Annotated in this window: 30 protein-coding genes, 2 riboswitches and 2 other annotated features; of the genes, 18 read left to right on the forward strand and 12 right to left on the reverse strand. The window is 35.1% G+C overall.

Annotation, left to right across the window (positions count from 1 at the left end; all coding sequences use genetic code 11):
* Positions 1–234: 234 nt before the first annotated feature.
* From gltB to J5G60_RS01820, 8 genes are all read left to right on the forward strand, one after another.
* A complete protein-coding gene (gene gltB / locus J5G60_RS01785; RefSeq protein WP_150355680.1) occupies positions 235–4,764 on the forward strand; it encodes a glutamate synthase large subunit in 4,530 nt (1,509 codons plus the stop codon).
* A 13-nt stretch (positions 4,765–4,777) separates the two neighbouring features.
* Positions 4,778–6,214 (forward strand): glutamate synthase subunit beta, encoded by a 1,437-nt coding sequence (locus J5G60_RS01790; RefSeq protein ID WP_150355679.1) that lies wholly within the window; start codon positions 4,778–4,780, stop codon positions 6,212–6,214.
* A 411-nt stretch (positions 6,215–6,625) separates the two neighbouring features.
* Positions 6,626–6,824 (reverse strand) — a binding site (T-box leader).
* 229 nt (positions 6,825–7,053) lie between these two features.
* Positions 7,054–7,251: a binding site (T-box leader), on the forward strand.
* Positions 7,252–7,441: 190 nt separating this feature from the next.
* On the forward strand, positions 7,442–8,455 hold the full coding sequence (ilvC, locus tag J5G60_RS01795) for a ketol-acid reductoisomerase (protein WP_150355678.1): 1,014 nt from the start codon (positions 7,442–7,444) through the stop codon (positions 8,453–8,455).
* 266 nt (positions 8,456–8,721) lie between these two features.
* On the forward strand, positions 8,722–10,380 hold the full coding sequence (gene ilvD / locus J5G60_RS01800; protein ID WP_150355677.1) for a dihydroxy-acid dehydratase: 1,659 nt from the start codon (positions 8,722–8,724) through the stop codon (positions 10,378–10,380).
* Positions 10,381–10,400: 20 nt separating this feature from the next.
* Complete coding sequence (locus tag J5G60_RS01805; protein ID WP_229981607.1) at positions 10,401–11,333, forward strand: bile acid:sodium symporter family protein; 933 nt, start codon at positions 10,401–10,403, stop codon at positions 11,331–11,333.
* 116 nt (positions 11,334–11,449) lie between these two features.
* Positions 11,450–13,063: a biosynthetic-type acetolactate synthase large subunit gene (gene ilvB, locus J5G60_RS01810; RefSeq protein ID WP_150355676.1), complete on the forward strand. Its 1,614-nt coding sequence runs from the start codon at positions 11,450–11,452 to the stop codon at positions 13,061–13,063.
* 16 nt (positions 13,064–13,079) lie between these two features.
* Positions 13,080–13,586, forward strand: a complete 507-nt coding sequence (gene ilvN / locus J5G60_RS01815; RefSeq protein WP_207707987.1) for an acetolactate synthase small subunit — start codon at positions 13,080–13,082, stop codon at positions 13,584–13,586.
* Between the two features lie 191 nt (positions 13,587–13,777).
* Entirely contained in the window at positions 13,778–14,944 is a 1,167-nt protein-coding gene (locus J5G60_RS01820) for an iron-containing alcohol dehydrogenase (RefSeq protein WP_150355675.1), read from the forward strand.
* Between the two features lie 69 nt (positions 14,945–15,013).
* Here J5G60_RS01820 and J5G60_RS01825 read toward each other — a convergent pair whose 3' ends face one another.
* Positions 15,014–16,252: a D-alanyl-D-alanine carboxypeptidase family protein gene (locus tag J5G60_RS01825; RefSeq protein ID WP_150355674.1), complete on the reverse strand. Its 1,239-nt coding sequence runs from the start codon at positions 16,250–16,252 to the stop codon at positions 15,014–15,016.
* 282 nt (positions 16,253–16,534) lie between these two features.
* On the opposite strand from J5G60_RS01825, the gene J5G60_RS01830 reads away from it, so the two are divergent.
* Positions 16,535–17,143 carry an NUDIX hydrolase gene (locus tag J5G60_RS01830; RefSeq protein ID WP_150355673.1) on the forward strand — a complete coding sequence of 203 codons (609 nt, stop codon included), beginning with the start codon at positions 16,535–16,537 and terminating at the stop codon, positions 17,141–17,143.
* Between the two features lie 75 nt (positions 17,144–17,218).
* Here J5G60_RS01830 and J5G60_RS01835 read toward each other — a convergent pair whose 3' ends face one another.
* On the reverse strand, positions 17,219–18,700 hold the full coding sequence (locus J5G60_RS01835) for a nicotinate phosphoribosyltransferase (RefSeq protein ID WP_150355672.1): 1,482 nt from the start codon (positions 18,698–18,700) through the stop codon (positions 17,219–17,221).
* A gap of 141 nt (positions 18,701–18,841) precedes the next feature.
* On the opposite strand from J5G60_RS01835, the gene J5G60_RS01840 reads away from it, so the two are divergent.
* Both J5G60_RS01840 and J5G60_RS01845 read left to right on the forward strand, forming a co-directional pair.
* Positions 18,842–20,857, forward strand: coding sequence for an ATP-dependent helicase (locus tag J5G60_RS01840; RefSeq protein ID WP_150355671.1), 2,016 nt, complete (start codon positions 18,842–18,844; stop codon positions 20,855–20,857).
* A 60-nt stretch (positions 20,858–20,917) separates the two neighbouring features.
* Positions 20,918–21,781: an SAM-dependent methyltransferase gene (locus J5G60_RS01845; RefSeq protein ID WP_150355670.1), complete on the forward strand. Its 864-nt coding sequence runs from the start codon at positions 20,918–20,920 to the stop codon at positions 21,779–21,781.
* Between the two features lie 135 nt (positions 21,782–21,916).
* Here J5G60_RS01845 and J5G60_RS01850 read toward each other — a convergent pair whose 3' ends face one another.
* Complete coding sequence (locus J5G60_RS01850; protein WP_150355669.1) at positions 21,917–22,147, reverse strand: helix-turn-helix domain-containing protein; 231 nt, start codon at positions 22,145–22,147, stop codon at positions 21,917–21,919.
* Positions 22,148–22,313: 166 nt separating this feature from the next.
* Here J5G60_RS01850 and J5G60_RS01855 point away from each other — a divergent pair, with 166 nt between their 5' ends.
* Positions 22,314–22,454 (forward strand): aspartyl-phosphate phosphatase Spo0E family protein, encoded by a 141-nt coding sequence (locus tag J5G60_RS01855; protein ID WP_150355668.1) that lies wholly within the window; start codon positions 22,314–22,316, stop codon positions 22,452–22,454.
* Positions 22,455–22,674: 220 nt separating this feature from the next.
* Positions 22,675–23,601, forward strand: coding sequence for a bifunctional helix-turn-helix transcriptional regulator/GNAT family N-acetyltransferase (locus tag J5G60_RS01860; RefSeq protein WP_150355667.1), 927 nt, complete (start codon positions 22,675–22,677; stop codon positions 23,599–23,601).
* A 262-nt stretch (positions 23,602–23,863) separates the two neighbouring features.
* On the opposite strand, the gene J5G60_RS01865 is transcribed toward J5G60_RS01860, so the two are convergent.
* The 7 genes from J5G60_RS01865 to J5G60_RS01895 all read right to left on the reverse strand — a co-directional run bounded on the left by J5G60_RS01865 (position 23,864) and on the right by J5G60_RS01895 (position 30,176).
* On the reverse strand, positions 23,864–24,460 hold the full coding sequence (locus J5G60_RS01865; RefSeq protein WP_150355666.1) for a thiamine phosphate synthase: 597 nt from the start codon (positions 24,458–24,460) through the stop codon (positions 23,864–23,866).
* On the reverse strand, positions 24,457–25,566 hold the full coding sequence (gene thiH / locus J5G60_RS01870; RefSeq protein ID WP_150355665.1) for a 2-iminoacetate synthase ThiH: 1,110 nt from the start codon (positions 25,564–25,566) through the stop codon (positions 24,457–24,459). The genes J5G60_RS01865 and thiH overlap by 4 nt, the downstream gene beginning before the upstream one ends.
* Positions 25,567–25,578: 12 nt before the next feature.
* Entirely contained in the window at positions 25,579–26,349 is a 771-nt protein-coding gene (locus J5G60_RS01875) for a thiazole synthase (protein WP_150355664.1), read from the reverse strand.
* A 49-nt stretch (positions 26,350–26,398) separates the two neighbouring features.
* Positions 26,399–26,593: a sulfur carrier protein ThiS gene (thiS, locus tag J5G60_RS01880; protein ID WP_150355663.1), complete on the reverse strand. Its 195-nt coding sequence runs from the start codon at positions 26,591–26,593 to the stop codon at positions 26,399–26,401.
* Between the two features lie 38 nt (positions 26,594–26,631).
* Complete coding sequence (gene thiC / locus J5G60_RS01885) at positions 26,632–27,945, reverse strand: phosphomethylpyrimidine synthase ThiC (protein ID WP_150355662.1); 1,314 nt, start codon at positions 27,943–27,945, stop codon at positions 26,632–26,634.
* Positions 27,946–28,026: 81 nt separating this feature from the next.
* Positions 28,027–28,137, reverse strand: a riboswitch (TPP riboswitch).
* 48 nt (positions 28,138–28,185) lie between these two features.
* Positions 28,186–28,285: riboswitch (TPP riboswitch) on the reverse strand.
* Between the two features lie 53 nt (positions 28,286–28,338).
* Entirely contained in the window at positions 28,339–28,965 is a 627-nt protein-coding gene (locus J5G60_RS01890; protein WP_229981608.1) for a DUF3786 domain-containing protein, read from the reverse strand.
* A 221-nt stretch (positions 28,966–29,186) separates the two neighbouring features.
* Positions 29,187–30,176: a G1 family glutamic endopeptidase gene (locus J5G60_RS01895; RefSeq protein WP_150355661.1), complete on the reverse strand. Its 990-nt coding sequence runs from the start codon at positions 30,174–30,176 to the stop codon at positions 29,187–29,189.
* A 267-nt stretch (positions 30,177–30,443) separates the two neighbouring features.
* Here J5G60_RS01895 and J5G60_RS01900 point away from each other — a divergent pair, with 267 nt between their 5' ends.
* The 4 genes from J5G60_RS01900 (at position 30,444) to J5G60_RS01915 (ending at position 40,365) form a co-directional block, all read left to right on the forward strand.
* Positions 30,444–31,025 carry a DUF1788 domain-containing protein gene (locus J5G60_RS01900; protein ID WP_150355660.1) on the forward strand — a complete coding sequence of 194 codons (582 nt, stop codon included), beginning with the start codon at positions 30,444–30,446 and terminating at the stop codon, positions 31,023–31,025.
* Between the two features lie 20 nt (positions 31,026–31,045).
* Positions 31,046–34,612, forward strand: a complete 3,567-nt coding sequence (gene brxC, locus J5G60_RS01905) for a BREX system P-loop protein BrxC (protein ID WP_150355659.1) — start codon at positions 31,046–31,048, stop codon at positions 34,610–34,612.
* A gap of 25 nt (positions 34,613–34,637) precedes the next feature.
* The gene (gene pglX / locus J5G60_RS01910; protein ID WP_150355658.1) at positions 34,638–38,384 is read left to right on the forward strand and encodes a BREX-1 system adenine-specific DNA-methyltransferase PglX; all 3,747 of its coding nucleotides are present in this window, start codon (positions 34,638–34,640) and stop codon (positions 38,382–38,384) included.
* Positions 38,385–38,574: 190 nt separating this feature from the next.
* Positions 38,575–40,365 carry a sigma-70 family RNA polymerase sigma factor gene (locus tag J5G60_RS01915; protein WP_150355657.1) on the forward strand — a complete coding sequence of 597 codons (1,791 nt, stop codon included), beginning with the start codon at positions 38,575–38,577 and terminating at the stop codon, positions 40,363–40,365.
* Positions 40,366–40,461: 96 nt separating this feature from the next.
* Here J5G60_RS01915 and J5G60_RS01920 read toward each other — a convergent pair whose 3' ends face one another.
* Both J5G60_RS01920 and J5G60_RS01925 read right to left on the reverse strand, forming a co-directional pair.
* The gene (locus J5G60_RS01920) at positions 40,462–41,076 is read right to left on the reverse strand and encodes a hypothetical protein (protein WP_150355656.1); all 615 of its coding nucleotides are present in this window, start codon (positions 41,074–41,076) and stop codon (positions 40,462–40,464) included.
* A gap of 59 nt (positions 41,077–41,135) precedes the next feature.
* Positions 41,136–41,300 (reverse strand): hypothetical protein, encoded by a 165-nt coding sequence (locus tag J5G60_RS01925; protein WP_179977419.1) that lies wholly within the window; start codon positions 41,298–41,300, stop codon positions 41,136–41,138.
* A 275-nt stretch (positions 41,301–41,575) separates the two neighbouring features.
* On the opposite strand from J5G60_RS01925, the gene J5G60_RS01930 reads away from it, so the two are divergent.
* A complete protein-coding gene (locus tag J5G60_RS01930) occupies positions 41,576–42,820 on the forward strand; it encodes an HAD-IIA family hydrolase (RefSeq protein WP_150355655.1) in 1,245 nt (414 codons plus the stop codon).
* The last annotated feature ends 126 nt before the right edge of the window (positions 42,821–42,946 follow it).

A 42,946-nucleotide genomic window follows, 5' to 3' on the forward strand; every position in this document is an offset into this window, starting at 1 on the left:
ATATATCTATATATAACTTGCATACTGTAGTAAATTGTGATAATATTTTTACTAAATATTAATAAAAATTGTAATGCTTTTGAGAACTTGTATTTTAATTTAAAGTACAATGTTAAAAATGGAAGAAGGCATAAGATATATTATGGGGACTTAGAAAATGTATTTTTGCCGTATTAGGAAGCCATCGGCTTAGCTGATGGTATTTATTAACAATTTTAAAGGGGGCATGGCATCATGAATTCTAGTAATGAATTTCCTTCAAAACAGGGCTTGTATGATCCTGATTTTGAGAAAGATTCTTGCGGAGTTGGATTTATAGCAAATGTAAAGGGTGAAAAAACTCACAGTATAGTAAAACGTGGTATTCAGATTTTAGTTAACTTGACTCATAGAGGAGCAGTTGGTTCTGATACAAAAACTGGAGATGGAGCAGGTATACTTGTCCAAATTCCAGATGAATTTTTTAGGATAAATTGTGATAATTTAGGTATTGAACTACCGCAGCCGGGAGAATATGCAGTGGGAATGGTATTTTTCCCTAAGGAGACAGCTCTAAGACTGCAGTGTGAGGGAATAATGGAAAGAGTTGCAGAAAGAGAAGGCCAGAGGGTTTTAGGATGGAGAGATGTACCTACAGACAATAGAAGTATAGGCGAAACTGCAAGGGGAACCGAGCCCATCATAAGGCAGATATTCATAGGAAAAAATGCAGAAAATCAAATTGAGTTTGAAAGAAAGCTGTATGTAATAAGAAAAGAGGTAGAAAATAAAGTAAAAGAGGTATTAAAGGAAGCTGCAAGAGTTTTTTATGTATGCAGTCTTTCCAGTAGGACGGTAGTATATAAAGGGCTGCTTTTGGCGGATCAGATAAAAAAATTTTATATTGATCTCAATGATATAAATTTTAAAAGTGCCATTGCACTGGTGCACCAGAGATACAGTACAAATACCTTTCCAACCTGGGATTTGGCCCAGCCTTTTAGGTATCTTGGTCATAATGGAGAAATAAATACCATAAGAGGAAATAGAAACTGGATGAGAGCCAGAGAAGGTGTGCTTAGATCCAGGACCTTTGGTAAAAATATCAAAAATCTTTTTCCAATAATAGATGCAGGCGGAAGTGATTCTGCTTCTCTTGACAATGTGCTGGAGCTTTTGTACCAGGATGGAAGATCTCTTCCACATGCGCTTATGCTTCTAATACCTGAAGCTTGGGAACAAAATTGCAGCAGTAAACAGTATAAAAGATCTTTTTATGAATATCATGGTTCTCTAATAGAACCCTGGGATGGACCTGCAGCTGTTTCATTTTCCGATGGTATTCAGGTAGGTGCTACTCTTGATAGAAATGGGTTGAGGCCTGCCAGATATGTAATAACCAAAACGGGATTTGTGGTACTTGCTTCAGAGGCTGGAGTGCTGGAATTTAAAAATGAAGATATTCTGGAAAAGGGAAAATTAAAGCCTGGTGAGATGTTTTTGGTGGATACAGCCAAAGGTAAAATTATAAAGGATGAAGAGTTAAAGGAAAATATATGTAAAGCAGAGCCTTATGAGAAAATATTGAACAAATTGAGATTTAATCTGGATATGTTTGATACTGTTGTGGAAAAAGAACAGATAACCCCGGAAGTATTAAAAGAGAAGCAACAGGCTTTTGGATATACTCTTGAGGATCTAAGGAGAATACTTATGCCCATGTCAGTTGAAGGCAGGGAACCGGTAGGCTCTATGGGAAATGACACGCCTCTGGCTGTGCTTTCAAATAAAAACCAGCTTCTTTTCTCTTATTTTAAGCAGCTTTTTGCCCAGGTGACGAATCCTCCTATAGATCCTATAAGAGAGAGACCGGTAATGTCTCTTCTGAACTATATAGGATCCCCTCAAGCCAACATACTAAATGGCGAGATTGCAAAAGATCCATTTATAGAGATTAAAAGTCCGGTTCTGACGGATGAGGAGATATCAAAGATAAAAAGCTTGAGAAATGAAGATTTTAAAACCACTACAGTTCCAATTACTTTTAAGTGTGATACGGGAATAGAGGGTTTTAAAGCAGCTCTTGATAAAATATGTGAAAGAGCCTCCAAGAGGATAAAGGAAGGATATAATATATTGGTATTGAGTGATAAAAATGTAGATTCATATGAAGCGGCAATTCCTAGTCTTTTAGCGGTTTCTGCAGTACAGCATTACCTGATCAGGGAAAAGACCCGTACAAAAGTTTCAATTATTGTGGAAACGGGAGAAGCAAGAGAAACCATGCATTTTGCCCTTCTTGTAAGTTACGGGGCTTCAGCAGTAAATCCATACCTTGCATATCAAACTATAGATCAGATGGTGAGAGATGGAGATGTAACTGGGATAGATATGAATACGGCAAGAAAAAATTATATACAAGCTGTAAATCAGGGCATATTGAAGATACTTTCAAAAATGGGAATATCCTCTCTTCAGAGTTATCATGGAGCACAGATATTTGAAGCCATAGGCTTGAACTCGGAGTTTGTGGACAAATATTTTGAAGGCACACCTTCAAGAATAGGCGGAGTTGGAATTGATGTAATAGCCAGTGAGGTACTGTCAAGACATAAAAATGCTTTTAATAAGATAAGAAAACCTGTTTCGCAGCTTGATGTAGGAGGAAATTATTCATGGAGAAAAGGGGGAGAATTTCATCTTTTCAATCCTGAAACCATATATAAACTTCAAGTTGCAGCCAGGACCAACAGTTATGATGTATATAAAGAGTATGCAAAAATTATAAATGAGCAGGACAAAAATCTGTGTACCATACGTGGACTGTTAAAATTTAAAAAAGGAAATAGTATTCCCCTGGAAGAGGTGGAGCCTGTAAGTGAAATACTTAAAAGATTTTGTACAGGAGCAATGTCCTTTGGATCCATAAGTAAAGAGGCCCATGAGACCATAGCTATAGCTATGAACAGAATAGGTGGGAGAAGTAATACTGGAGAGGGAGGTGAGGATCCACAAAGGTATAAACTGGATCCTAATGGAGATTCTAGAAGAAGTGCTATAAAGCAAGTGGCTTCAGCACGTTTTGGAGTTACTACAGAATATCTGGTAAATGCAGACGAGCTCCAGATAAAGATAGCACAAGGGGCGAAACCTGGTGAGGGCGGTCAACTTCCAGGAAAGAAAGTTGATAAGTATATTGCACGAACTAGACATTCTACTCCGGGAATAGATCTCATTTCACCGCCGCCCCATCATGATATTTATTCTATAGAAGATCTATCACAGCTCATATATGATTTGAAAAATGTAAATCCTGAGGCGAATATAAGCGTAAAATTGGTTTCTGAAGTTGGAGTGGGAACAATTGCGGCCGGAGTTGCAAAAGCTCATGCCGACTTAATACTGATTAGCGGTTATGATGGTGGAACGGGAGCAGCGCCGCTTTCATCTGTAAAACATGTTGGAATTCCCTGGGAACTTGGCCTATCTGAGACTCAGCAGGTACTTTTGCTGAATAATTTGAGAAGTAGAGTTAGGCTTCAAACTGACGGACAGTTAAAAACTGGTAGGGATGTAATAGTTGCAGCACTGCTTGGAGCTGAAGAATTTGGATTTGCAACTACAGTTCTTGTGACCATGGGGTGTGCTATGCTCAGGAAATGTCATTTAAATACCTGTGATATGGGTATAGCCACGCAGGATCCAGAGCTCAGAAAGCACTTTAGGGGTAAGCCTGAGTATATAATAAACTTTTTGACTTTTATTGCACGGGAAGTAAGAGAATATATGGCTGAACTTGGATTTAAAACCATGAACGAAATGATAGGAAGGGTAGATATGCTGGAGACAAAGGAAGCGGTCAATCACTGGAAAGCCAAGGGACTGGATCTGTCGGCTATCTTGTATAAGCCATATATGCCGAAGAGAATTAAATCCTATTGTGTGATACCTCAGGATCATGGATTGGACGATGCATTGGATTATAAAATTATTCAGATGGCTGAAGGGGCCATAAATGATAAAATAAAAGTTTCCGCAACCATGGAAATAAAGAATGTAAATCGTGCTGTGGGATCTATGCTGAGTGGTATAATTGCTAAAAAATATGGAAGCCGCGGTCTGCCTGAAGATACAATTGTACTCAATTTTAAAGGATCCGCAGGACAGAGCTTTGGTGCCTTTGGAGTAAATGGACTTACTCTGATACTTGAAGGTGATGCCAATGATTACGTGGCCAAAGGGTTATCAGGAGGTAAAATAATCATTAAAACACCTAAAAAGTGCACTTTTGCAGCAGAGAAAAATATAATAGCCGGAAATACTATTTTATATGGAGCTACTTCTGGAAAAGCTTTTATAAATGGCAGCGTAGGGGAAAGATTTGCAGTGAGAAACAGTGGAGCTACGGCAGTAGTTGAAGGTGTAGGAGATCACTGCTGTGAATATATGACTGGCGGAACAGTAGTTATCATAGGTAAAACTGGCAAGAATTTTGCGGCTGGCATGAGCGGTGGTGTGGCTTATGTTTTGGATGAGCATGACTCCTTTTATGACAGGTGTAATTTACAGATGGTTGAAGTAGAAAAGATTTCAGATAAACAGGATATGGATACGATATATAAATTAGTACAGGAGCATTATGAATATACAGACAGTTTGAAGGCAAAAAATATATTGAATGAATGGGATGCCTATAAAAAGAAATTCAAAAGAATAATACCTGAAGCATACAGGTCCATATTGCAACAGACAAAAACAGAAGCAGTTGCTGCTTCTAATATGTAGAGGGGGCAGCATTATGGGAAAAATAACTGGTTTTAAAGAATATAAGAGAGAAAATCCTGAAGAACGTGCTATAGAGGAAAGAATTAAAGATTATAGGGAAGTATACTACAGATTGTCTGAAGATAAGCTCAAGATTCAAGCGGCCAGGTGTATGAACTGTGGGACTCCTTTTTGTAACTGGGGCTGTCCTACTGAAAATATAATCCCGGATTGGAACGATTTCGTGTATAGAAATAACTGGAAAAAAGCTTTTGAAAGGCTCATTCTTACCAATAGCTTTCCTGAATTTACAGGGAGGGTATGTCCAGCTATCTGTGAGGGTGCCTGCACTCTTGGGGTAAATAGGGAACCGGTGTCCATAAAGGAAATAGAATTGAATATAATAGAGAAAGCTTTTGAAGAGGGGTGGATAAAACCCAATCTTCCAAAAGTAAGAACTGGAAAAAAGGTGGCTATAATAGGCTCGGGCCCTTCAGGACTTTCAGCAGCGTCAGAACTCAATTCAGTGGGACACTCAGTTACTGTATTTGAGAGAGAAGATGAGATAGGAGGGCTCTTAAGATACGGAATTCCTGATTTTAAACTTGAAAAACACATATTGGATAGAAGAATAAATATAATGAAAGAGGAGGGCATAGATTTTAGAATAAGTGTTTATGCAGGCAGAGGAAAGTATTCTGCTGATAAATTGATTGAGAATTTTGATGCAGTAGTTCTAACGGGAGGCTCTACTGTTCCAAGGGATCTTAAAATTCAAGGAAGAGAACTCAAGGGAATACATTTTGCAGTGGATTTTCTGAAACAGCAGAATAAAAGAGTTGCAGGCAAGAAATTAATTGAAGATGAGATAAATGCAAAGGGAAAAATTGTAGTTGTCATAGGCGGAGGAGATACAGGTTCCGACTGCATAGGCACTTCCATAAGACAGGGTGCCAAAGCTGTTTACCAGTATGAGCTGATGCCAAGGCAGCCATTGGTAAGAGATGAAACCATGCCCTGGCCTACTTTTCCCAAAACTCTCAAAGTCACAACATCCCACGAGGAAGGCTGTATAAGAAAATGGTGCATAAGCACAGAGAGATTTGAAGGCAAAGATGGGTGGGTGAAATCTCTTCAGGGGATAAAAGTTAAATGGAAGAAAGAAAATGGCAGGATGAAGATGACAAGTATATCCGGTACGCAGTTTAATCAAAAAGTTGACTTGGTTCTTCTGGCCATGGGTTTTATCCATCCCCAACATGAAGGATTGCTAGATGATATTGGTGTAGAATTTGATGCAAGAGGAAACGTGAAGACAGATGAAAATTATATGACCAGCAAAAAAGGAATATTTGCTGCCGGAGATATGAGACGCGGTCAGTCACTGGTAGTTTGGGCCTTAAAAGATGGAAGAAAGGTAGCACGGCAGGTTGATCGTTACCTTATGAATGAGACATCTTTAAGGGGATAATGACGGATATAAATCTAATAATTGTATATTTAAAAGATTAAAATAAATGCAACAAAAATCACTTAAAAAGTTCTGGATAACTCAGACTTTTTAAGTGATAAATAAAAAACTTATTTTAGTAAATTTACAAAAATAATACAACACTAAATAAAAAAGTATATGTTAAAAGATAGCATGATTTTAGATATAGCAAATTTTCAACTGTCAGCGAAAATCACCATTATCTGTTTACTGCCAATTGCAAATTGTACATTGAATAGACAATGATAGCCTGCAGGTAAAATGAAAAATACAGGAATATATAAATATTCAATTGGTTTTAATTATATACACTGATAATTTTGAATAAAATAATTGATTAAATAGATGATTAGTATAAAAATATGGTATAAAAAAAGCAGACAATCTTCCTTATGGAGCGAAAGTCTACCGCGGTACCACCCAAATTATTACTCATACGTCTAACGGCTGTGCCGGCATAGCTTACTTTATACAAATTTCAGCATGCAACTCAGGAGTGATTTTCAGCAACTTTAGCTTCTGGGTTCTCACCAAATCCCCATTCTCTTAAAGCATATTTTTGCCTACTCTTCTCCGTCAAGGTTTTTTATATTTATTGCATATACTATACTATAAAAAAATAGGCATGTCAACAGCTAGTTCTAAAATAGAAAATTTATTTTTTGTATATAATGTAGGAAAAAATAATGCTGAAAAAAAATAAAATTTTTGTAAAAAAACTCTTGACATTCTGAGAATGAAGGATTATTATCGTCACATACACTAAATTTTGATTAAGTAAATTGTTAAAAAGATTTGTATTTTGTATAATATAGAGTATAAAGACAATGATGAGGAAGAGTAAATAGGGAATATTTTTTAGAGAGTGAGATTTTGGTGGGAACTCATAAATACAACTATTGAAGGTAGCCTTTAAGTTGTGAGCTGAACTTTGAGTAGGCTTTACCGGTAATACCGTTATTATTCTGAGTAAAAATTTTGGGTGGTACCGCGTGACCAAACTTCTCGCCCCAAGGAGAGAATGTTGGTCATTTTTTTATACAAAATTTTAGGGTTTCTGTTTTTGATTTAGCTATATGTTTGAATTAAAGCAAAGAGTAGAGGTATGCCAAAATTAATAGTCATAAAATTTGCAATAGTCATAATTTTTGCTTAATTAAATAAGGGGAAACGGCAAAAATAAAATTATCTGGGAGGAAAAATATTATGGAAAAATTAAAAGTTTATTATGATGAGGATGCTAATCTTGATCTTTTAAAAGGAAAAAAGATAGCTGTTTTAGGTTTTGGAAGTCAGGGACATGCACAGGCTTTAAATTTAAAGGACAGCGGTCTTAATGTGATAGTTGGATTGTATAAGGGCAGTAAATCCTGGAAAAAAGCTGAGAATTATGGATTCAAGGTATATGAAACAGCTGAAGCTGTTAAACAGGCTGACATTGTAGCAGTCCTTATTCCGGATGAAAAACAAAAACAGGTCTATGAGGAAAGCATAAAAGATAATTTGTCGGAAGGAAATGCACTTTTCTTTGCTCATGGATTCAACATCCACTTTAACCAGATAGTTCCACCTAAGAATGTGGACGTACTTATGATTGCACCTAAGGGACCAGGACATATAGTTAGAAGAGAATATACACTGGGTGCTGGAGTTCCATGTCTCTATGCAGTATATCAGGATTTTACAGGAAAAGGAAAAGATATTGCACTGGCTTATGGCAAAGGAATTGGAGGAACAAGGGCAGGTGTCATGACCACTACATTTAGAGTAGAGACAGAGACAGACTTATTTGGAGAACAAGTAGTACTTTGTGGAGGAATTGTTGAACTTATAAAGGCAGGTTTTGATACCCTTACAGAGGCAGGATATGCTCCGGAAAATGCATATTTTGAATGCATGCATGAGATGAAGATGATAGTTGATCTGATGTACGAAGGTGGAATAAATAAAATGAGGTATTCCATCAGTGATACTGCAGAATATGGAGATTATAAAATTGGAAAGAGAATAATAAATGAAAATACAAGGGCTGAGATGAAAAAAGTTCTTGGAGAAATCCAGGATGGAACATTTGCGAGAGACTGGCTGCTTGAAAATCAAACAGGAAGACCAAAGTTTACTGCAAGAAGAAGGCTGGAGCAAAATTCCACCATCGAAAAAGTTGGCAAACAACTCAGATCTATGATGCCTTGGATAAATGAAAATCCGGATAATGAATAATTTGATGTAAATATGGTATTTGGGGGCTGTCACTGTCTATTCTCTATTTTGGAGAAGCTGGGGAGCTTTGACAGATGTCAGCTTTCGTATAAATAAAAAGGGGCTTTTAAATAATATAGGTACGTGAGGTAAGAAATAAGCAGTATAAGGCTTTACAGAGAGCGGGACAGAGGTGAGAACCTGCAGGCCTAAACTGTTTATATAATATAGTGGATTTTAATATAGGAGATAGTTCGGTAATATGAGTTTGAGGAGGAATTTTCAAAATGAGAAGCGATTTAGCAAAAAAGGGAATCAAAGGTGCACCGGCTAGGGCACTTATGTATGGAATGGGATTTACAAAGGAGGAAATTGAAAAGCCTTTAATTGGAATAGTAAATTCACAAAACGAAGTTGTTGCAGGACATATGCACCTGGATGAAATAGCGAGAGCAGCTAAGCTGGGGGTGGCCATGGCCGGTGGAACATCTATGGAATTTCCTGCAATTGCAGTTTGCGATGGAATAGCCATGGGACATATAGGTATGAAGTATTCACTTCCGTCAAGAGAACTTATAGCGGATTCAATTGAAGCAATGGCACTGGCTCACGAATTTGACGGACTTGTTTTAATACCAAATTGTGACAAGATAGTCCCTGGAATGCTGATGGCAGCTGCAAGACTCAATATACCGGCTGTTGTGGTAAGCGGAGGACCTATGAGAGCAGGCAGATTGAATGACAGAACACTGGATTTCAGTACATGTATAGAGCAGGTAGGGGCCTGCAGTGACGGTAAAATAACAGAAGAGCAGCTGGAGGAAGAGGTTAAAAGATCATGTCCAGGGTGCGGATGCTGTTCCGGACTATTTACGGCAAACAGCATGAATTGTCTTACCGAAGTTCTTGGAATGGGGCTTCCTATGAATGGAACTGCACTTGCCCAGACCGGGGAGAGAAATCAGCTGGCAAAATATGCAGGTATGTACGTTATGGATTGCGTGAAGAATGACAGAAAGCCAAGAGACATAATGACTTTAAGCGCATTTAAGAATGCCATAACTGTGGATATGGCTATGGCAGGTTCAACCAATACGGTTCTTCATCTTCCGGCAATTGCACATGAAGCAGGTATTACACTTGATTTGGATTTGTTCCATGAAATAAGTAAAAAAACTCCCTGTCTCACAAAATTAAGTCCAAGCGGGAAGCATCATATGGAGGATCTGCATATGGCAGGCGGAATAGAAGCCATTATGAATGAACTTTCAAAAAAAGATCTGATAAATGAAGATGCATTGACTATCACGGGAAAAACCGTAGGTGAAAATATAAGAAATTATAGGGTACTTGATTATGAGGTCATAAAACATATAAATGAGCCTTACAGCAGTGAAGGTGGAATAGCAATATTAAGGGGAAATCTTGCACCTGATGGGGCAGTAGTTAAAAAATCTGCAGTAGCACCGGAGATGCTGGTACATGAAGGACCCGCAAGAGTATACAATTCAGAAGAGGAGGCGGTAAAGGCCATTTTCGGAAATGAAATAAACAGAGGGGATGTAATTGTAATAAGGTATGAGGGACCTAAAGGAGGGCCTGGAATGAGGGAAATGCTTTCACCTACTTCTGCAATAGCAGGCATGGGACTTGACAAGGATGTGGCCCTTATCACAGATGGAAGATTTTCAGGAGCCACAAGAGGAGCATCTATCGGACATATATCTCCAGAGGCCATGGAAGGCGGACTGATAGGTCTTGTAGAAGAAGGGGACACCATATTTATAGATATCACAAACAAAAAGATAGAATTGAAAGTGAATTCTGCAGAAATTGAGAAGAGAAAGAAGAAGTATGTAAAACCTGAGCCCAAAATAAAAACAGGATATTTGTCCAGATATGCAAAGTTAGTAACTTCTGCTAATACCGGGGCGATACTCAAATAGACGTGGAAGGAGAAAATTAGTTGATTAAAAAAATAAGTACCATTTGCAATAAATATTTTGCACTTTTAGTTATAATAATTGCCATAATAGCTTTGATGAGGCCTAATACATTTTTATGGGTGGTCCCCAGAGTGTCACTCTTGCTTGGAATCATAATGTTTGGAATGGGAATGACTCTAAAGAAAGAAGATTTTAAAGAAGTTTTCACAAGACCCAAGGATGTACTGGTGGGTATCATAGCACACTACATTATAATGCCGGCTGTAGCTTATGCATTGTGTGTATTTTTAAAATTACCAAAGGATATTGCAATTGGTGTAATACTTGTAGGGTGCTGCCCAAGCGGTACTGCATCCAATGTAATGTGTTTTATAGCAAAAGGTGATTTGGCACTTTCGGTGTGTATAAGTTCCATATCCACAATTTTAGCTCCTATTTTTACACCGGCTCTTATATTGTTATTGGCAGGAAAATGGGTTGACATACCTGCTGCGGCACTGTTTGTTGATATTTCCAAAATAGTGATACTGCCTATTGTTCTTGGAGTTGTCTTCAATAAGGTTGCAGGCAAAACGGCTTCCAGAGTGGTAAATGTATTACCTATTGTCTCGGTGATAGCCATAGTTTTAATAGTTGGCGGAGTTGTAGGAGCAAATTCCAAAAAGCTTATTACTACTGCTGCAATTGCCATAGGAGCTGTTGTACTTCACAACTTGTTTGGTTTCTTGTTTGGATATCTGGCTGCCAAGGCAATGAAAATGGATTATGCAAAAAGAAAGGCAGTTTCATTCGAGGTTGGAATGCAGAATTCGGCTTTAGGTGTTTCACTTGCCATGAACTTTTTTTCTCCTGTGTCAGCCATACCGGCGGCAATATTCAGTGTATGGCACAATATTTCAGGTCCCACTCTGGCGAGTTACTGGGCCAGTAAATTCAAAAAAGTGGATAAATAGGTTCTGCAATTTTGGTTATGCACAATAGGCAAATATTTTTACTTATTGTGCATAAAAAATATATTGAACTTTCTTATAAAGGGAAGAAAACAGAAAATATACGAGGAGATATAGATATGAAAGTTGCTGAAGCAATCATCCAATGTTTAAAAAAAGAAAATGTGAAGGTGGTATTTGGGTATCCAGGTGCTACGGTTATTCCCATGTATGAGGCTTTGAGAAAATCAGATATTGAACATGTACTTGTAAGGCAGGAGCAGGCGGCAGGTCATGCAGCCAGTGGATATGCCAGGGCTACCGGAAAAATCGGAGTTTGTATTGTAACGTCAGGGCCAGGTGCTTCAAATATTATTACAGGCATTGCTGCTGCTTACATGGATTCGATTCCAATGGTTATTATTACAGGACAGGTAAAATCTACATTGATTGGGAGGGATGTTTTTCAGGAATTGGATATTACAGGGGCTACTGAGTCCTTTACAAAATATAATTTTCTTGTGAAAAAGTCGGAGTATATACCTAAAATTATAAAAGAGTCATTTTATATAGCTCAAACCGGAAGAAATGGTCCGGTACTTATAGACATACCTGTAGACATAATGGATGAAGATATTGATGATTTTCAATATCCAAAAACCGTGAATATAAGGGGGTACAAACCAACTATAGAAGGACATCCTGGACAGATAAAAAAAATAGTGAGTAGAATTAAAATCAGTAAAAGCCCTCTCATATGTGTGGGTGGAGGTGTTATTCTTTCTGAAGGTGAAAGGCAATTGAGAGAATTTATAGAAAAATCCCATATACCTGTTGTTCATACACTAATGGGAAAGGGCGCGATGAATGAGGAAAGTGATTACTATATAGGTATGATAGGAACCCATGGTTTTGATTATGCCAATAGGGCCGTAGATAATGCAGATGTTTTAATACTCATTGGAACTAGAGCCTCAGATAGAACGACTTGCGGCATAAGTCAATTTGCAAAAAAAGCAGATATAATTCATATAGATATTGATCCTGCTGAAATAGGTAAAAATTTAAATGTAAACATTCCAGTAGTAGGAGATATAAAAAATATTTTAGAGAAATTATCTGAAAGAATATGCCCTTTAGATACAACACAGTGGATGTGCAAAATAAGAGGATGGGAAAAAAGTATGCAGTCCCAAAGGAGGGGCACGGAGAAGGTAAATCCCAGATATGTTCTTGACAATGTATCTCAAGTATTGGAAAAGGATGCAATTTTAACTGCAGATGTAGGACAGAATCAAATTTGGTGTGCACGTAATTTTAAAATTATAGGCAAAAGAAAATTTCTCACTTCTGGAGGCCTTGGCACCATGGGCTACTCTATCCCGTCGGCTATTGGGGCAAAAATAGGATGCCCTAATAAAGAAGTGGTAGCCTTTGTTGGTGATGGTGGTTTCCAGATGAGTATGTTTGAGCTTGGTACTATTTTGGAAAGAAAGATAAATATAATTATAGTGCTTTTCAATAATTCAGGACTTGGATTGGTTAGGGAAATTCAAAGGAATAACTGCCTTAAAGAGTTTGAAGTTAATTTTAAATACAACCCGGATTTTATTAAACTGGTGGAATCCTATGGATTGCCAGCGAAAAGAGTAAGAAATGATGATGAATTTAAAGAAGCTTTTCAGGAAGCATTGCATTCAGACAGGGCTTTTTTAATAGAATGTATGGTGGATCCAGGTGAAAGTACATTTTAGAAGGGAGTTGAGCAGCATAAAAAGATATGTACTGTCAGTATTAGTGGAAAATCATTCTGGGGTCTTGAGTAAAATAGCTGGACTCTTCAGCAGAAGAGGGTACAACATACACAGCCTTACTGTAGGGGTTACAGGAGACCCTAAAATATCAAGGATGACTATTGTCTCATTGGGGAATGATCATATATTTGAACAGATAAGCAAGCAATTAAACAAATTGATTGAAGTTATAAAAGTAATAGATCTGACGGATACCCAAGCTGTTTACAGGGAATTGTGTCTGGTGAAGGTATCTGTGGATTCAAACAGTAAATTAATTGTTATGGAAATTGTAAATGCTTTTCGAAGTAACGTAGTGGATATGGATGAAAAAAGCCTTACAATTGAAACAACTGGTGATGAAAAAAAGATATCTGCTTTTATTGATATTATGAAGTCATATGGAATTAAGGAAATTGTACGTACAGGACTTACGGCTATTTATAGGGGAAGTAGATTGGAAAATGATGTAAAAGTGATATAAAATCGAACACTGTTCAAAAAAAAGACGCCGTTTAAGACGTAATATGATAGAAAAATGAACACAAAATTTAAAGGGGTAGGAATGTACAGAAAAACCGGGTGTTAATTTTTGGCATATATATTGTTGTATGATATACTGTATGTATTGTTTTTTAAAACATATAGTATTAATAAATTGGAGGAATTAAAATTATGGAAAGATTTACGCTGCCAAGGGATATTTATTTTGGCAAAAATTCATTAGAGCATTTAAAGGATTTAGATGCTAAAAAAGCTGTAGTGGTTGTAGGCGGGGGATCTATGAAAAGATTTGGTTTTTTAGGCAGGATAGAATCTTATTTAAAGGAAGCAAATATACAGGTTAAGCTTATTGAAGGAGTAGAACCGGATCCATCCGTTGATACTGTCATGAAGGGTGCCAGGATCATGAGTGAATATAAACCGGATTGCATAATAGCAGTAGGTGGAGGATCACCTATTGATGCTGCTAAAGCCATGTGGATATTTTATGAATACCCTGATTTTACCTTTGAAGAAGCAGTGGTTCCTTTCGGGATTCCTAAATTAAGGCAAAAAGCAAAATTTGTAGCCATACCATCTACCAGCGGAACAGCAACTGAAGTAACTTCATTTTCAGTTATAACAGATTATAAGACCAAAATAAAATACCCTATGGCTGATTTCAATTTAACCCCGGATGTGGCAATAATTGATCCCGAACTTGCGGAGACCATGCCTAAAAAACTTACGGCATATACTGGAATGGATGCATTGACCCATGCAATAGAAGCTTATGTAGCAAGCTTGCATTCTGATTTTTCAGATCCGCTTGCACTTCATGCTATAGAGATGATTAACAAATACTTATTGAAATCCTATAAAGGAAATATGGAAGCAAGAGGGCATATGCACATAGCTCAATGTCTGGCAGGAATGGCATTTTCAAATGCACTTCTGGGAATAACACACAGTATGGCGCATAAAACCGGTGCAGTTTTTCATATACCACATGGGTGTGCCAATGCTATATTTTTACCCTATGTAATAGATTTTAATAAGGGTGCTTGTCCAGAGAGATATGCAGATATAGCTAGAGTTCTTAAACTTAAAGGAGAAAATGACAATGAACTGATAGATTCATTAACGGCAATGATTCGAAATATGAACAGGAATATGAATATTCCTCTCACATTGAAGGATTACGGAATTAGTGAGAGTGATTTCAAGGAAAATCTTGATTTTATATCTCACAATGCAATGGAAGATGCCTGTACTGGGGCTAATCCTGCAAAGGTAACCGAAGATGAAATGAAAAAACTTTTCCAATATATATATGATGGGAAAAAAGTAGATTTTTAATATTCAGTTTTAGAGCAGCGGATATATATTTAGCCGCTGCCCTTTGCCGTAAAATTTGTTTGCTGAATTCTATCTGGTGATAGAATTTCTTTTTTGAATAATTTTTATTACCAGACAGCATATGAAAAATAACAGTAAAGCTTTCAAGTAAATGGGAATACTTTTCTTGAAAAGTTCCTGTTTTGATAAATCAGAATAGATTTTATAACTTTTAGAGAAATTTCTTTCTTTTATAGTCAAATCACCTAATGGGACCTCACCCTTTAAAGCTTTTGAAGTGGTATTTGAAAGATTTATGTTCCTCTTTAGCTCCTTTTTATTGAGGTCATTAGCATAATAGGTTACATTTTCTTTAATTTTTATAGGAACTTTTATATTTATATAGGGACCTGTAAAATACAGAGGTCTGTATTTTACAATCTCTTTTTCAATTATGGAATTCTTTTTATATAAAATACTTCTTGGCTCATTATAACTCCAGTTTATTATTTTTTCCATATCATTGAATACATAGGTATCTTTAGGATCGTATATTGAGTTCATTACTACTCCTAATATCTGTCTTCCGTTTCGGCTGTATATAGCCACAAGACACCTCCCAGCAGGTACTGTGTACCCAGTCTTGCCTGCAATACAGCCGTCTTTTCCCAATAGCTTGTTTGTATTTTTAATGGGGAAAGTAAGTCCACTGGAAGTTTTTACTGTAGTCTGGTAAGTTCCCATGGTATTTTTTATCCAGGAGCTTTTAAAGGCCTCTCTTGCAATTATGCTCATGTCATAGGGCGTAGAATAATGATCTGGATTATGCAGGCCATTTGGAGTAACAAAATGGGTGTTTTTCAAATCAAGTTTTTTTATATATTCATTCATTTTTTTGGAAAAATCACTTGCATTTTTGGATATATTTTCTGCAATTACATAGGCCAGATCGTTGGCTGAGTGCATCAAAAGCCCGCTCATTACATCCTTTGCAGTCATTGAATCTCCTACCTTAATAGGATGGATGTCTTTATTTAAAGAAGAAGTGGGTTGATTTTTGGCATCCTCAGTATAAGCCAGCATATCCTTTGGCTTTTTGTTTTTTTCAAGCAGAATAGCTGTGAGAAGTTTTGTAGTACTGGCTGGATACACTCTTGTATCAGGGTTTTTTTCATATATTATTTCATTTGTTTGCATGTCTATTGTTATAGCCGCTTTTCCGTAAATGTCGGGTTTTGGATTTTTAGTTAAGTCAGCAGCAGATACTTTGTAATTTAAAGAAAATATAAATATGAAGAGATATAATAGTATGTTTATTCTATGCTTCAAAGTGCATCACTCCACTTGTCCAAAATTTATCCGAACGCTACCAGTGTTAATACTTCAACTTCTTAAAGCTCACGATAAGCACTGCTATGCGCCGGGATAAGTTCTTCTAAAGTTCAGATGGAGTAAGTATTCTTTATAAGCAAACTCTATCTGAACTTAAGAATCACTTGATATGTATATTTTATCTAAAACATATTATATAATTAATTATGACATTTTAAAGTATATCATTAAGAAGTGTATTTTACAATTGAGAACTATTGTATTCTAGGAGGTATTGATTTGATAGAAAGAATTGAGCATATATTTAGAGGTAGAAAAGGAAAAATTATGGGGGATTTTAGTAAAAGCGCAGTGGCAATTCCCCTTTGTGAAGAAGAAAAAAGATTAGATATAATTTTTGAAGTAAGGGCCTTAAATTTAAAGCATCAGCCGGGGGATATATGTTTCCCGGGAGGAAAAATGGAAAAAGGTGAAACTCCTCAGGATACGGCTGTGAGGGAGACCATGGAAGAATTAAATTTAAAAAGAGAAGATGTAGAGGTTATAGGTGAAATGGATTATGTTGTAACGCCCTATAATTTTATAATGTATCCCTTTGTATGCAAGGTGAGTAAGAAGAATATAATTCCAAGCAAAAGTGAAGTGGATCATATCTTCAAGGTGCCTTTAGAATTCTTTATGGAAAATACTCCTCTTGTCTATGAAATGCCTGTGGTTTCAAAACCTGGAAAGAAATTTCCATACAAGCTTGTGGTAAACGGGAAAAACTATAAATTTAGAAGTGGAAAAATAACAGAATACTTTTACCAGTATAGGGAATATGTAATTTGGGGATTTACAGCCTATATAGTAAAAAAATTTGCAGATATGATAAAAAGCAATTTTTAAAGGACTATGAGGATATGAAAAATGAAGATTTTCGACTTTTGCCGAAAATCTTCCAAATAATAAATTGAGCTGAACCTATTCATCGTAGGTATCAGAATATTTTCCAAGTAAGTGATGTTTTAAATCCCAAAGCTTTTTGGATAGATCTACATAATAATGATGGGGATTTTCAAACCTCAGTGTTTCAGGCCAAAGTTTAGAAGTTTCCTCTTGTACTAGAGCTTTAATATCTCTTACATCTGGACTTTCATATATAAGGTGTCCCTTGTCAAATATTTTTACCATCAATTCTTTAACATAATAATTTTTTATTTTTTTCCTTTTCCAGGTAAACACAGGATCAAATATTTCCAGAGGCTTATCTGTATCTATTTTTTCATCATGTAAAGCCACCAAATCTGCAATGGCTTTATTCTCCTCTTTATTGTAAATTCTATATATTTTTTTAAATCCAGGATTGGTTATCTTTTCTTCGTTTTCACTTATCTTTATTTTAGGTATTATATTTTCATTTTCATCCTCTATAGCGGATAATTTATATACTCCTCCAAATACAGGCTCCGATTTTGCAGTTATCAACCTTTCACCAACGCCAAAAGAATCTATACAGGCACCCTGGCTAAGTACATCTCTTATGATGAATTCATCCAGAGAGTTTGAAATAACTATTTTTACCTCTGAAAGACCAGCTTCATCCAATATCTTTCTGCATTTTTTGGTCAAATAGGTTATGTCGCCGCTGTCAATTCTTATGCCCTTTGGTTTGTAACCGTTGGGGATCAAAAATTCTTTGAAAACCTTTATTGCATTGGGTAAACCTGATTTCAGTACATTGTAAGTATCTATTAAAAGTATACAATTATTTGGATATACTTTTGCCCAGGCTTTAAAAGACTCGTATTCAGAAGGAAATAGTTGTATCCAACTGTGGGCCATAGTTCCAACAGCTGGTATTCCAAACATTTGGTCAGCTATAGTACAGGCTGTGGAACTACAGCCGCCTATAACTGCAGCTCTGGCACCATACATTGCTGCATCGGGACCCTGGGCTCTTCTAGAGCCAAATTCCATTACAGGTCTTTTGCCTGCAGCTTTACAAATTCTATTTGCCTTTGTGGCAATCAAGGTCTGGTGGTTTATAGTCAAAAGTATCATGGTTTCAAGGAACTGGGCTTGAATGGCAGGACCTCTTACAGTTACAAGAGGTTCACCGGGAAATACTGGATTTCCTTCTGGTACAGCCCACACATCACAGGAAAATTTAAAATTTTTAAGATAATTTAAAAATTCTTCTGAAAATTGTTTTTTGGTCTTTAGATATTCTATGTCTTCCTGGGAAAATTTTAAATTTGATAAGTATTCTATAATCTGCTGAACTCCAGCCATAATGCAATATCCTCCATTGTCCGGGATACGCCTGAAGAACATGTCAAAATAAGCTATTTTATTTCCCATATTGTTTTCAAAATACCCATTACCCATGGTGAATTCATAGAAATCTACCAGCATAGTAAGATTCCTTCCATTTGTAATGTCAAAATTTTTCGAGCTTTTCATAATAAAAATCTCCTCTATTTATGTTTTAATTTGGGTAATTGTGAACAAAATTATGTATATACATATTGTAATACTTAACATAAAATATTACAAGGATTATGGGATTCAATAGGTTGATTACAAATGTGAGGAGTAGATGCAATGGAATATAATTTAGATATAAATCAAATAAGGGCGGTACATAGTGAGCTAAAAAATGTAATGATCTGTGCGCCACCGGGTTCAGGCAAGACGACGGTTATTATAAATAGGGTGAATTATTTAATAAACACTAAAAAGGTTGATCCAGAAGACATATTGGTGATAACTTTTACAAGATCCTCTGCTTTTGACATGAGAAACAGGTATTTATCAATTTCAAATACAGAAAATATACCTTTCTTTGGAACTTTTCATTCTCTGTACTATAATATACTGAAAAAATACAGAGGTAAAATAGAAATGATATCATTGCCAAAAGCATGTCAATTAGTCAAAAATGTACTCGTATCATATTTGAATTCCATAGGTGATGAAAAAGTAAAAGAAATTTTAAATGATATATCTCTTTTAAAAAATACAGGATATAATATAAAAGACTTCAAGAGTAAATCAGACAAGACTGTATTTGTGGAATGTTTTAATAAATATGAAGAATATAAGGCAGTAAATGGTTTAATGGATTTTGACGATCTTCAATTGAAAGTTAAAAAAATTTTTCGAAAAGATAAAAACATTTTGGACTATTACAGAAAAAAATTCAAATATATACTGGTGGATGAATTTCAGGATTGTGACAAAGTGCAGATAGAAATTTTACAATTAATCGGCAGGTATAATTATCTGTTCGCAGTGGGAGATGAAGATCAATGTATATATTCCTTTAGAGGTTCCAGGCCTGACAGCATGGTGGATTTTAAAAAATACTTTCAAGATGGAGAAAAGCTTTTTTTAAAAATAAATTATAGAAGTGCAAAGAATATAGTTGAAATGTCCAAAAGTGTTATATATAATAATAAAAATAGAAATTTGAAATCTATTTGCAGTAGTAGACAGGAAAATGGGGAAATTGGTTTTAAGATATTTCCAAGAGAAAAAGAACAGGCTTACTATGTGGCAAAATCCATAGAGAAGCTTGTAGATAAAGGTAGATATGGACACAAAGATATTGCCGTACTTTATAGAACCAACATAGAATCAAGAATTCTAATAGATGCCTTTTTGAAATACAATATAAAATTTAAATTGTTGGATGTACAGTATAATTTTTTTGATCATTTTATATGCAGGGATCTAATAGCGTATTTTAAATTTTCTGTAGATATGTGTGATAAAGAAAGTTTTATGTCTATTATAAATAAACCTTTTAGATATATAGGAAGGGTAAACATAGAAAAGGTGAGAAGAAACAAAGTAAGTGAAAACTGCTTTGAAATTTTAAGAAAAATAGATGATATTCCCATTTTTCAGCTTAAAGTTCTGGATGATCTTCAGAAAAAGATGAAAAAACTGAACAAAATAAAATTAAAGGATGCTGTGGAATTCATATTAAATAAGGTGAATTACCTGGATTACTTAAAAGTTTACTGTAGTAAATCAAACAGAGATTTGGAAGAATTTCAGCATATCTTACGCGAATTCAAAGCTTCTTGTGAGGATTTTGACACAATAGATGAGTTTTTAGATCATGTAACTAAGGTGAAAAACACTATAGAGCAGAGTGCTAAAGAAAAAGACAGGGTCATATTAAGTACAATTCATGGTGTGAAGGGAATGGAATTTAAAAATGTATATATAGTAAACTGCAGTGAAGGACTTTTGCCCCATGAGAACAGCATTGAGAATAATCTCGAGGAAGAAAGGCGCTTATTTTATGTGGGAATTACAAGGGCCATAGATAATTTGAGTTTGTGCTGCAGCAGTACCATAAGGGGAAAAACAGTTCAGGTGTCCAGATTCATAAAGGAGTGCGGTATATTTAGTACATATGATTATGCTGAAAAGTTGCATTTAAAAATAGGAGATGCTGTAGTTCACAAATTATACGGAGGAGGAAAGATAGTCGATAAAAAATATAATTCCATAAGTATACTATTTTACAATAATATAGAGAGGGAATTTAAATGCTGTGCACTTTACAGCAGCCAATTGATAGAGAAAAAACAAAAAGCTTTGTAGTAAACAGTATAAATATTATGTAAATTAAAATAAAATGTAAACTAAAAGGAGAAATATATAATGACAAAAGCAGCAACTAAAACAGGAACAGATCCGACAGCACTTGTAGCTATTGAACAATATTTTCCTGAAACAGAGCGTATTATCGACGATAACTTGGCAGATCAAATACTACCCTCTGGAAGAGGTTTTTTATGGATGATGCATCTTAACTCAGTTAGAAATTGGATGGTGCGAATTACTGAGAAAAACTTTCCTGGTCTCTGGAGCTGTATGATGTGTAGAAAACGGTATATAGATGAAGAGCTAATAGATTCAGTCAATAAGATCGGAGCAGTAGTGAATTTAGGAGCTGGATTTGATACTCGTGCATATAGATTGAAAGAGCTTTCTGATATTCCCGTTTGGGAGCTAGATCAACCCAAAAACATTGAAGCTAAGAAGATTCAACTTGGCAAAGTGTTCGAAACTATTCCATCACATGTAAAGCTTGTTCCAATAGACTTTGACCATCAAGATATAAACACTAAATTGAAATCTCATGGGTATTTGGCAGATAAACGAACATTTTTCATATGGGAGGGTGTTACACAATATTTAACTGAAGAAGGTATTAGATCAACATTTGACTTTCTTTCAAAAGCTGCACCGGGAAGTCGTCTTGTTTTCACGTATGTTCGTAAGGATTTTATTCAAGGTCAATCTAAGTATAGATGGGACAAGATATATGAAAAATATGTGATAAATAAGATCTGGATTTTTGGAATGGAGCCGGTAGAATGGCCTAATTTTCTAAAAGAATATGGATGGCGGGTGATTGAGGATATAGGTTATGATGAAATGGCTGAGAAATATGTTGTACCTACTGGTAGGAAACTGGCTTCAACTCAAGTAGAGCGGATGATTTATACAGAGAAGCTGTGATACGTTCTAGAGTCCTACAAAAGAGCCTATCTGTATTCTATGACAAAGGCCTCATCTGTAAAAGGTGAGGTCTTTTAACTCTATTCAAATTATCTATAAATATGAATCAAGTTAACGCGAAAATAATATTGCTTTTTAATTGCTTTCCATTGCTTTTTCGATACTTGAAATAAAGTCACTAGCTTTTATATCTAAACTTTTGCAGATTCTAAAAATGATGTTTAAAGTTGGATTTCGCTTCTGGCGTTCAATCATGCTGATATAGGTTCTGTCAACATTACATTCATGTGCAAGATCCTCCTGAGATAATCCACATTTTATTCTGCGGTTTCTTAAAGTTATAGCAAGTGCATTTTCTAATGTCATGTAAACCACCTCTCGGATTTAATTTTAAAAAAAATGTTACAAATTGTCTTCATACTATAATCTACAACAAGCGATTTTTGTGATATAATTTAAAAGTGTTTTGCAATAATTTGTATAAATGTTAAACTTTAATTGTTATTTATAAGAAAGGCAGGTTGAAATTTACGTGATAAATGATAAAGTAAACGATTTGAGAGAGAGATTACATAAATTAATTGAGGAAGAGGCGGATTATAGTGAAATATTAGAGGCAAGTCAAAAACTAGATAAATACATAAATCAGGTTACGAAGAGTACAAGCAGTTGAGAATTTATTGTGATAAATTGATAAAACTTTATAAGCTTAAAAAACTTCTGTTTTTATAATGGAATTCCTTTTAAGAAAGGTTTGTATGATAGATAAGAAATGCAAATAAATAATTGATATTAAAAATATACAGATAGAGTGTTAAAACTATTTGACTAAGTCAACTAGTTTGCTTATAATTATTTTTATGAGAATAAATAAACTAGTTTGGAGTGATTTTATGAAAAATAGAAACTTAAACACAATATCAGAGGTAAGAATTTTTAGTCGATTTTATACAAATGTCTTGGGACTTTTAAATCAAGGTATACTGGATAGTGCATATTCATTAACGGAAGCTCGTATACTTTTTGAGATTAATAAAACTAAAGAATGTACCGCTAATATTTTGATTGATAAACTAAATATTGATAAGGGATACTTAAGTAGGATCTTAAATCGCTTTAAATCGGATGAATTGATTACTAAAGAAAAATGTTCTGGGGATGGACGTTTGAATTTCCTTGAATTGACAGAAAACGGTAGGAATGTCCTATCAAATCTTTCAAAAAGATCTGATAAACAAATTTCTAATCTAATAGATCACTTAGATGAAAGTGAAAAGGAAAGTTTAGTTAATTCAATGGAATGTATTATGAAATTACTGTCTTATGGTAAAAGAGCTTTCAATATTAGATCATATAGAGAAAGTGATATAAAATACATTATTGAAAAACATAGAGAATTATATAAAAAGGAGTTTGGGTTTGGTAATATATTTGGAGATTATGTTGAGAAATATTTAATTGAATTTCATAAAAAACATAATCCGGATTTAGAAAATATATGGATTGCAGAAGAAAGTAATAAATCCGTTGGCGTAATAGCTATAGCTGCAGATAAAACAGATTCTTCTTTAGCGCAGCTTAGATGGTTTTTAATTGATCCAAGTGAAAGAAATAATGGATTAGGTCACATGCTTTTAGACACGGCAATTAATTTTTGTAGAGAGAAGAATTATAAGCATATTTTTTTATGGACTGCTGATGTACTCAAAACAGCCCGTTATCTTTATGGAAATTATGGATTTAAGCTAACTGAATCAGCTGATAATACTACGTGGACAGACCATCTAATTAAAGAAGAACGTTGGGACCTATATATATAATCATTTGCCTTCGATGAAAGTGCCTGCATTTGGAATCTCTTTCAGCAGTATAAATTCTAATACTGTGGAAAGCAGCGCTGTAGAATTTGAAGATCCATTCGGAAATAGGTTGGGCATAACTGATTATACTAAAAAATAATCCATTTAATATAATGCATATATTGTGTATAGAAACGGCCTAGCAGTTCAATATTGCTAAGCTGTTTCTATGATAACCAATCATCATATTATGGTAGGTGAGGAAAATTTAATTGTTGATTTTTCAAAAATGTTCTTTTAAATTTCGTGTCGTAAGATATGGATCATCTGAACACATTACAAGGGACATTACAGCAGCACCATAAATATCAGTTTTCAATAATTTATCTATGTTGCTTTCATTTATACCGCCTATTGCTATAATTGGAATTGAAACATTTTTCAGCATATCTTCCAAAAAAGCAATTCCTCTGGGTTCTAATCCCTTTTTACAATTTGTTTTGAAAATGTGTCCTGCCAGAAGGTAATCTGCACCCTTTTTTTGCACATTTGCCGCCTCTAAAGTGCTGTGAACAGATACTCCTAAAATACCCTTGAATTTAAAATGTTCATTCATATAATCTGCATAATTTGTGTGAAATCCATCAGAATTTACTTCTAGAGCAGCTTCCATATTGCCGTTTATTATAAGAGGTACATTTTGAGGTTCCGTTATCTTTTTGATTTTTTTAGCAAGCTGAATTATTTTACTACAGTCCAAATCTTTTTCACGTAGAATTACGGCATCTGCACCTGCTTGTACTGAACTTTCTATTATATCAAGCATGTTGTTATTTTTTACAAGTTTTCTATTCGTTACTATAAATAGCTTTTGTTTCATAGTGCTATAGGTTCCCAATCCTTCATTACAGGAAAATATCCTTTTTTGATTATTGCCTGTTTCACCTCTGTTAAGCTTCTTTTATCGGAGTTGTCAAATTGCATTTCACCAGGATTCTCCTGAGTATGTCCTCCAACTTCCGTAGATACGCCTGCAGACATTTTGGTGACACCGAGAGGTATGAGATTGTCCCTCATTTCCCTGGATTCTCTTGTGGTTATGTTGGTACCTGATCTTGGAATAAAGAGTTTAAGTGCAAGCAGTATTTGTACCATGTTTTTGTCACTTATTTCATGCAGATCTTTGAAAAAACCTGCATGAGGCCTTATCCGTGGAACTGAAAAATTCACATCTACTCCAGGAAATTTTTTTTGTATATATGCACCGTGCAGTCCACCTAAAAAAGCTTCTTCTCTCCAGTTATAGAGACCATAAAGCGGGCCGAGACCTACGGAATATATACCAGCTTCGCAGGCCCTTTCTGGTGTTTCAAGTCTGTATCTGTAATTTTTCTTTGGACCTCCAAGGTGGACCTTTGAGTATACTTCCTGGTTGTAGGTCTCCTGGTACATAGTAAGACTATCTGCACCGGCTTCAACAAGTTCTCTGTATTCTTCCTTTTTAAGAGAGTATATTTCCAGACATATTGAACTGAAATATTTGTTCATTATTTTTACACAATCTCTTATATAGGAAACAGGCGAATATTTTCTGGATTCTCCTGTCAAAATTATTACATGTCTGAACCCCATGTCATGTACAGCTTTTGCTTCTGTATCAACTTCATCGAGAGTGAGTACCTTTCTGTTTATTTTATTTGTACAATTATATCCACAGTAAGCGCATCTATTTGAACAGTAATTGGCAACGTACATGGGAGTGTACATGACAACGTTTCTTCCAAAGTATTTAAGTGAAAGTCTGTGAGATTTTTGAGCCATCTCTTCCATATGCTTTTCGGCAGTAGGAGAGAGAAGCGCCAGAAAATCCCATTTATCCAGTTCCTCTTTATCTATTATTTTTTCAATTTGTCTGTCTGTAACTTTTTTAAAAAAGTTTTCATAATCAAAATCTTTTAAATTTTGCACTACATCATAAAAGGTCATTTTAAACACTTCCTATCTTAAAAATCCTGTAAGAGGAGATGAGGCTACGGCGACTTCTTTTTCAACACCGGGTTTTGAAAGAAAAGCTTTCCTTCCTGCTTGTATTGCAAGCTTGAAAGCTTCGGCTATGAGTACAGGGTCTTCTGCTGTTGCAAGGGCAGTATTTGCAAGTACTGCATCGGCTCCCATCTCCATGGCTTCTGCGGCGTGAGATGGCTTCCCTATACCTGCATCCACTACAACTGGTATATCTATTTCGTCAATTATAATTTTTAATAGTTCTTTTGTCTTAAGACCTCTATTTGTCCCGATAGGTGCACCCAGAGGCATTACTGCAGAGGCACCGGCATCTACAAGTCTCTTTGCATCCATTAGATCCGGGCTTATATAGGGAAGTACAACAAATCCTTCTTTTACAAGGGCTTCAGTAGCCTTTAAGGTTTCATAGTTGTCGGGAAGCAAGTATTTGCTATCTGAAATAACTTCTATTTTAACCCAATTTCCACATCCTGTTGCTTTAGCTAAATGTGCGAGCCTTATAGCTTCTTCTGCATTTCTTGCACCGGATGTATTTGCCACGAGTATGCAGCTTTTATCTATAAAATTCAATATGTTGTCATTTGGTTCTGCAGCGTGGATATCCATACGTCTCAGTGCTACGGTTATAATTTGTGCTTCAGAACTTTTTATTATATCAGGCACTATTTCATTTGATGTAAATTTACCAGTCCCAATAAAGAACCTGCTCTTTATTTTTCTATTTGCTATTATAAGTTCATCCATAAATTAAAATCTCCTTTAATTTTGATTTATTGTATATAATGTAAATTATCTAACCACCTCCGACATAACGGATTATTTCTACTTTGGAAGTGCTTGATAATTTTTTGGATTTGTACTGTTCCCTGTCTACTAACTCTAAATCCACTTCAATTACAACGGTGTTTTCGTCTATATTTAATTTGTTTAGTAATTGTGATACTGTCGTTTCGGGGGCAAAATCCAATTCTTCTCCATTTACGGTCATTTTTACACCTCATTTTAAAAGCAATTGGAATCGATGTTCTAGTCTTTATCCCGAAGGATATTTATGTTTTTTCCTTCCATTACCTTGTTCATGTTTCTTACAGCACACATTTTTCCACACATGGTACAGGTTTTTTTATCTTCAGGTGTTGAGCTCTTTCTGTATTTTCTGGCTTTTTCAGGGTCTATTGCAGTATCTAATATTTTTTCCCAGTCAAGTGCTCTTCTGGCCTCAGCCATTTTGTTGTCCCAATTTCTTGCACCTTTGATTTCCTTTGCAATGTCTGCAGCATGGGCAGCTATTTTGGCGGCTATAATTCCATCCTTCATATCCTGCAAATCAGGCAGTCTGAGGTGCTCTGCAGGAGTTACATAACAGAGAAAATCCGCTCCATAAGTTGCAGCAATAGCGCCGCCTATGGCGCTTGTTATGTGATCATATCCAGGTGCTATATCTGTTACTATGGGACCTAGTACATAAAATGGAGCATCATGACACAGCTTTCTTTCAAGCTTCATGTTGGTTTCTATTTCATTAAGAGCCATATGACCGGGCCCTTCTATCATTACCTGTACATTTCTTTTCCAGGCTTTTTTTGCCAGTTCACCTAAGGTCATGAGTTCCTTTATCTGGCTTGCGTCTGTAGAATCATCTATACAGCCAGGTCTACAGGCATCTCCCAGACTTATGGTTACATCGTATTTTTCACATATGTCAAGAATTTTATCGAAGTATTCATAGAAAGGATTTTGTCTCTTATTCAAGTTCATCCAAGCATACATCAAGCTGCCTCCTCTTGAGACAAAATTCATAAGTCTCGGGTTTCTCTTGAATATCTGTGCTGCTTCCAGATTTATACCGGCATGGATGGTCATAAAGTCAACCCCATCTCTTGCGTGGGCTTCTATAACGCTTAAAAGTTCCTCAGCAGTTATATCCTTTAATTCTTTATCATAAAAACCAACTGCATCGTATATGGGTACAGTACCTATCATAGAAGGAGACATAGCCACTAACTTGTTTCTAAATTCTCTTGTTTTCCCAAAACAACTTAGATCCATAATGGCCTCAGCTTTCATGTCTATTGCTTTTTTCACTTTGTCAAGTTCCAGATCTATATTACAGCAGTCCTTTGAAATGCCAAGATTGACATTTATCTTTGTTTTAAGCCCTTTTCCCACGCCTTCTGCACTTAAATTTTTATGATTTTTATTGGCTGGAATGACAGCTTTGCCTTTGGACATAAGGTGCATGAGATCCTTGACATCCATATTTTCCTTTTTGGCTACTATACGTATTTCTTCCGTGACTATTCCTTTTCTGGCAGCATCCATCTGGGTTGTATAATTCATTTTATCAATCTCCTTCTTGATTTTATGGATAAAAAAATAGGGAGCAAATGCTTCCCATAGGATATAAAAACTCTGAATGTTTTTTAAAACAGCGTAAATTTCCCTACGTTGGCATTATCCAAATCAGGTTATAAGGGTAAAAGATAGTATCTTACTCTCAGCCTATCAACATGGGCTCCCCTGTAACATTGTATTTTTAAATAAAAAAAGGAGTGTCTGATGAAAACACTCCTCGAATACACATTTTAAATATTTGCTTCCCTACGGTAGTGTTAACTACATCAAGTTCAAAGGGTCAGGTTTTACCTTCTCAACCGAAACGGTTCCCCCACAAACAATTCTATTTACTTTACATATATATAATAGCACTTATCCATATATATGTAAACATTTTTAAAAATTTTCCACTTGTTTTGCACATCTAATCAATTCGTCAGCCGCCTTTGAGCACAGGGAGGCCAGATCTTCTATGTGAATTTCTTTTGAGGCAGAAGAGTCAAAAAAGATGTTTGCCTGGGCTTCGAATTCTTCATCTGCCAGCCATAAGACCAGTACAACGGGCACATTTGGAAATATGTTAAACTGAAGTGACATATCTCCCAGGCATAGTTTTTTAGCATCAAGTTTTTTCCCGGCCTTTAGAAATAGTTCATCTCTGTTTCCGAAGTATTTGGTAAGTTTGTCTATACCATGGCCGGCAAAAAAATCATAGGTGCAGCCTACACCTTCTATTTCCCTGTAGGGTACCCATTTATTGGTCAGTCCACTTTTGGTGCATCTGCAGAGATAGCTCATGATCAGTATTTTATCCATTATCGTATCGGATTCATAAGATAGATCGTTGTGATTAAAATCCTTTAATGTAATAGAGCCTTCCGGATAGGAAATTAAATATTCCCTGTTAAAGTATTTTAAGGTGAACATATTCTTTTCAGCGTCATATTTTGCTCCACTTTTTTGGACAATTTCTTCCAGGGGACGCCGGCTGAATTTTTTACATAGATCCTTATAACACAGCACATAGTTGTTTTTCTTGTTTCCTATTGTGAAACACCTCTTTTCTATCAAGTATTTTTTGAAGCAGGAGACATGATATTTTAATTATATACTATTTAATATATATAAAAACAGCATTATATTTGTGAATGATAATGCTGTTTTTGTGTTATTTAACATAATATTTTTTGGCTTTACACTTCAAAACGGAAGCCGATTATGAAATTATCCGGCTTCTTTTTTGACTAATAGGCAGCAGCTGCTGCAGGTTGTCTGTAATGAGAATAATCTCCGGGATATCTTGAAATATGTTTTGATAAATTATCGGATCTATGTCTGAAATTGGAAATACTGTTGATGTTATTGTTGTAACTGGAGTTAGTAGTTGTTGTAAATGATTCACCATCTGCTCCGATCTCAGAGGGATAAATTGCGATATTTCCACCATTTGATATCATGGCAACAGGGTGAATTTTGTTGCTGGAATCAGATAATGAATTTCCATTGACTTTGGCCGATTGATATTTTACCTCATCCGCGTTTGCTAGAGGTAGAAGCTGATTGTTCTGATTAGCCGGATCTTCGCTGATCCATTCTGCGGATGTGCCTATTTTCTGCTCATAGGAAGAATCAAGGGTAGTGGATATAGTTTTTGTTACTGCTTCTCCTTTAGGCGTAGTTGCAGTGAATGTTAAATTCCATGTGGAATTCGAAGCCTTGGATATAGTTACACTGATAGTTGAGCCAATTGGGATACTAACTATATTCTGGGCAGCATCGGGCAATTTTTCCCAAAAAACTTCAACTATAGGTTGTCCATTTTGTATCTCCTCTATAGTTCCCATTTGAAGGAGATCTTCAGAATTTACTCCTCCCAAGCCTATCCATTGTGCGGTTGAGGCATTTTGACGATTGGATGTAATATTAGGTACTGTCCAACTTCCTGAAACGCTTGTATAAGTATTGTTCTGGGAAACAGGTACAGCTATATAGCCTGCCCAATTACCTGATTTTTCAGTGCTAGCTGGAAGATTAACCCTATTTATGGTGTTTTGAGGCTGGTAGTTATAAATTGAATGAGTTATATTCCTCTTTGGAAAATAATTTGATAAAATATAGCTGCCTCTGTAAGTATCGCCGAATTGTTCCTTTGCAATTGCAGATCCGGCTCCACTTCCCAATACCACAAATAATGCCAGCAGCAAAATTTGAAGTTTTTTTAAGATGTTTTTCATTGATTAATTTCCCCCTTCCATTATATTTATAAAAAATGAGTATATAAAAACTACTTGATATACAATAGTTTCTCGCTAATATATTACAAAATCGTGGTAATAATATTACCATATTGTAAATTTTTTGCCTTCAATTATATTTATTGTGAAAGAAATTCATTGTTGGTTAAATCAGGTTCTGAATTTACAAGGTTCTGTAGAAGGTATTATTATTTGTGATATAATAATTACTATAAAATTGGACCGCGTAGGAGATTGAGATAAAATATGAAGGATATACATAAGAGGATCGATGAAATATTACCACGGATAGCTGATCCGTATTTCAGACAGAATAAGGGACTTGGAGATGAAATAGGATTTTATATTTTTGATTATGATCCTAAATATGAGCTTTTAATTAGGGATAGAGTTAAATTTATAGAGGAAAAGGCAAAAAAAGCCTATGGGCTCAATATAATCGAGTTTGACCTTTATGATATTATTTTGAACATTTTAAAATCAAAGGGATATCTTGAAAAAAACTTTGAGATGGAGAAAAAAAAAGGAAGCAAATATGTTTTAAATGCAACCAAGAAAGCTCTTAGACTTACATTGAAAAATGATCTTATGGTAGGGTATATAGCAGACAGGATTGGCGGAAGCGATATAATATTTTTAACTGGAGTTGGAAAATCATGGCCTATAATCGGATCATATGGAGTGTTAAACAACCTGCATAGAGTTATAGAAAAACAACCTCTTGTTATGTTTTTTCCAGGCACCTATGATGGAGGCTCCCTAATGCTGTTTAATATTTTAAAAGATGACAACTATTACAGGGCATTTCAATTAATAGATAAGTATTGAATTATGGGGGAGACAAAAAAATGAAATTTATTTTGAAGGATATGTTTTATAAAGAAATAGACAGGGATATAAAAGGTGTTATCAAAGTTGGGCAGGAAGATGATGAAAATGTAAAACAGGAACTAGATGAATATGTTGTAACCAGTGAGTTAAAGAAACACATAGATGAGTTTTTTGAAATGTATAAAACCAGTATACTGGAAGATACGGATAAGAACGGGGTGTGGATTTCAGGATTCTTTGGAAGCGGTAAGTCCCACCTTTTGAAAATATTATCCTATCTTTTGGAGAATAAAATTATAGATGGTAAAAATGCTATTGATTATTTTAGTGACAAGGGATTGGATAATTTTACTCTTGAGAATATGAAACTGGCTGGGGATACCCCGACCGATGTAATTCTTTTTAATATAGACTCCAAATCAGAGGCGGATTCTAAATCGAATAAAGATGCCATTGTAAATGTGTTTAATAAAGTGTTTAGTGAAATGCAGGGTTTTTGTGGATCAATGCCATGGATAGCGAATATGGAACGGCAGATGGTTAAAGACGGTGTATATGAGAAATTTAAAAGATTTTTTAAAGAGATGTCCGGAAAGTCATGGCTTGAATCAAGAGAGGATTTTTATTATGAGGAGGATTCAATTGTAAAGTCGTTATCTGAAACTACAAAGATGAGTGAAAAATCTGCAAGGAATTGGTACAATAAATGTGAAGAAAATTATTCACTTAGCATAGATAAATTTACATCTAGGGTAAAAGAATACATTAAATCAAAGGGAAAAAACCATCATGTTATATTTATGGTAGACGAAATGGGACAATATATTGGAGATAATACAAAACTCATGTTAAACCTCCAGACTCTGGTGGAAGATCTCGGTACTAAATGTGGTGGAAAGTGCTGGGTTGTTGTCACTTCACAGGAGGGTCTGGATGAATTTACAAAAGTAAAGGGAAATGATTTTTCTAAAATTCAGGGAAGATTTAATATCCGGCTTTCACTGTCTTCTGCAAATGTTGACGAGGTAATAAAAAAACGTATACTTAGGAAAAAAAATACTGCCGAAAGTTATTTGAGATTGTTATATGAGCAGAAGGAATCAATAATAAAAAACCTGCTGACTTTTACATCAGATACTGCAGAAATGAAAATTTACAGGAATGAAAAGGAATTTGCAGAAGTCTATCCTTTTATACCCTATCAGTTTAATCTCATTCAATCTGTATTCAATGGAGTGAGGGAACATGGGGCATCCGGTAAGAGTCTATCCAGGGGAGAGAGAAGTTTGCTGGGGGCATATCAGCAGGTTGCGGTGGATTATATGGAAGAAGATACAAGGATGCTTGTCCCTTTTTCCTCCTTTTACAAAACTATAGAGATCTTTCTGGACTCCTCCATTAGATCAGTTGTAATTTATGCAGAAAAAAATGAAAAATTAGATGCCTTTGACGTGAAAGTTTTGAAACTGCTATTTCTTTTAAAGTATGTAAAAGAAATAAAAGCAAATATAGAAAATATATCTACACTGTTGGTAAATAGAATAGATGCAGATAAATTGCATATAAAAAAAGATGTACAGATTTCTTTGAAGAAACTTATGAGGCAGACACTCATTCAGAAAAATGGAGAAGAGTATGTATTTCTCACAAATGATGAACAGGATGTAAATAGGGAAATAAACAACATGCCCGTGGATATTGGAAAAGTCACACATAAGATTTCTGAAATCATTTTTGATGATATATATAATGGCGCTAAATTTTCCTATTCGAGAAGGTATCAATTTACTTTTAATAAAATAGTAGATGACAGAACAATTGGTTCTCAGATAAATGAAATAGGAGTGAGGGTAATAACTCCAAGTTTTGAACTGTCCCGTGATTCCAGTGAGGCCGAATTGAAACTTCTATCTGTCAGGGAAGGTAACGTTATTTTAGATATTTCACAGGATTATTCATATCTTGATGAAATAGAAAACATGTTGAAGATAGATGAGTATCTTAGAATTAAAAGCGGTATAAAATCCAGTGCTGCCGTAGAAGATATCAAGGTAAAAAAAAGCAGGGAAAGAGGAGAAAGAGCTAAAAGGGCTAAATTCTTAATAGAAGGGTCAATGGAAAAAGCACCTATATACATAAATGGAAGTTTAGTAGATATAAATGAAAAGAATCCTATAGACAGAATGAACAGTGGATTGAGAATATTGGTGAATTCCAAATACAACAAGCTGAATTATGTAGAAAAATTTACTAATAGTGTAAAAGAACTTTATGATATTGTGGATAAAAAATTTAACCAGATGGAGATTGCAGATACAAATCCAAATAAACTAGCGGTGGATGAGATACAAAATCATATACAGATCAGTTCATCCAGAAATCTTCAGGTTACAGTTAAAACTGTATTGGCTAAATTTTCAAACCCTCCTTATGGATGGAAGGGTTTAGATATAGCTGCTGTTATAATAGAGTTGTTTAAAAAACAGTGTATCAAGGTGATATTAAATGGGGAGGTAATTAGTCCCAATGATAGGGAAATAGTGCATTATGTTACCAAAAGGGAATATGTTGAAAGGACAATATTGAAGATCAGAGAGAGAGTAAGCCAGAAATATGTAGATACGGTAAGAGATTTAAGCAGGGATATGTTTAATTTTCTGTCCCTTCCCTCTGATGAGGATGGAATAATGGATATATTCAAAGGAGAATGTAAAAATGAGCTCTCTAAGATCAACGAAATGCTTGTTAAATTTTCTTCTAGAACGCGTTATCCTGGAGAAGAGGTTCTGCAATTGGGAAAAAGATTATTTCAGAAAATAATGGAGATCACGGATACAGTGGAATTCTTCAAAAGAATATATGATCTTGAAGAGAATTTTCTGGATTATGAAGATGATGTGGATGATATAAAAGCATTTTTTTATAAGAAAGAAAATGGTGTGATTGACTTTTCTTCTACAGGTGAACAGAAAATTATATTTGACAGAGCTGTGGAAAAACTGAAAAATTATGATGTAAATAAGGAATATATAATAGATGATGACATGAATGTGATTATGAAGAAAATAAGAGAGATACTCAAAATGAAAAGACCTTATTCTCGAATACATGAACTGCCTGTTCTAATAGAAAAGTACAATGACAAAGTAGTAGTACTTTTGGAAGAAAAGAGCATTCCAATAAAAGAATTCATAGAAAAGTGCAGAGATCAAGTTTTTGATGTCTTGAAAACATGCAGCTTCAAAAGTATATTTGAAGACAAGGTAAGAGGGGAGTTTGAAGATCTTTACAATAGAGTTGAAAGTGCGGATAATTTTGCAGTGATAGCTTCTATGTCCGATTTGGCAGAGAAGGTCAAACTTAAATGGGTGAAGATAATAGTTGAAGAAAAAGTTCAAAAAATGCAAAGGAACAATGATAGAGGGCCTGAAATTGTTGTGAAAATAAAGACTCTGAGCATGAGAGAACTGGTGAAGGGTCAGAAAATTATAAAGAATGTCCAAGATATAGATGAAGTGGTGGAGTTTCTAAGAGGTAAGTTGAAGGAGGAACTGAAAGACAATACCATAATAAATTTGATATAACAGATGAGTTAGGGGAAAAGCAGCCGTGGATAAAAATAAGATAAAGGTATTTGCCATATGGGCCAGAGAGAATTTAATAGAGGCAGTTAGTGAAAAAGCCAACCTGATAGGTGTAGGCGGGCAGAAAATAGACACTGCAGTGGAAATCCAGGGCGGATTCAAATTAAATGGAAGTGGAGATATATTCAAGCTTCCGAAGAATCAGAGAGATGCCCTTGTAGGGCAGGTAAGGAAAAGGGGGTTTAAGCCAGTTATGGAGGAAGCCGCCTATACCTGGTTTAACAGATTTATGGCACTTAGATATATGGAAGTTAACAATTATCTTCCCCTTGGTGTGAGAATACTTTCTTCAATAGAGGGAAAAAATGAACCGGATGTACTTTTTAGAATTTCAGAGACAATAGAGGAATTAAAACTTGATGGAGACAGTGTATATGGGCTTCTGGACAGTGGAAAAGCTGAAGATAGAGAAGAAGCTTATAAATACATATTGATAAAACAGTGCAGTGAACTTGGCAGTATAATGCCCCAGATGTTTGAGAAAATAAGTGATTATACGGAGCTGCTCTTTCCGGCACATCTTCTTGATAAGGGTTCCGTGATAGGGAAGATGGTGGAGGACATACCGGAAGATGACTGGAAAGAGGGAGTGGAAATAATAGGATGGATGTACCAGTACTACATATCCGAGAAGAAGGATAAGGTGTTTGCAGCACTTAAGAAAAATGTAAAAATAACAAAAGAGAATATACCTGCCGCAACACAGCTTTTTACTCCTGACTGGATAGTTAAATACATGGTTGAGAATTCACTGGGAAGGCTGTGGCTTGAGGGTCACCCGGATGCAGAACTGCAGGGAAAATGGAAGTATTATATTGAAGAAACCGGGCAGGAGCCAGAAGTTGAGGAAGAACTGGAGAGTATAAGAGAACAATACGGCAAATTCAGACCTGAGGATATAAAAGTGCTGGATCCATGTATGGGCTCGGGACATATACTGGTTTATGCCTTTGAAGTATTCTATGAAATATACAAGAGGGAAGGGTATTTGGAGAGGAAAATACCAAGGCTTATACTTGAAAACAATCTGTACGGGCTGGATATAGACGAGAGGGCAGTACAGCTGGCTTCATTTGCACTTATAATGAAGGCAAGACAATACAACAGGAGGCTGTTTAGGGATATAGAGAAAAATGAACTGGAACTCAATCTGTGCTCCATACAGGAAAGTAATGAGTTTTTAGATGGAACTGGCAGAGAAGCAGTGGAGTACTTCTGCAATTCACAATCCACAGAACACAGTGTACAGCTGAAGGAGGATGTTAAGTATTTAATTGAAACCTTTAAAGATGCCGGGGAGTATGGTTCCATAATTGAAGTTGAAAAGGTTGATTTTGAATTATTAGAGCAGAGACTTGAGGAGATAGCCGGGGAAGATAATCTGATGTTTGCAGATTATAAAAGCATACTTTTAGACAAGATGGGAGCGTTGGTGAAGCAGGCTGAGATAATGGGCAGGAAATATGAAATCTGTGCTACTAATCCGCCCTATTTAGGAAGAAAAGGTATGAATAGCAATCTAAAAATATACCTGGAAGACAAATTCAATGATTCAAAATATGATTTGTTCTCTGTATTTATGGAAAAATTGAGTTCATTTTCAGGTGATAATTGTATATATGCCGTGATCAGTCAGCATTCGTGGATGTTTCTATCATCCTATTATAAATTGAGAGAAAAGATGCTGGATAATGAAGTTACAATAAACATGCTGCATTTAGGTGCTAGAACATTTGATGAAATAGCCGGGGAGGTTGTACAATCTACTGCTTTTGTTCAGAGAAAGTTTGCCAACAGCAAATATAAAGGTAGATACATTAGATTAGTGAATATGTCATCCAGGAAAAAAGAAGTAAAAACGATAAGTATTATAAAAAGTGGTTTTGGAATATATGATTGCAGTGAAAGTGTATTCAAATGTTTACCCGGTTGTCCAATAGCGTATTGGATTAGTGATAATATGAAAAGGTTGTTTGATAATACAGCACCTTTGGGTAATATTGCAGAGCCAAAACAGGGAATGGCAACAGCAGACAATAACAGATTTACAAGGTTATGGTTTGAGGTAAACAGAGATTCTATGGGTATAAGATATAAAAATGCAAGTACTGCAGAAAAGAGTTCGAAGAAGTGGTTCCCATATAATAAGGGAGGAGATTTTAGAAAGTGGTATGGTAATAATGAATTTGTCGTCAACTGGAGGCACAATGGATATGAAATTAAAAACTATAAATCATCAGTAATAAGAAATGAAGATTTTTATTTTAAAAAGGGAGTAACCTGGTCTCTAGTTAGTACTTTTAATTTTGCAGCAAGATTAAGTCAGCAAGGTTTTTTGTTTGATGTAGGAGGCTCCTCAATATTTCCTAAAGAAACTTTTCTTGAATATGTCTTGGCATTGATGAATTCGAAAATTACCTATGAGGTTTTAAAGATAATAGCACCTACAATTAATTTTCAGGTTGGAGATATTAAGAAAATACCATTGATTTTACATGACAATAGTGACATCAAAAGAGACATTATGGAATTAACCAGAAACAATATAGAAATTTCAAAGAATGACTGGGATTCTTTTGAAACGTCCTGGGATTTTAAAATTCACCCACTTTTACTGGCCGATAGCGGAAAGCTCACGGCAGGCAACGGGAATAGGAGAAGTACTAATAACTATCCGCTTAAAACCACCCGCTTATCCGATGCTTTTGATATATGGAAGTCCTTTGCAGACAGGCAGTTTCAGCAGTTAAAGCATAATGAAGAAGAGCTTAACGGGATATTCATCCGTATCTATGGGCTTCAGGAGGAGATTGTACCTGAAGAGGAGGATAGGGATGTTACTGTCAGAAAGGCGGACAGAGAGAGGGACATAAAATCATTTATATCCTATGCTGTAGGATGCATGTTCGGCAGGTACTCCGTTGATGTAGAAGGTCTTATATATGCGGGAGGGGAGTTCAGTTCTCATTTTAGGGTGGGCAATTCACAGCCTGGAGGAGAAACCTGGCAGGTTAGAAAAATAGAGAGAGACAATGACGGAAATGTCATATCGGACTTTTGGACAAATGCCACCTTTGCTCCTGACAGGGACAATGTCATTCCCATTACGGAAGATGAGTATTTTGAAGATGACATAGTTTCAAAATTTATCAAATTTGTGAAGATTGTGTACGGGGAAGACACTTTGGAGGAAAATCTGGATTTTATAGCCGATTCCATAGGGAGGAAATCTTCTGAAACGGCAAGGCAGTCGCTTAGGAGATATTTTGTCGGAGAATTTTACAGTGATCATGTAAAGAACTATAAGAAGAGACCTATTTACTGGCTCTTCGATTCCGGGAAAAGCAACGGATTCAAGGCGCTTATTTATATGCACAGGTACAGAGATCAGACTGTAGCTAAAGTCAGGATGGATTATCTGCACGTGCTTCAGAGAAAATATGGGACTGAAATTGAGAGACAGAGGCTTATAGTTGATTCGGAAGATTATTCATCAAGAGAGAGAAATTCTGCTAAGAAGAAAATATATAGGATAAAGAAGCAGATGGAAGAGTGCAGGGAATATGACCGGGCTGCGGCGCACCTGGCAAATAAGAGAATACGAATTGATCTAGATGAAGGAGTTAAAGCAAACTATGCCAGATTTCAGGGAGTTGAAGGCATTGATTCCAGCGGGAAAAAAGTTGAAATGAATTTGCTGGCCAAAATATAATGTTGATTTCAGTGAATATTTTATATTGATTCCGGAAGATAAAAACATTGAATATATATTCAGAATGATACTAGCTTAGTGCATTGATTAAGCTAGTTTTTTATGTTTACAATCAAAGTACAAAATCTGATGTCAGAAAATCTATCATGGCTTCGTATTAAATTATGAAAGCTTCTTAAGGAGGAAAAATGTGAATATAGATGAAAATAATTTTGTGGAACAAATAAAAGAGAAAAATTCAAAAGCATTGGAATTTGCAGTGGACAAATATAGCAATCTGGTTTTTAAGGTGGTGCGGACAGTGCTGAATTCCAAATTTCAGCTTCAACACTCAGAAGAATGTGTTAATGATGTATTCTGGGCTGTTTGGAACAATATATGGAGTTTTGATCCGGAAAAGGGGAAATTTAAATACTGGATAACTGCTATAGCAAAGTATAAGGCTATAGATTATAAAAGAAAACTTTTCAATGAAAGTACAAACGATAGTGTAGATAACTACGATTTCCAATGTGATATTAATACGGAACATACAATAATATCAAAAGAGAATAGAAAAGAGATTTTGAGAGCAATAAATGATATGAAAGATCTGGATAAGCAAATATTTATAAGAAGGTATTTTTTATGCGAAAATATAGAAAATATAGCAGAAAGCTATGGATTAAATAGAAGAATTAACAGAAAGAGAAATTTTAAATTTCTAAAATGTGCTTCAATTGCGGCAGCTATTAGTTTAATCAGTATTACAGGTATAGGCATGGTTTCTCCTGCTTTTGCCGAAAATATTCCAATTTTAAATTCTATAATTCAAACTCTAAATGATAGATTGGGTTCTCATGGAAACTATTCTAAATATTCTCAGCTCATAAATAAAAGTGTTACAAGCAATGGAGTAACTCTTACCATAAATGAGGCCATGGCCGATGGTTCAAAATTGATTATAGGTTATACTGTAAAAAGCAATAAAAAAATTGAAGGCCTGGAATCTTCAAGTCTATCTAGGTTTTTAAAAATAAATGGAAAATATATAGATGGTTCTACTGGCTCTGCCTCTGGAAATTATATTAACAGCTGCACTTACGTGGGAACTGAAGAAATTCATACTGATTTATTCAAGAATTCTTCTAATTTCAATGTGGATTTAAATATTGATGAACTATCCAATATAAGAGGTAAATGGAATTTTGAATTCAGTATATCTAAGGATGAACTGGTTAAGAATAGCCGTATATTTAAACCAGATAAGAAAATCGATTTGCCAGACAGCACTGCAAATATAGACAAAATAGTATTTTCCCCTATAGATACCTCTATTTTTGTAAGTGGAAATGTTAAAACAGAAAAATATATATCTGATTCATCCAATAATTCTTATAACAATGTATTCAACTACAATTACTGGATTGTTTTTGATGATAATGGAGTACAGCTTCTGCCTAAAGGCGGTGGTATTACTGGTGATTTTCCAGGGACTTTCTCTGCCGAGATGAATTATATGAGCGTAAAACGTATCCCGAAATATTTGACTGTTATTCCCTGCAATATTTATTCTACAGGTGCAGGAGGAACATATACAGACAAGAATGGTAAAAAAGTTTCATATAAGATGAAGGGGAATAAACCTGAAGAAATATACAGAGTCATAGATGGAAAATATCCCATAGAACTTCCCCAGGGCAGGATGGGTAAACTCATAATAAATGAAATTAAAACTGAAAGCAATTCAACTACAATTAGATTTACAGCCGTTGGAAAGGCTCCCTATTTTCAGGCAACCAACCTCTTTGTAAAAGACAATTCTGGAAAAGATCTCGCTCCTAAGAGGTATATTGACAGATTGGATGATAAACATCCCAATGAATTTACAATAGTATTTCCAGCACTGGATTCCAATAAGAAATATACTTTAAAAACGACTGATCTCAGCAATTTTGAGTTCAGAGAAGATCTAAAATTTAGAATAGATTTAAATGAGTGATTTAAGTCTGCATTCTGAGGTATCCATATGTTATTGCTGCCTCGCCGAGCAGCAATAACATGTGAAATTTTAAATTAAATATATTTATGGATAAAGCTATGAAGTATGCCTAAAATCTGTCAAACTCTTTATTATGGATTTTTCTTGTATTTTAGTAATTGTACCTTTGCTTACTAAAGTATCCAATCTATTCCTGAAAAATTCAGTCATATTTTTTATGTGTTCTTTTCTACAGGAAATAAATAAATTTTGTACAGCATTTTTTTGTTCTTTATTTAAAGTTCCCTTAGTTACTAATTCATTCAACCCATTGTTAAAATAATTTTTGAAATTTTTTCCCTGTTTTCTGGAAGAGGAAAATAACTTTTGTATGGCTGATTTTTGCTTCTTGGTTATCGTACCATTTTTAACTAGAACATCTAATTTATTTTTAGAGCATTTATGTTTCTCTTTCATAAATTTTCGGAAATCATCATGTTTTATTGAATTCAGTACTATGTTTTCCTGATCTTTTGTTATTATACCATCTTTTACTAGTTTATCAAGACGAAATTTATAATCAGGATGTTTATGATTTTTATTGCTTTTCAAAACGGTCTGACTTGTTATGGGTACATTGTCGGGTGACAGGGCATGAACCATTACAGGGCTGATATTTAACAAAATTAAAGTAATTAACCCGGCAATTATTTTAGTAGTTCTTTTTGGCATTTTATCTACCTCCTCAAATTAAGTGATTGTTAGATTTAGGTGGAGCTTTCTCATGAAAATTACTGTTCAGAATGAGTATCCCTTCCACAAATCTGATATCCCTTTTTACTGCTGTAAACTTTCCAGCGTGTTTTTGATTCAAAGTCACTGTTACCTATAGGCTGAGTATTTTTACCTTTTTTTTGTTTTATATCCTTAGTTTTATCATGTATTGATTTTGACATAAAGACACCTCCATTCATTAACATAGCTTTTACTTAAGGGAGTTTTTTATTCGAAATTTCATGAAATGATCTGTAGGGTGTAAAAAATTAGTAGTAGAAAAAAATATCAAAAAAATTAGATGAAGAAGAAAATGACATGTGATGTCTATGATATAATTTAAAGGTAAAACCCGTTGATATTTTTCTAATATGAAATAAATACAGTATATACAATAGAAATGCTACTTTTATATAGTTGAAAACGTTACTGAATAAAATTAAAGGAGAGAGAGTACATGGCAGCTGATGAATTTGATGTATTTTTATTTGATCTAGATGGAGTTATCTATATAGAAGGCAATCCTCTTCCAGGGGCAGTAGAATGCCTTGAACTTCTTCGAAGAAATAGAAAAGCGATTAGATTTTTAACAAATAACCCCTGCACAACGCGGGAAAAAATGGTGAAACGTTTAAATAAAATTGGCATAGAGGCACATAGTGAAGAAGTAATTACAGCAAGTTGGGTTACAGCTCAATACTTGAAGAAGAAAAATATAAAGACTGTATTTGTCCTTGGAGATGAAAATTCAAAGTGGGAGTGTAAACAAGCCGGAATTTTAATTGATGATACGATGAGTGCAGAAGCAGTTGTAGTGGGCTGGGATGATAAATTGCGTCTTCGTGATATTAAAAAAGCAGTGCAATTAATTGATAATGGTGCAAAATTTATTGGGACAAACAATGATAGAAATTTTCCAGGTACAGAAGGCCTTTTACCGGCAGTTGGGGCAATTGTGAAAGCAGTTGAGGTAGCATCAGAAAAAAAGCCTGTAATTATAGGAAAACCCTATCCCTATATGTTTAAGAAAGCTCTTGAGGATTTAAAAGTACCTTCTAGGGCAGTAATGATAGGTGACAATTCATATAGCGATATCTTAGGAGCACATCAGATGGGAATACAAGCCATTCTAGTATCGAATAAAAAGACAAATAGCTTTCCATCTGCCAGGGATTTTCGTAATCCCGATGCTGTTATTTCAAATTTAAAGGGATTATTTGATGATAATTTAGCTGTGAAAAAGTGGGCTTCACCTTCTTTTCCCTGGCCTAATGATGGTGTTAAAGCAGGAGTTGCAGGCATCATATTTGACAGGCATAAAAAAGTTCTTCTGATGAAACGTGCGGATAATGGATTGTGGGGTATTCCTTCAGGACATGTTGAACCTGGAGAAACCGTAGAAGAAGCAATTATCAGAGAAATTATGGAGGAAACCGGTTTGAAAGTTAAGGTCAATAGATTAATTGGAGTTTATTCAAACCCCCTTTCACAAGTTTTTTCATATCCAAGTGGCAAGATAGACCATTTTATTACAACCTGTTTTGAATGTGAAGTTGTGGGGGGCAATTTAATTAAAAGTGGAGAAGAAACATTGGATGTAGATTATTTTGATTTTGACCGTTTACCAAAAAATCTTTTGCCCATGCACCCAATGTGGCTTAAAGATGCCCTGCAGAAAGAAAAAGTTTCATATATACGTTAGAATTTTTTATAATTGAATATGCCTGATCAATTATTTCCAAAATAAAAAATTGGTCCATTAGTTCTTGGTATATGTATAAAAAAGTTGAGAAACAATAATTCTCAACTTTTTTTATATATAAAGATA

The sequence above is a fragment of the Clostridium sp. HV4-5-A1G genome, assembly GCF_900184915.1.
In the GTDB taxonomy this organism is placed as follows: Bacteria; Bacillota; Clostridia; order Clostridiales; family Clostridiaceae; genus Clostridium_B; species Clostridium_B aromativorans.

Coding starts and splice junctions, on each gene's coding strand:
- thiS (WP_150355663.1), bottom strand. CDS start 26,593: ATGACCGTAAATGGAGAAGAATTGGATTTTGCCCCCGAAACGACAGTA.
- thiH (WP_150355665.1), bottom strand. CDS start 25,566: ATGACCTTTTATGATGTAGTGCAAAATTTAAAAGATTTTGATTATGAA.
- gltB (WP_150355680.1), top strand. CDS start 235: ATGAATTCTAGTAATGAATTTCCTTCAAAACAGGGCTTGTATGATCCT.
- brxC (WP_150355659.1), top strand. CDS start 31,046: ATGAAATTTATTTTGAAGGATATGTTTTATAAAGAAATAGACAGGGAT.
- J5G60_RS01930 (WP_150355655.1), top strand. CDS start 41,576: ATGGCAGCTGATGAATTTGATGTATTTTTATTTGATCTAGATGGAGTT.
- ilvD (WP_150355677.1), top strand. CDS start 8,722: ATGAGAAGCGATTTAGCAAAAAAGGGAATCAAAGGTGCACCGGCTAGG.
- J5G60_RS01875 (WP_150355664.1), bottom strand. CDS start 26,349: ATGGATGAACTTATAATAGCAAATAGAAAAATAAAGAGCAGGTTCTTT.
- ilvB (WP_150355676.1), top strand. CDS start 11,450: ATGAAAGTTGCTGAAGCAATCATCCAATGTTTAAAAAAAGAAAATGTG.
- J5G60_RS01840 (WP_150355671.1), top strand. CDS start 18,842: ATGGAATATAATTTAGATATAAATCAAATAAGGGCGGTACATAGTGAG.
- J5G60_RS01895 (WP_150355661.1), bottom strand. CDS start 30,176: ATGAAAAACATCTTAAAAAAACTTCAAATTTTGCTGCTGGCATTATTT.
- thiC (WP_150355662.1), bottom strand. CDS start 27,945: ATGAATTATACAACCCAGATGGATGCTGCCAGAAAAGGAATAGTCACG.
- J5G60_RS01920 (WP_150355656.1), bottom strand. CDS start 41,076: ATGCCAAAAAGAACTACTAAAATAATTGCCGGGTTAATTACTTTAATT.
- ilvC (WP_150355678.1), top strand. CDS start 7,442: ATGGAAAAATTAAAAGTTTATTATGATGAGGATGCTAATCTTGATCTT.
- J5G60_RS01860 (WP_150355667.1), top strand. CDS start 22,675: ATGAAAAATAGAAACTTAAACACAATATCAGAGGTAAGAATTTTTAGT.
- J5G60_RS01845 (WP_150355670.1), top strand. CDS start 20,918: ATGACAAAAGCAGCAACTAAAACAGGAACAGATCCGACAGCACTTGTA.
- J5G60_RS01900 (WP_150355660.1), top strand. CDS start 30,444: ATGAAGGATATACATAAGAGGATCGATGAAATATTACCACGGATAGCT.
- J5G60_RS01850 (WP_150355669.1), bottom strand. CDS start 22,147: ATGACATTAGAAAATGCACTTGCTATAACTTTAAGAAACCGCAGAATA.
- J5G60_RS01835 (WP_150355672.1), bottom strand. CDS start 18,700: ATGAAAAGCTCGAAAAATTTTGACATTACAAATGGAAGGAATCTTACT.
- J5G60_RS01820 (WP_150355675.1), top strand. CDS start 13,778: ATGGAAAGATTTACGCTGCCAAGGGATATTTATTTTGGCAAAAATTCA.
- J5G60_RS01790 (WP_150355679.1), top strand. CDS start 4,778: ATGGGAAAAATAACTGGTTTTAAAGAATATAAGAGAGAAAATCCTGAA.
- J5G60_RS01925 (WP_179977419.1), bottom strand. CDS start 41,300: ATGTCAAAATCAATACATGATAAAACTAAGGATATAAAACAAAAAAAA.
- J5G60_RS01865 (WP_150355666.1), bottom strand. CDS start 24,460: ATGAAACAAAAGCTATTTATAGTAACGAATAGAAAACTTGTAAAAAAT.